Below are 54,593 nucleotides of genomic sequence, written 5' to 3' on the forward strand. Positions count from 1 at the left end.
CTCGACCACGATGTAGAACTCGTCCAGTCCTCCACCGGAGGTGGAGGTTTACTTTGGTTACAAACAAAACGGCCCGGTCGAACGACCGGGCCGCTTGCCGTTATCGAACCGAAATCAGCCGTTCAGCCCGCTGCCCCAGGGGCCATGGTGGCTGTCGGCGCCGTCGACGCGGTCGAAGCCGTGGGCGCCGAAGAAGTCGCGCTGGGCCTGGATGACGTTGGCCGTGCCGCGGGCGCGGCGGTAGCTGTCGAAATAGCCGAGCGCCGAGGCGAGCGCCGGCGCCGGCAGGCCATGCAGGGCCGCAGTGGAGACGACGCGGCGCAGCGCCCCGTCCGTCTCCTTCACCATCGCGGCGAAGGCGGGCGTGACGATGAGGTTGGCGGCGTCCGGCGCCTTGGTGAAGGCGCTGGTGATCTCGTCGAGGAACTGCGAGCGGATGATGCAGCCGGCGCGCCAGATTTTCGCGATGGTCGGCATCGGCAGGTTCCAGCCGAACTCCTTCGAGGCCGCCGACATCACGGCGAAGCCCTGCGCATAGGCGCCGATCTTGCCGGCGAGCAGCGCGTTCTCCAGGTCCTTGACGAAGGCCGCCCGGTCGGCGATCTGAAGCGCCGGCACGTCCGGCAGGCCGAGGATCTTCTCCGCCGCCTCGCGCTCGCCCTTGACGGCGGAGATCGAGCGGGCGGCGACGGCGGCCTCGATGCCGGTCGCCGGCACGCCCATGTTCTGCGCCTCGATCGCCGACCATTTGCCGGTGCCCTTCTGGCCGGCCTTGTCGAGGATCATGTCGACCATCGGCTTGCCGGTGATCGGGTCGGCGGCGGCGAGCACCTTCTCGGTGATCTCGATCAGGTAGGATTCGAGGCGGCCGCGGTTCCATTCGCCGAAGACCGCGCCGATCTCGGCAGCGCTCATCTTCAGCCCGTCGCGCAGGATGCCGTAGATCTCGGCGATCATCTGCATGTCGGCATATTCGATGCCGTTGTGGATCGTCTTGACGAAGTGGCCGGCGCCGTTCTCGCCGAGCCAGGCGACGCAGGGATCGCCGTTGTACTTGGCGGCGATCGAGGTCAGCACCTTCTCGACGCGCTTCCAGCTCTCCTCGGTGCCGCCGACCATGATCGAGGGCCCGTGGCGCGCGCCCTCCTCGCCGCCGGAGACGCCCATGCCGATGAAGGTGAGGCCGGAATCCTTGAGCGCGTCGAAGCGGCGCATCGTGTCGCGGAAATTGGCGTTGCCGGCATCGATCATGATGTCGTTGGCTTCGAGATGCGGGCGCAGCAGGTCCATCTGCTGGTCGACGGCCGCACCGGCCTGGATCATGATGATGATCGGCCGCGGCGGGCGGATGGCGGCGACGAATTCCTCGATGGTCTCGCAGGGAACGACCTGCCCCTTGAGGTCGCCGGCCTCCTCGTAGAATTCCCGGGTCCGCGCCGCGGTGCGGTTGAAGACCGCGATCGTGTTGCCCTTCTCGGCGATGTTGAGCGCGAGGTTCGACCCCATAACGCCAAGCCCGATAAGCCCGATTTCCGCCTGTGCCACCTGTATACCTCCGAAAGAATGCGCTTGGGGGCCACGGGCCGGAATGGCGAACGGAACCCCGACACCGCGTGTCTTGGCATTCAAATCGATTTACGACAAGCGATTGTTTGGCTTCCGCGGCATTTTAGCGGGCGGCTGCACGCTTTGTATGGACCCATAGGCCTCAGCGGCCGGGCTTGTCGTCGCCGTCGTCGAGCACGCGCCAGGCGGCGCCGTCGATGTCCTCGTACTGGCCGCTCTTCAGCGACCAGAGGAAGGCGGCGAGCCCCAGCCCGCCGAGGAAGAGGGCGATCGGGATGAGGAAGATCAGCGTACTCATGCGGCCTCGACCAGTTTCGCCGGGCGGCTCTCCTCCGCCGCCTTCCGCGCGAAGGCGGGGACGGCCCCGCGCAGCCGCAGCGAGTTCACCACCACGATGATCGACGAGGTCGACATGGCGATGGCGGCGATCAGCGGCGTGGCATGGCCGAGGATCGCGATCGGCACGGCGAGCACGTTGTAGCCGATGGCGAGGGCAAAATTCTGGCGGATCAGCCGGCCGGCGCGTTTCGCCGTGTCGTAGGCGAAGGGAACGGCCTCGAGGCTCTCGTGCAGGAAGACGAAATCGGCCGCCTGCCGCCCGACGTCGGCGGCCGTGGCCGGCGCGATCGAGACATGGGCGGCGGCGAGCGCCGGCGCGTCGTTGATGCCGTCGCCGACCATCAGCACCCTGCGTCCCGCCGCGGCGCGCTCGGCCACCACCTCCGTCTTGTCGCGCGGCGTGAGTGCCGCGCGCCAGCGGTCGATCCTGAGCAGGCCGGCGATGCGGGCGACGGCCGGCGCCCGGTCGCCGGAAAGGATCGCCATGTCGAGCCCGGCCGCGGCCAGCCGCGCCACCGCCTCGCGCGCGCCCGGCCTGAGCGCGTCCTCGAAGCGGAAGGTCGCGAGCACCGCACTGTCGCGCGACAGCACCACCTCGGAGAGCGCATGCGCCCCCTCGCCTTCCGCCGCCGCGCCGCAGGCGAAGGCGCGGTTGCCGAGGCGCAGCACGCCGTCGGGCGTCCTCGCCTCCAGCCCGCCGCCGGCGATCTCGGCGACGTCGCCGACCACCGGCGCCGGTCCCGGGTGGGCGGCGACGATCGCCGCCGAGAGCGGATGGCGCGAATGGGCGGCAAGGCCTGCCGCGAGCGCAAGATGGGCGCGCTCGATGCGATCGCGGTCGACGAGCCGCGGCTTTCCGAGCGTCAGCGTGCCGGTCTTGTCGAAGACGGCGGTGTCGATCTCGGCGAGCCGCTCCATGGCCGAGCCGTCCTTGACCATCACGCCGCCGGCAAACAGCCGGCCGGCCGCCACCACCTGCACCACCGGCACGGCAAGGCCGAGCGCGCAGGGGCAGGTGATGATCAAGACGGCGATGGCGACGAGCAGCGCATGCTTCCAGTCGCCGTCGTAAAAACCCCAGCCGAGGAAGGAAGTAAGCGCCAAGAGGTGCACGGCCGGCGAATAGATCTGCGCGGCGCGGTCGGCGATGCGGCGATAGCGCGCCCTGCCCCCTTCGGCGGCCTCCATCAGGCCGATGACCTCGGAGAGGAAGGAATCGCGGGCGATCGCCGTCGCCTCGACGGTGAGCGCGCCGGTGAGGTTCATCGCGCCGGCTTCGAGCTGTGTGCCCGGCCGGGCAGCGAGCGGCTCGCTCTCGCCGTTGACGATGGAGCGGTCGATGTCGCTTGCGCCGGCAAGCACCCGGCAATCGACGGGGATGCGCTCGCCGGCGGCCACCGACAGCCGGTCGCCGACGGCGATCTCCTCGACGGGCCGGTAGTCGCGCGTGCCGTCGGCGGCAAGCACCATGGCGCCGCGCGGCGAAAGCCGGGCAAGCCCGGTGATGGCCGAGCGCGCGCGGTCGCGCATGACGTGGTCGAGGGTGCGGCCGATGAGCAGGAAGAACAAGAGGCTGACGGTCGCGTCGAACCAGGCGTGCTCGGCGCTGTGCAGCGTCTCCCAGAGCGAGACGATGTAGGAGAGCGTGATGGCGAGCGCGATCGGCACGTCCATGTTGGTGCGGCCGTGCTTCACGGCGTTCCAGGCGGACCGGTAGAAGAAGCGCCCGGCATAGATCAGCGTCGGACCGGCGATGAAGGCGGAGATCCAGTGGAACAGGTCGCGCGTCGCCGATTCCGCGCCCGACCAGACCGAGACCGAGAGCAGCATGATGTTGGTCGCCGCGAAGCCGGCGACGGCGACGGCGCGGATCAGCTGGTTGCGCAGCGCGTCGTCGCCCTCGGCGGCGAGCGAGAACAGATGGGCGTCGTAGCCGGTGGCGCGGATCGCCGCGGCGATCGCCTGCGGGTCGGTCGGCCGCCCGTCGACCGTCTCCCGCCAGACGACGGAGACGCGGCGCGAGGAGAGGTTGACGCGGGCGCGCTCCACCTCCGGCAGCGCGTTGAGCGCGCCCTCGACGGTGGTGATGCAGGTGCCGCAATGGACGCCGGGCACGCTGAGGTCGCTCTGGCGCAGCCCCTCGCCGACCGGGCGGCTCGAAAGCATCAGCTCCTCCGAGGACGGCAGGGCGTGGCGCGCCCGTTCGGCCTCCGCGGCCCCTTCCGTTCCCGGCGCGCAGCAGCTCATTTCGCTTGCCCCCCGACGATCGTGCGCACCGTCTGGTGGAACACCTTGGTGCCCTCGCGCCCGGTGCTGATGTCGACCACCCACTGGCCCGCCGGCACGGCGCGCTCGGCGACGAAGAGGCCGGGACCGTCCGGCACGAGGGCGAGCGAGAAATCCTCGCGCTCGTCGACGGGCCGCTTGAAGATCGCCGTCACGCTGTCGGCGGCAAGCGGCGCGCCCCCGGCGTCGACCACCCTGTAGACGACACGGCCGGCCTCGACGGTCAGCGCCCCCTCGATGCCGCTTGCAGCGAAGGCCTTCGCCTCGGCGACCTTGCCGTTGAATTCCTGGCTGGCGACGTAGGTGTTCTGCACCACCAGCCCGCTCCAGCTGCGCGTGGCGTTCCAGGCCATCACCAGGTTGACGGTGATGATCGTGCCGAAGAACAGCACCATGACGCCCAGCATGTGCCAGCCGGTGAAGACGAAGCCCTGCGGCTTCCGTTGCGCGTTGGCCATCATCTTGCTCCCGGCACGTTGAAATGGGCGGAATAGACGTCCTGCTCGTGGCCCTGGCGGTCCTCCGCGACGAGGCGGAAGCCGTCGGCGGCTTCGGCCAGCCGGTCCCTGGGCAGGGTAACGAAAACGCGCACGGCCGTCACCTTGTCCGGCTCGGTCGGGATGTCGAAGCTGCGCGCGTCGGCGCTGTCGTGGCCGGTGATCTTCATCGTCGCCCCGGGCATGCCCTCGATCGTGAGCGTGATGACGCGCGGCTCGGGGATCATGTTGAGCAGCTTCACGGCATAGCCGTTGCGCACCGAGCCGTCCGATTCGATGACGAATTGCGGGTTGCGGTCGTGGATGACGTTGAGGTCCAGCCGGTCGCGCGACAGGAGCGCGAAGAGCAGCGCGAGGCCCGCGAGCGACCAGACGCCGAAATAGAGCATCGTGCGCGGACGGAAGATGATCCGCCAGTAGAAATGCCGGACCTTGTCGGAGAAGCCGCCGTCGGCGCCGCGCACGCGGGCGGGATCGATCGGCGCCGTGCCGCCGGCCGTCGCCAGCGCCATGTTGGCCGAATAGTCCGACAGCGTCGCATAGGCGATCAATCCGCGCTCCTTCCCGAGCTTGTCCATCACGTTGTCGCAGGCATCGATACAGAGCGCGCAGGTGATGCATTCGAGCTGCTGGCCGTCGCGGATGTCGATGCCCATGGGACAGACCGCCACGCAGGCGTTGCAGTCGACGCAATCGCCGACGCTCTGGCCGGCGGCGATCGCCTTCTTGGCATGGCGCGAGCGCGGCTCGCCGCGCCAGTCGTTGTAGGTGACGACGAGCGAGCTCTCGTCCAGCATCGCCGCCTGGATGCGCGGCCAGGGGCACATGTAGGTGCAGACCTGCTCGCGCATCAGCCCGCCGAAGATATAGGTCGTCGCCGTGAGAATACCAACGGTCATGTAGGCGACCGGCGGGGCATCGAGCGTCACGAAGTTGACGAGCAACGTCGGCGCGTCGGCGAAGTAGAAGATCCAGGCGCCCCCGGTCGCCACGGCGATGAAGAGCCAGGTCGCGTGCTTCACCACCCGCCGCCAGATCTTGTCGAGGCTCCAGGGGCCGGCGTCGAGCTTCATGCGGGCGTTGCGGTCGCCCTCGACCGCCCGCTCGACGACGAGGAACAGGTCGACCCAGACGGTCTGCGGACAGGCATAGCCGCACCAGGCGCGTCCGACCGCCGAGGTCACGAGGAAGAGGCCGAAGCCCGCCATGACGAGCAGCCCCGCCACGAAGAAGAACTCCTGCGGCCAGATCTCGATGGCGAAGAAGTAGAAGCGCCGGCCGGCGAGGTCGACCAGCACCGCCTGGTCCGGGGCGTGCGGCCCGCGGTCCCAGCGGATCCACGGCGTCAGGTAGTAGATGCCGAGCGTGATCAGCATCACCAGCCACTTGAACTGCCGGAAGCGGCCTTCCGCCCGCTTCGGGAAGATCTTCTTGCGCTTCTCGTAGAGCGGCTTGCGGATCCTCGCCGAATTGACGGGTTCCGCCTCGAGTCGTTCGACGCTGTCGGAAAGGGAGGGAGTCATCTGCTGCATGATATCGGCCGGTATCCTGATCGTGCGGGCACAATGCCGCCAATGCCCGCTGTAATCGTTGATCTACGTCAAGTTTTGCGGCCAATCCGCGTGACGGGTTGCCGCAGAGCCCGGCGAAATGTCACAGTCGGGCAAACCGGAGACCCGCCGATGCCGACCATGCCCGCCCGCATCATCCACCGCACGATCCGGCGCGACTGGCGCGCCGTCTACGATTTCGCGGCAAGCCCCGGGGAAATGCCGCGCTGGGCCTCGGGGCTCGCCGCCGGGCTGACGCCGGACGGCGGGGACTGGATCGCCGACGGCGGGCCGATCGGCGCGGTGCGCGTGCGATTCGCGCCGCGAAATCCGTTCGGCGTGATCGACCACACCGTCACCCTGCCGGACGGCACCGTGGTGGAGAACGCGCTCCGGGTCGTCCCGAACGGCGACGGCGCGGAGGTGATGTTCACGCTGCTGAGGCTCCCCGGCATGGACAACGACGCGTTTGCGGCGGATGCGGCCCATGTCGCCCGCGACCTCGACGCGCTCGCCGAGATCCTGGAACGACACGAGGAGACGGACCGATGAGCACCGCAGGCGCCGACCGCAGGATCGACTACATCGAGTTCAACGTCGCCGATATCGCCGTAAGCAAGGCCTTCTACGGCGCCGCCTTCGGCTGGACCTTCACCGACTACGGATCAAGCTACTGCGAATTCCGCGACGGCCGGCTGTCGGGCGGCTTCACCACGCTCGCCCCGGTTTCCGCCGCCGGCGGCCCGCTCGTCATCCTCTATGCCGACGACCTGGAGGAGACGCTCGCGCGCATCGAGACGGCGGGCGGACAGATCGCGAAGCCGATCTTCCCCTTCCCCGGCGGCCGCCGCTTCCACTTCCGCGACCCGGACGGCTACGAGCTGGCCGTCTGGTCGAGCCGCTAGGGACGCGATGTGAAAAGGGCCGCGGTCTCCCGCGGCCCCTTCCCCCTCTTTCAGGCCCCCGTCATTCCCCGCCGCCGAGCGAATGGACGAAGACGGCGAGCTGCTTGACGGTCGGCTCGCCGAGGCGCGGCAGCCAGGCCGGCATGACGCCGTGCTTGGGCGAACGGATCTGCTGGGCGATCTCCGCCTCGCCCTCGCTCTTCAGCCAGATCGCGTCGGCGAGGTTCGGCGCGCCGAACTCGCGGCCGCCCTTGGCGTCCTCGCCGTGGCAGGAGGCGCAGTTGTCGGCGAAGAGCTGCTGGCCGGGCTCGACCATCGAGGCGTCCGCCGGCGTGCCGGTGAGGCTCACCACATAGGCCGCGACCTGCTTGATCTCCTCCGGCTGGAGGATGTCGGAAAAGGCCGGCATCTCCGAGATGCGCGTGTCGTCGTCGCCCGGATGGCGGATGCCGTGGGCGATCGTGTGGTAGATCTCGTCGACGCTGCCGCCCCACACCCAGTCGTCGTCGTTGAGGTTCGGGTAGCCGGCCGAGCCCGCCGCGCCCGAGCCGTGGCACTGCACGCAGTTGACGCGGAAGGCCGCGGCACCGCCGGAGACGGCGAACTGCATGAGCTGCGGGTCGGCCATGATCTCGTCGAGCGAGGCCTCGCCGATCCGGTTGACGAGGCCCGCCTGCGCCTCCTTGGCGCTCGCCAGCTCGGCCGCCACGTTGGCGCGGCTCGACCAGCCGAGCATGCCCTTGGTCGTGTCGGAGATCAGCGGCCAGGCCGGGAAGGCGATCGTGTAGGCGAGCGCCCAGACGATCGTCGCGTAGAAGGTCCAGACCCACCAGCGCGGCATCGGGTTGTTGAGCTCGCGGATGCCGTCCCATTCGTGGCCGGTGGTCTCGACGCCGGAGATTTCGTCGATGTGCTTTTCAGCCATTGATCAGTCCTCCTTGAGAGGGATTGCGGCGGCCTCGTCGGCGATCTTGCGCGCGCCGGGCCGGAAGACGAAGAGGACGACGCCGAGGAAGAACAGCGTCATGGCAAGCAGGCCCCAACTGTCGGCGAAGTGCCGCATGGCGGTGTAGGTTTCCATGGTTCTTCCCTCCTCAGCGGTAGCCGCTCGCGTCGTCGTAGGTCGAGAAGTCGACCAGCGTGCCGAGCATCTGCAGATAGGCGACGAGCGCGTCCATCTCGGTGAGCTTCGCCGGATCGCCGTCGAAATCGCCGAACTTAGCCTTCGGGTAGCGGGCCTCGACGCCGGACGTGTCGGCGTTCGGGTCGGCCTGCGCCTTGAGGTCGGCCTCCGCGTTCTCGATCATCTCGTCGCTGTAGGGCACGCCGACGGCGCGGTTGGCCGACAGGTGCATGCCGACGTTCGTCACCTCGAGCGGCGTCTCCTTGAGGAAGGCGTAGCTCGGCATGACCGATTCCGGCACGACCGAGCGCGGCTCGATCAGGTGCTGGACGTGCCACTCGTTCGAGTAGCGGTCGCCGACGCGGGCGAGGTCCGGCCCCGTCCGCTTCGAGCCCCACTGGAACGGATGGTCGTACATCGATTCCGCGGCCAGCGAGTAATGGCCGTAGCGCTCCACCTCGTCGCGGAACGGACGGATCATCTGGCTGTGACAGGTATAGCAGCCCTCGCGGATGTAGATGTCGCGGCCGGCGAGCTCCAGCGGCGAGTAGGGCCGCATCCCCTCGACCTTCTCGATCGTGTTCTCGAGATAGAAGAGCGGCGCGATCTCGACGATGCCGCCGATGGTGACGACGAAGAGCGAGCCGACGAGGAGCAGCGTGGCGTTGCGTTCGAAGATGACGTGTTTGTCAAGAATGGACATCGTCCACCTCCTATTCGGCCGGCTGCAGGGCGGGCTGGGCACCCGGGATCGGGGCCTCGTCGCGCTCGTAGCCGAGGATTGTCATGGTCACGTTGTAGGCCATGATGATCGCGCCGAGGAGGAACAGCCCCCCGCCGATGGCACGCATCACGTAGTAGGGGAACATGGCCGTGACGGTTTCGGCGAACGAATAGACCAGGAAGCCCTGCTCGTCGTATTCGCGCCACATCAGGCCCTGCTGGATGCCGGCGACCCACATGACCGCCGCGTAGACGACGATGCCGAGCGTGGCGAGCCAGAAGTGCCAGTTGACCATGCGGATCGAGTAGAGCCGCTGCCGCTTCCACAGCTTCGGGACGAGGTAGTAGATCGCGCCGAAGGTGATGAGGCCGTTCCAGCCGAGCGCGCCCGAATGCACGTGGCCGATGGTCCAGTCCGTATAGTGCGAGAGCGAGTTGACCGCCTTGATCGACATCATCGGGCCCTCGAAGGTCGCCATGCCGTAGAAGGCGACGGCCATGACCATCATGCGCACGATCGGGTCGGTGCGGATCTTGTCCCAGGCGCCCGAGAGCGTCATCAGGCCGTTGATCATGCCGCCCCAGGAGGGCATCCACAGCATGACCGAGAACACCATGCCGAGTGTCTGCGCCCAGTCGGGCAGCGCGGTATAGTGCAGGTGGTGCGGGCCGGCCCAGATGTACATGAAGATCAGCGCCCAGAAGTGGATGATCGACAGGCGGTAGGAATAGACCGGGCGGTTCACCTGCTTCGGGATGAAGTAGTACATCATGCCGAGGAAGCCGGCCGTCAGGAAGAAGCCGACGGCGTTATGGCCGTACCACCACTGCGTCAGCGCGTCCTGCACGCCGGAGAAGGCCGAGTAGCTCTTCGAGCCGAGGAAGGACACCGGGATCGCCAGGTTGTTGACGACGTGCAGCATCGCGATGGTGACGATGAAGGACAGGAAGAACCAGTTCGCCACATAGATATGCGGCTCCTTGCGCTTGATGATCGTGCCGAGGAAGGCGACGAGATAGGCGACCCAGACGATCGTCAGCCACAGGTCGACATACCATTCCGGCTCGGCGTATTCGCGGCTCTGGGTGATGCCGAGCAGGTAGCCGGTCGCGGCCATGACGATGAAGAGCTGGTAGCCCCAGAACACGAACCAGCCGAGATTGCCGCCGAAGAGGCGCGCGCGCGAGGTGCGTTGCACGACGTAGAAGGAGGTCGCGATCAGCGCGTTGCCGCCGAAGGCGAAGATCACCGCCGAGGTGTGCAGCGGGCGCATGCGGCCGAAGTTGAACCAGGGCTCGATGTTGAGATCCGGGAAGGCGAGCTGCGAGGCGACGACCACGCCGACCAGGAAGCCGACGACGCCCCAGAACACCGTGGCGATGACGCCGTATTTCACGACCTCGTCGAAATAGCCCTCCGGATCGTCGGCGGGCTTGACCCCGCCGGCAGGCGCGAAGGAGACGCGGCGCAGCATGAAGACCGTGCTCGCGAGCAGCACGAAGAAGAGCACCCACATGTGGGCCTCGAACAGCCGGTCCTGGGCAAACGCCGCGCCGAGCAGCGCGACGAATGCCCCGACGGCGAGCACTATCGTTTCCGTTGTGTATTTCATCGTTGGCATCCCCCAACTCGTCCAAATCCGCAGCCGCCGAATCCATCGCGGACACGGCCCATGCGCTCATCTGACGCTTTGCAGATCTCGCGTGCGAGAGCCTTGATTTGGATCAAGGCGACGCAGCCGGCCGGGGGGCATCAAAGGACAGGATGACGCAGCCGCGCCGGATGACGCCGCGGCCATTCCCGGACGAGGGAGCACGAGATGACGGACTATGTTGGCATTGCCCGATTGCTGTCGGAGCGCCCGGCGGATGTGGCTTCTCTGGACTGGCTGAAGCGGGCGCACAACGCCCAGCTCACGCTCTGTGAGGCGCTGGAGGAGATCGCCGATAGCCTGCCGGCCAACGTGAACCGGCAGAAATGCATCTATGCGGCGAAATCGCTGATCCCGCTGATCAACGGCATCCACCGCTACGAGGAGGAGATGCTGTTCCCCCTCCTGGAGAAGACGCCCTTCTTCCGCGGCGAGATGGGCGAGACGATCGCCCGGCTGAAGTTCGAGCACGTCGAGGACGAATGTTTCGCCGAGGAGCTGACCGACACGCTGACGCGGCTCGGCAGCGGCGACGGCACGGTCAACGCGGAGACCGCCGGCTACATGCTGCGGGGCTTCTTCGAATCGATCCGCCGCCACATCGCCTTCGAGCAGCAGTTCATGCTGCGCGGCGGGCCCGACGTCCGGCCCCTGTCGCCCGACGCCTGATACCGGCGGTCAGTCCCTCGGCAGGCTGCGCTTGATGTTCCAGCGGTCGTGGTACCAGAGCCACTGGCCCGGATATTCGCGCACCCATTGCTCGACCTTGTCGTTGAGCATCTGCGCGGTCGCCTCGACGTCGACGCTGCCGTTGTCGCGCCGCGGGATATCCATCGCCGGCTCCAGCTCCAGCCGGTAGCGGTTGCCGGGAAGGCGGATGCAGCGGGCCGGATAGACTTCGCAGCCGAACTGCCGCACCAGCTTGGCGAGCAGCGGATTGGTCTGCACGTCGCGGCCGAAGAATTTCGTGTGCAGGCCCTTGGTGAACTTCTGGTCGACCAGCACGCCGACCGCCCCGCCCGCCTCCAGCTTGCGCGCCAGCGTGAAGGAGGAGCCGGCATGCGAGGGCACGAGATGGCCCATGCGCGCCTTGCGGAAGTCGAAAACCTTTTCCGCGATGTAGGGATTGTTCGGCGGGCGGAACAGCACCGTCACCTCCAGCCCGAAGGCGGCGCCCGCGACCGGCAGCAGCTCGAAATTGCCGGTATGGGCGGTGAAGACGATGAAGGGGCGCGGATTGTCGCGCAGCTCCACGAAGAGCGGGATGCCGGAGACCTCGATGCGGCCGGGCTCGGTGCGCTCGGGGTCGAAGTCGAACAGCCGGTCGAGGAAGACGTACTCGGCGGCGAGCCGCCCCATGTTGCCCCACGAATCGAGGGCGATCGCCGCGATCTCGGCCTCGGATTTCTCCGGGAAGGCATTGCGCAGGTTGGTCAGCATCAACCGGTGGCGGGCAAGCTTCGGGCCGATCCGGCGGGCGAAACGGTCGGCGAAGCGGATCGCCCGGTCGGCCGGCAGCAGCTTCAGCAGGTTGAGCAGGCCGAAGGCGAGCTGCGCCACCAGCCATTGCTTCGCCTTGCGGGAAGCGAGCACCAGCCGTGTGAGGAGCATCCGCACCGCTTCAGTCCAGCCTGAGGACGATCTTGCCGAAGATCTGGCGCGATTCCATCCGTTCGAGCGCCGTGGCGATGCCGTCGAAGGTCACTTCCGTGTCGATCACCGGATGGACGAGGCCGCGCGCCATCTTCTGCATGGCGTTCGCCATGTTCTCCATGCGGCAGCCGAAGGAGCCGAGGAGCTTCAACTGCTGCTGGAACAGCATCATCAGGTTCATGTCGGTGGAGACGCCGGAGGTGGAGCCGCAGGTGACGAGCCGCCCGCCCCGCTTCAGGCAGAGCATCGAGCCCGCCCAGGTATCCTTGCCGACATGCTCGAAGACGACGTCGACGCCCTTTTTCTTCGTGAGCTTGCGCACGACGCCCTCGAAGCGGTCCGTGCGGTAGTTGATGACGTGGTCGGCGCCGAGCGCCCTCGCCTTCTCGATCTTGTCGTCCGAGCCGACGGTGGTGATGACGGTGCAGCCGATCTTCTTGGCGAGCTGGATCGCGGCCGTGCCGATGCCCGAGCCGCCGGCGTGCACCAGGATCGTCTCGCCGGGCTCCAGCTTCGCATTGTCGAACAGCATGTGCTCGACCGTGCCGAAGGTCACGGGCGCGAGTGCGGCAGCCACCGCGTCGACGCCGGGGGGCGCCGGCACGAGCAGGCGGGCGGGCAGGTTCACCTTCTCCTGCGCGAAGCCGTCGAGATGGAAGCCGTGTACGCCGCCGACATGTTCGCAAAGGTTGTCGCGACCCTCGCGGCAGGGCTTGCAGAGCCCGCAGGTGCGCGCCCCGTAGATCGAGACGAGCTGGCCCGGCAGCACGTTCGCGACACCCGGCCCGATGGTCTCCACGACGCCCGCGGCCTCCGCGCCGATGACGAGCGGCATCTTGCGCTTGGCGAACGCCATGCCGCGCCAGCCCCAGACGTCGATGTGGTTCAGCGCCACCGCCTTCACGCGCAGCGTCACCTCGCCGGGGCCCGGCGCTTCCGGTTCCGGAATGTCGGTGAGTTCGAGCTTGCGGTCGTCGAGGAGTTGCAGGGCGCGCATGGGTGTCTTCCGATCAGGCCGGCTCGGCCGTCATGACGAGGCTGGCGTTCTGGCCGCCGAAGCCGAAGGAGTTGGAGAGGACGGCCGTCACCGCCGCGTCGCGCTTCACGTTGGGCACGACGTCGAGCACGATGGCCGGGTCCGGGTTCTGGTAGTTGATGGTCGGCGGCAGCGTGCCGGTGAGCATGGTCTGGATCGAGAACACGGCCTCGACCGCGCCAGCCGCCGTCAGCGTGTGGCCGATCATCGACTTGTTGGAGGAGACCGGGATCGCCGGCAGTTTTTCCCCGAACACGGCCGACATGGAGAGATACTCCATCTTGTCGTTCTCCGGCGTCGAGGTGCCGTGGGCGTTGATATAGCCGACCTCGTCGATGCCGGCGTCTTCGAGCGCCGCGCGGATCGTCGCGATGGCGGGGCCGCCGTCCGGCGAGGAGCGGGTGCGATGGAAATGGTCGGCCTTCTCGCCGCAGCCTTTCAGGATGCCGAGGACGCGGGCGCCGCGGGCGACGGCCGATTCCAGCGATTCCAGCACCAGCGTCGCCGCCCCCTCGGCGATGACGAAGCCGTCGCGGTCCTTGCTGAACGGCTTCGAGGCCTTCTGCGGCGGATCGTTCTGGGTGGAGAGCGCCGAGAGCAGCGCGAAGCGGATCAGCGCCTCCGCCGTGACGGACCCGTCGGTGCCGACGGTGAGCGCCCGGTCGGTGCGGCCCTGGCGGATCGCCTCGACGCCGAGCTGGATCGCCGTCGCGCCCGAGGCGCAGGCGGTCGACAGTGTCACGGGAAGGCCGCGCGTGCCGTAGCGGTCGGAAAGCCGCTCGGAGATCGAGCCGAAGGCCCAGGCCTCGTGCAGCGCCGGGCTGGGATTTTCGCGCAGCACGGCGAGGAATCGGTCGTAGGCGTCGCCCGGGCGCTGCGAGGGCGCGGCGCGGTCGGCGAGCGCGAAACGGTCGCGCCAGTCCGGCTCGATCGGCGGGGCGGCGAGGAACAGCGGGCCGCCGAAATCGCCGGACAGGCCGGCCTGCGCCAGCGCCTCGTCCGTCGTCTCGCGGGCATAGGCATAGGAGCGCTCGACCGGGTTTTCGACCGGCACGTCGACGAAGTCCACCATGCCGGAGATGCGGGTGTTGAGCCCGTCGACCGGGAAGCGGGTGATGGCGTGGATGCCGGAGACCCCGCCGGTCAGCGCCGCCCAGTTGTCGGCGAGCCCCTGCCCCAGCGAGGTGACGACGCCCATGCCGGTGACGGCGACGATGGGGCGACCGAGATGGTCCCTGAAAGCGGCTTTCGTCATGGCCGGCACCTCACTTCTCTGCCGAAAGGATGGCGAGGCCCTCGCCGCGCCCGTGGCCGACGGTCGTCACCACGGCGGTCTCCGCCGGCGCGCTCATCGCGCCCTCCGCCGCCGGATCGAAGGCCGGCACCTCAAGCCCGTCGCCGAGCGCGAGCGCGGCGAGCGCCAGCCCGAGCGGGAACTGCGCTTCGAGCGCCTGGCCCGTGACGGCGGAGAAGCCGCGCAGCGCGGCGCCGGCGAAACGGTTCTCGGCCCAGGCCTTCTCCCGCGCCGTCAGCCCGTGCAGGCCGGAGGCGCCGGAGAGGACGACGGTCTTCTGCGGATCGGCGGCGAAGCCCTCCGCGAGCCGGTCCAGCCGGGCTTCCAGCTTGCCGTCGTCGCGCGCGCCGCGATCGCCGCCGATCGCGTCGATCGTGGCGTAGACATGCGCGCCGCGAGCTTCGGCGTGTTGGCGCGATTCGAGCACGAGGAAGGCCGCCGCCGTGCCGGTGACGATGCCGCCGCCGGCCGTGTCGTCGCGCGACCAGAGCGGCGTCCAGCCGCCGGTCGCATGCGCGCCGATCGCCTCGTAGAGCATGATGACGTCCTGCCGCTCGGCGACGAGCGCGCTGCCGACGAGCGTGTGCGTCGACTGGCCGGCGCGGATGCGGTGGAAGGCGGTCTCGACGGCGCTGATGCCGGCCGCCTCCTCGCCCATGAAGGTGCGCGACGAGCCCGTCACCTTGTGGACGATGGAGATGTTGCCGGCGAGCAGGTTGGAGAGCTGGGCGAGGAAGAGCGTGGGGCGCAGCTCCGTCGTCAGCTTCTCGTTGAGCAGCCGCTCGCGGTCGTTGCGCTTCAGGCCCTCGTCAACGATCAGCGAATCGACGGCGATGTCGCGCTCGCCGCCGCCGGCCGCGACGATCATGTCCATCGTGCCGCAGGCTTCCATGTCGTCCTTGAGGCCGGCGTCGTCGAGCGCAAGCCCCGCCGTGAAGACGCCGAGGCGCTGCCAGTTCTCCATCTGCCGCTGGTCGCCGCGCTTGGGGATCTGCTGGCTCCAGTCGATCTCCGGCATCGGATGCACCGGATAGGGCGCGAAGCGCTCGGTGTCGATCCGGAGCGCCGGCGCGCCGTCGGCGCCGAGCAGGGCGACATGCGCCTCTTTCCCCACGCCCTGACAGGTGACGATGCCGACGCCGGTGATCACCACATCGTTCTTTGCCTTCGCCATGGTCATTTCCCCTCGGCCGATGCGGCGAGCGCATCGAAAAGCCCCACCTCGCCCGCACGCTTGCGGACGATCTCCGAAAGCGGCACCTCGGCGAAGGGCATGGTGCGCAGCTTGAGCTGCGCGTCGCAGACCTTCTTGCCCGCAGACGCGATCTTCGCCTTCGTCACCGCATAGCCCGATCCGTCATGCTCCAGCACGGCCTCGATGTCGAGCACGGCGTCGGGCTCGACGAAGGCGCGCATCTTGGCGCCGTCGACGCTCATCAGGAAGGGCATGGCCGAAAAATCCGTGGCCGCCAGCACGAGGAAGCCCGAGGCCTGCGCCATGGTCTCGATCAGGAGCACGCCCGGCACGAGCGGCATGCCGGGAAAGTGCCCTTCGAAGACCGGGCTCTTCGCCGGCACGACCGAGCGGGCCGTGAGCTTGCGGCGCGCGCCGTCGACGCTCTCCACGCGGTCGATCATCTGGAAATATTCAAGCAGCATCGGGGTTCATACTCCGGCGGGATCCGGAAATCGAAAGGCCTGCCGTCTCCGGCAGGCCGCGCGCAGTCTGCGCCGCAATCGACCGGCGCAATGCCGAGGACGCGGGCCGCGTCAGGCCTTGGCGGCCCTCAGCTCGTCGATCTTCGCACAGAGGTTCTTCAGCACGAAATACTCTTCGGTCGCGACCTTGCCTTCGTTGACTTCCTGCGTCCACTGTTCCAGCGGGATCTTGATGCCGAATTCCTTGTCGATCGCGAAGACGATGTCGAGGAAGTCGAGGCTGTCGATGCCGAGATCGTCGATCGTGTGGCTGTCCGGCGTGATCGTCTCGCGGTCGATCTCGCTCGTCTCGGCGATGATGTCGGCAACCTTGTCGAATGTAGCAGTCACGCCCATACCTCATGAATCTATGGTCGCGCGATCCTATATGGAAAACGGATGCCGTTGCCAATGGGCTAGATGCTTGGGGTTGCGGATTCGGCGCGGCTGTGTCGCCGAAAGCGCATGCCTCTCACACCGCGATGGAATGCCGGCCGCGTCCGGTCGAAAGATGCGCGTCGAAGACGGCGGCCACCGTGCGGGCGAAGGGCCGGCCCGCGGCGGTCAGCTCGAAGCGGTCGCCCGCAATCCGACAGAGCCCGTCGCGGTCCGTCGCCGCGAAGGTCTGCGCCTCCGCGCGGATCGCCGGCAGGAGGGCGGGATGGCGGCGGCCGAGATCGGCGAAGGAGAAGCCGAAGTCGCACATGACCCGCTCGATCACCCAGGCGCGCGCCCGGTCCTCCTGCGTCAGCGCATAGCCGCGCACGACGGCGAGCCCGCCGGCCTCGACGCGGCGCAGGTATTCGCCGGTCGCCGGGATGTTCTGCGCGTAGCCCTCGGGAAGCTGGCCGATCGAGGAGGCGCCGAGCCCGATCAGCGCGTCGGCCTGGTCGTCCGTGTAGCCCTGGAAATTGCGCCGCAGCGTGCCCTCGCGCGCGGCGACCGCGAGCGTGTCGCCGGGCCGCGCGAAATGGTCGATGCCGATCGCCTCGTAGCCGGCGGCAGTCAGCATGCCGGCCGCCATCGTCATCTGCGCATAGCGGGCGACGACGCCGGGCAGCGCCTTCTCGTCGATCATGTTCTGGTGCTTCTTCATCCACGGCACGTGCGCATAGCCGAACAGCGCGATGCGGTCCGGCGACAGCGACAGAATGGCGCGGACGGTCTCGGCCATGGTTTCCAGCGTCTGGTGCGGCAGGCCGTAGAGGATGTCGCAGTTGACGGAGCGCACGCCCCTCGCCCGCACCGCCTCGACGACCTCGCGCGTCTGCTCGAAGGTCTGGATGCGGTTGATCGCCTTCTGCACCTTCGGATCGAAGTCCTGGATGCCGAGACTCGCCCGCGTCATGCCCATTGCCGCGAGCCCGTCGTAGCGTGCCTCGTCGAGGTCGTTCGGGTCCATCTCGACGCTGATCTCGCAACCGGCGGAGAAGTTGAAGTTGCGCACGAGGCTCGCCTTCAGCGCCACCATGTCCTCGGGCTTGAGCAGCGTCGGCGAACCGCCGCCGAAATGCAGCGCCGTGACCGGCGTGTCCTTCGAAACCCGCGCCCCGACGGTGGCGATCTCCGCGTGGAGCCCCTTCAGATAGGCCTCGACCGGCTCGTAGCGCAGCGTGTGCTTGGTGTGGCAGGCGCAGAACCAGCAGAGCCGGTCGCAATAGGGGATGTGCGCATAGAGCGACAGGCGGTTGCGGCCGTCCAGATTCGCGAGCCAGCCCGCATAGACGTCCGCACCGAGGCTTTCGTCGAAGTGCGGTGCGGTCGGATAGCTGGTATAGCGCGGGACGGGTGCCGAGAGGCGTTCGATGAGGGCGTCTTGCATCGGTTTCTCCTTACCCTATGCAAATAAACCCTCCGCGCCAGCTCCTGTTTGATTTTGATCAAGCAAATGCCATGATGGCCGGGTTAGGATTTGATAATCGTCAGGAGGTGCTATTTTGCCGCGAGGCATTGCGCTTTATGATCGAGACCGCGTGCAGTAGGAAGAACGCACCGCGCCGTCGCTTTGCCGGGCGAAAAGGAAGCCGAGATGGAAATCCGTCGACAAGACATCCACAGTTCCGACGTTCCCGTCGTCTGCAAGGCCTGCGAGGCGCGCCACGGGGGCGTGTGCGCCGCCTTGTCCCCCGACCAGCTGCTGGAGCTCAGCAAGCACTCGACCCGCCAGCGGCTCGAGGCCGGCACGGAGGTGATCGGCCAGGGCGAGACGGTCACGAACTATTCCAACATCATCCGCGGCGTCGTGAAGCTGACGAAGGTGATGGCCGACGGCCGCCAGCAGATCGTCGGGCTGCAGTTCGCGCCCGACTTCATCGGCCGCCCCTTCCTCACCGAAAGCGCCATTGCCGCGGAAGCGGCGACCGACAGCGAGATCTGCAATTTCTCGCGCGGCGTCCTCGACCGTCTCGTCAAGAACGCCCCGGAGCTGGAGCACAAGCTGCACCGCCAGGCGCTGAAGGAGCTGGACGAGGCGCGCGACTGGATGCTGACGCTCGGCCGCAAGTCGGCGCAGGAGAAGGTGGCGAGCTTCCTCTATCTCATCGCCACCCACATCGACCCGGAGAGCGTCGACACCTCGTCCTTCGACCTGCCGCTGTCGCGCGCCGACATCGCCGACTTCCTCGGGCTGACCATCGAGACGGTCAGCCGCCAGTTCACCAAGCTGCGCAAGGAGAACGTCATCCATATCGAGAACAACCGTCACGTGACGATTCCCGACATGGACCGGCTGATGCGCTACGCGGGCAACGACTGAGATTTGTCCCCAGCCGCGTTCGCCGGAATCGCTCCCGTCAGCGCGTGATGACGATGCGGGTGTTCGACAGGCCGGCGCGGTTGGTCATCCGGAAGAAGGCCGCCGCATTGTCCGGATGCAGGCGCACGCAGCCGTGCGAGGCGGGCCGGCCGAGGCGCTTCGTCTCGTAGGTCGCATGCACCGCATAGCCGCCCTTGAAGAAGACGGCGAACGGCATGGGCGCATTGTTGTACTTGCGCGAGCGGTGGTTGCGCGACAGCCACTTGGCCGACCAGCTCCCCGTCGGCGTGCCGTAGCCCTTGCGCCCGGTCGAGACGGGCCAGCGATACTTGACCACGCCGTTCTGGCTCACGGTCATCGTCTGGCTGGACAGGCTGATCTTCGCGACCAGGTTGGCGGCGAGCGACGCGTCGCTCTGGAACAGCACAAGAAGAAACGCGACGGCTGTCGCGAAGAACTTACGCATGACTTCCCCTCTTCATCAATACGAACGGCTTTTACGCGGTGTCCCGTGGCGAGACAGACTATAGACGTTTCAGCCGTCCGCAATATTGGCGGGGGGAAAGAAGGAAAACGCAGTTAAAGCGACAATTTTAACGATCCGCTCAGAAGAGCCAGGCGAGCAGCACGAGACCGGCAAGCACCGCGCAGGCGGCGGAGAAGACGGCAAGGGCATTGTCGATGTCGCCGGCCGTCGCCGCGCTGCGGCCGCTCGCGTTCATCAGCGGCTCGTCGACGCGCACGCCGCCGTAGATGCGCGGGCCCGCGAGCCCGACGCCGAGCGCGCCGGCCATCGCCGCCTCCGGCCAGCCGGAATTGGGCGAGCGGTGCAGGCCCGCGTCGCGCAACGCCGTGTCGAGGGCGGCGCGCGCGGCCGCCCTTCCCCGGACGAGCCAGGCGCCAAGCGCGATGAGCAGGATCGACAGGCGTGCCGCCGGCCAGTTGGCCACGTCGTCGGCCCGCGCCGCCGCACGGCCGAAGTCGGCATATTTCTCGTTCCTGTGGCCGATCATCGAATCGGCGGTGTTCAGCATCTTGTAGGCGAAGAGGCCCGGCAGGCCGAAGACGGCGTAATAGAGTGCGGGCGCCACCACGCCGTCGGAGAAGTTCTCCGCAAGGCTTTCGATCGCCGCGCGGCAGATCGCCGGCGCGTCCAGCGTCGCCGGGTCGCGGCCGACGATCATCGCCACCGCCCGCCGCCCGCCCTCCAGCCCGCCGCCGCGGAGGCCGTCGGCGACGGCGCGGACATGGTCGGCGAGGCTCTTCTGCGCGAGGAACACCGCGACGACGACGATCTCGGCAAGCAGGCCGGCAAGCCCCATGCGGGCGAGGACGGCGTGCAGCACGACGCCGAGGAAGACGCTTGCGGCGATGAGCACGGCGATGCTCGCCGCCCCGTTGAAGCGCCGCGTGGCGCCGCTCATCCGCCGGTCGTTGAACAGCCGGTCCGCAAGCCCGATCGCCCGGCCGAACAGCACCACCGGATGCGGCACCCGCTGCCACAGCGCATCCGGATCGCCGACGAGACGATCGAGCAGCAGCGCCAGGAAGAGGATCAGGAGCGTCATCGCCCGATCCCGGCGAGCGCCGCGGCAAGCCGCGCGTCCGCCGCAGCGTCCGGCGCGAGCCCGAAACGCAGCCAGTGCGGCGCGTAGTCGAACGGCCGCACGAGGATACGGCTCCGGCAGAGATCCTCATGGATCCCGGCGGCGCGGGGATCCTCGACCAGCGAGAACAGGTCCGTGCCGCCCGCAACCCGGAGGCCGGCACCGGCGAGGACCGCATCGAGCGCCGCCTTGCGCGCCGCGATCGCCCGGGCGATGGCGGCGGTGTCGCCCTCCATGAGCCGGGCGGCGATGGAAAGCGCCGGGCCGGAGACGGCCCAGGGGCCGAGCCAGTCCTCCAGCCGGTCGAGCACCGCGCCCTCGCCGGCGACGAAGCCGAGGCGCAGGCCGGCGAACCCGAAGAATTTTCCGAAGGAACGGAAGACGAGAAGGCCCGGCATGGCATCGCCGGCAAGGGGCGCGATGCAGGCGTCCGGCCGCATGTCGCCGAAGGCCTCGTCCACCACCAACAGACCGTTCTGCCCCGCGATCTTGCGATGGAGGTCGAGGAGCGTCTCGCGCGGGAAAAACCGCCCGTCCGGATTGTTCGGGTTGACGACGACGACAAGGCCGTGCTCCGGCCCCACCGCGTCGAGCGCCGCAACGCGGTCGACGGCGATGCCGGCATCGGCGAGCACGCGGGCATATTCGCCGTAGGTCGGTGACAGCACGGCGGCGCGGCGGCCGGCGGCGACGAGGCGCGGCAGGAGCTGGATGACCGACTGCGTGCCGGGCACCGGCAGCGGCGACACGTTCGCCGTGCCGTAATAGCGGGCCGCGACCTGCCGCGCCGCCTCCTGCCGGTGCCGGTCCGGCAGCCGGTGCCAGGCGGCGGCGTCGACCGGCGGAAGCGCCGGGGGATTCGGATTGATGCCGGTCGAAAGGTCGAGCCAGTCCTCCGGCCGGCCGCCGTAGCGGGCCGCCGCCGCGGCGATGCCGCCGCCGTGGGCGATCGGCGGCGCGTTCATGCCGCCTCCGGTGCGAGGTCGATCAGGTGCATGTAGGAGCCGGCGACCGTGCCGCGCCTCAGCCCCGCCTCGGGCAGGGCCAGGCCGGTGGCGTCAGTGACGGCGAAGAGGCGGTCGGCCGCGCCCTCCCCGACGACGGTGGAATAGTGGAACTCGTGCGCCGTCATCGGCGCCGAGAAGCCCGAGCCCGCAAGCGGCGTCACGCGGCGGTAGCCGAGATGGCGGCGCCGCTCGGCGAAGCTGGTGACGAGCGGCAGCAGCCCCAGCATGCCGTAGCGGGACCCGTCCGCCGCAACCAGAGCCTCCCCCAGAGTCATGTATCCCCCGCATTCGCCGTAGATGCGCGCGCCGCGCCGCGCGGCCTCCGCCATGCCTTGGCGGAAACGGCCGGCATTGGCAAGGGTCCCCGCGTGCAGCTCCGGATAGCCGCCCGGCAGGTAGACGGCGTCGGCTCCCGCCTCGGGCGCCTCGTCGGCGAGCGGCGAGAAGAAGGAGAGGCTGGCGCCTGCCGCCTTCCAGCCCGTCAGCAGGTGCTCGTAGACGAAGGCGAAGGCGGTGTCGCGGGCGATGGCGACATGCTGGCCGAGCGGCGGCAGGCGGGCGATCTCCGGCGCCCCCGCAAAGCCCGCCTGCCCGGCCGCGACGGCGGCGAGCCGGTCGAGATCGCAGCATCGCGCGACGATCTCCGCCGCGCGCGCGACGAAATGTTCGAGCGCCCCGTGCTCGCCGGCCTGGACAAGGCCGAGATGGCGCTCCGGCAATTGCAGCGCGGGATCGCTGTAGATGAGGCCGAGGATGGCGATGCCGGCGGCTTCCAGCGCGGCGCGCAGCATTGCCTCGTGGCGGCGGCTTCCGACCTTGTTGAGGACGACGCCCGCCACCCGCACGTCGGCGCGGAAATCGACGTAGCCCTTCACCATCGCCGCCACCGACTGCGACAGGCGGCTGCAATCGACGACGAGCACCACCGGCAGGCCAAGCGTGGCGGCGAGGTCGGCGGGCGCGCCGCTGCCGTCCGCCGCCCCGTCGAAGAGCCCCATCATCGCCTCGATCAGCAGCAGCTCGCCGTTTCCGGCCTGTGAAGCCGCATTGGCGCGCAGGAAATCCGGGCGCATCGCCCAGGGATCGTAGTTGAGGCAGGGGCCGCGGCTCGCCGCCGCATGGAAGGCGGGATCGATATAGTCCGGCCCCGCCTTGCCGGAGGCGAGCCGCACGCCGGCATCGGCAAGCGCGCGCGCGAGCCCCAGCGTCACCGTCGTCTTGCCCGAGCCCGAGGCGGGCGCGGCGATGAGGAGACCGCTCATGCGGGGTCCTTCAGCCCGCGCGCGCCGAGCGGGTCGGCCTCGAGCCGGCGGCCCTCCGTCAGCCGGCCGAGCCAGTCGAGCGAGGGGCGCAGCCGCACCACCTCGCCGACGACGACGATGGCCGGCGGTTCGAGGCCCGCGGCGGCGGCATCCGCCTCCGCGCGCGAAAGCGTCGTCTCCAGCACCCGCTGCTCGGCCGTCGCCGCGTTGCAGACGAAGGCGACCGGCTCGTCCGGCCGACGGCCGGCGGCGATCAGGTTGGCGGCGATGCGGCCGATATGCTTCATCGCCATGTACATGACGATCACCGGCGAGCCGCGGCCGATCGCCTCCCAGTCGATCCGGTCCGGCACCGAGCCCGAGGAATCGTGGCCGGTCAGGAAGGTGACGGCATGGTTGACCTCGCGGTGCGTCGCCGGGATGCCGGCATAGGCGAGCCCGCCGATGCCGGCGGTGATGCCCGGCACGATGCGGAAGGGGATGCCGTGCTCGACGAGCGTCAGCGCCTCCTCGCCGCCGCGGCCGAAGACGAAGGGATCGCCGCCCTTCAACCGCAGGACGCGCTGGCCCGCCCGTGCCAGCTCCACCAGCCGCAACGAGATGTCGCGCTGCTTCGGCGACGGCTTGCCGCCGCGTTTTCCTGCGAATTCCAGCACCGCGCCCGGCCTGGCGAGCGACAGGCACTCGCCGTTCACCAGCGCATCGTGGACGATGACGTCCGCCTGGCGAAGCGCGTTGGCGGCGTGCAGCGTCAGCAGGCCCGGATCGCCGGGACCGGCTCCCACCAGCCAGACATGACCCTTTTCGAGGGGCGGAAGGGAGGAGAATAAGGCATCCATCAGACCGCACCCCGGGATGAATCGATGTGTGAAGAAGTGGAATCGGCTTGCGAGCGGATGCCGCCAAGCGATTGGAAGGATTCGGCGATCGCCGCCGTGGCACGCGGCGATTTCGTCTTGGGGCAGACGAGCACGCTCCCCTCGCCCGCCGCCGCCAGCGCCGCGGCCTCGGCGACGCCGTGGCAGCCGGTATGGGCGAAGACGATCGCGGACGGATTGGCAAGGCGCGGCGTCTCCGCCTCCAGCCGCGCGGCCGGGAAGGTCGCGAGCGGCACGCCGAAGCGGCCGGCGACGGCATGCATGGCCGGCTCCGCGGCCCGCGTGTCCAGCGACGCGACGGCCGAGACCTCGGCGGCGCTCCGCCCCGAGAGGCCGAGCACGGTCTCGGCGAGGGCGAGGAGTTCGGCCGCCGGCGTGCCGCGCTCGCAGCCGAGCCCGAGGACGAGCGTTCCCCGTCCCTCCTGTCCTGGCATGGCCGCGTCCGGCATCGTCGGTCCCTCGCTGAATGGCGCGCGAAGGAACCCGGCTTTCGCCGTCAACCGACGGTTCCGGCTGTGGCCCCTCCGGGGGTCGGCCGCACCGGACACCGCTCGGCCCGCAACCCGCGGGCACCGTCGCCCCTCCTGTGTAGCGGAGCGGCCGGGGGCGGTCAAACCGGATTGCGGCATCGGCGGGGCCGGTTTGCGGCACGGCGGACGATCTTCCTTGCAAAGCCCGCCCGGAGGATTAAGGAAGGCGGAGCATTTCCGGCCGGAGCGACGTCGCGCCGGCACCGGACAATGCGACGAAAACAGGAATCCGGAACAGTTCCGTGAAGCGGAAATGGTCCGGTCCCGCCGCCCGAACGGACCCTCCCCTTGGCCGATCTCGCCCTCCACGTCCTTCTTCTCCTGTTCCTCGCCGGTTTCCTCGCCGGCTTCATCGATTCCATCGCCGGCGGCGGGGGCATGATCACCATTCCGGCCATGCTGCTCGCCGGCATCCCGCCGCTGGAGACGCTCGGCACCAACAAGCTGCAGGCGCTGTTCGGCTCGGGCTCGGCGACGCTCGCTTATGCGCGCGCGGGCCAGGTGCGGCTTGCCGAGCAGCTGCCGATGGCGGCCCTCTCGGCAGCCGGCGGGGTGCTCGGTGCGGTTCTTGCCACCGTGGTGCCGGGCGACGTGCTGAGGATCGCGCTGCCCTTCCTGCTCGTCGCCATCGCCATCTATTTCGGGCTGAAGCCGAACATTGGCGACATCGACCGCCACCGCCGCATGAGTGTCTTCCTGTTCACCGTCACCGTCGTGCCGGCGATCGGCTTCTACGACGGCGTGTTCGGGCCGGGCACCGGCTCGTTCTTCATGCTGGCCTTCGTGTCGCTCGCCGGCTTCGGCGTGCTGAAGGCGACGGCGCACACGAAGCTCCTCAACTTCGGCTCCAATATCGGCGCCTTCGCCGTCTTCATCGCCTACGGCGTCGTGCTGTGGAAGGTCGGCCTCGTCATGGGCGCCGGCCAGTTCCTCGGCGCGCAGGCGGGCTCGCGCGTGGCGATGCGGAACGGCGCGAAGGTCATCAAGCCGCTCCTCGTCGTCACCTCCATCGCGCTTGCCGTCCGCCTGATGGCCGACCCGGCGCATCCGCTGAGGGTCTGGCTGGGGTGGTGAGGCCGCAGGGCCTGCTCCCTCACCTGCCTGCCGGCATCCTCTCCCCGCAAGCGGGGCGAGGAAGGAAGGCCTCGCCGTTTTCCCCTTCTCCCCGCCCGCGGGGAGAAGGTGGCGGCAGCCGGATGAGGGGCTGCGGCGGCTCTCAGTACTCCACGCCCTGCTGCGCCTTGATGCCCGAGCGGAAGGGGTGCTTCACCAGTTCCATCTCCGTCACCAGGTCGGCGATCTCGATCAGCTCTTCCTTGGCGTTGCGGCCCGTCAGCACGACATGGGTCATGTAGGGCTTCTCGTTCCTGAGGAACGAGACCACCTCGTTGACGTCGAGATAGTCGTAGCGCAGCGCGATGTTGATCTCGTCGAGCAGCACCATCGAATTGCGCTCGTCGCGGATCAGCTCCTTGGCCTTCTCCCAGGCTTTTTCCGCCATCGCCACGTCGCGGGCGCGGTCCTGCGTCTCCCAGGTAAAACCCTCGCCGAGCGTATGGAACTGGCAGAGATCGGAGAAATGCGCCTCGATCAGCTCGCGCTCGCCCGTCACCATCGCCCCCTTGATGAACTGCACGACGGCGGACGGCTTCCCGTGGGCGATGTGGCGGAAGATCATGCCGAAGCCGGCGGTCGACTTGCCCTTGCCCTTGCCGGTATGGACGATGATCAGGCCCTTCTCGTCCGTCTTGGTGGCCATGATCTTCTCGCGCGCCTGCTTCTTCTTCGCCATCTTCTCGGCGTGGCGGGCGAGTTCGGCCTCGCTCATGCCGGCGGTCTCACCGTGATCGTCTGTGTGATCGTCTGTCATATCGCTCTCCTTCTTGCTGTGCCGCCCGCGAGGCCTTCCAGCTCGAAGCGGGCCGAATTGGACCGCGGCGTCCACAGCCCGCGCGCGATCGCCTCGGCGAAGCGCGCCGCCATCTCGGCGAGCGCGGCCGGATTCTTCTCGGCCAGGAAGTCGCGCACCCGCTCGTCGAGCAGATAGGCCTGGTAGGCCGCCTCGAAATGATGGTCCTTCACCGCCCCGGTCGTCGCGGCGAAGGCGAACATGAAGTCGACCGTCGCGGCGATCTCGAAGGCGCCCTTGTAGCCGTGCCGCATCACGCCTTCGATCCATTTCGGATTGACGACGCGGGCGCGCACGACGCGGCCGATCTCGTCCTCCAGCGTGCGCACCACGGGCTTTTCCGGCCGCGACAGGTCGTTGTGGTAGACGACGGGCTGCCGGCCCGAGAGATGCTCCGCCGCCGCCGCCATGCCGCCCTCGAACTGGTAGTATTCGTCGCTGTCGAGCAGGTCGTGCTCGCGGCTGTCCTGGTTCTGCACCACGGCCTGAAGGCTCCTCATGCGTGCCTCCAGCCGCTCGCGCATCGGCACGCCGTCGCCCGTCCCGTCATAGGCATGCGCGCCCCAGGCGAGCCAGGCCTCGGCGAGGTCGCCGCGCTTTTCCCACAGCCCCTCGTCCATCATCGTCTGCAGGCCCGCGCCGTAGCCGCCGGACTGCGCGCCGAAGATGCGGAAGCCCGCGGCCCGCGCCGCCTCCGCATCCGAGGCGCCCCTTGCCGCAAGCGCCGCGGCCTCCGCCCGCATGCGCGCGGCGATGGGATTGTCGGCATCGTCCTCCGAAAGAGCGCCGACGGCGCGCACGGCCCGGTCGAACAGCGCGATCTGCTCGGGGAAGGCGTCGCGGAAGAAGCCGGAGATGCGCAGCGTCACGTCGACGCGCGGCCGGCGCAGGAGCGCGGGCGGCACGATCTCGAAGCCGGTGACGCGCCGCGAGGCCATGTCCCAGACGGGCTTGACGCCGATCAGCGCCATCGCCTGGGCGATGTCGTCGCCGCCGGTGCGCATGTTGGAGGTGCCCCAGGCCGTGATGCCGAAGGAGGTCGGCCATTCGCCGTGGTCCTGCGCGTAGCGGGTGACGAGGAGCTCCGCCGACTTGCGGCCGAGCTCCCAGGCGGCCGGCGTCGGCACGGCGCGGCTGTCGACGGAATAGAAGTTGCGCCCCGTCGGCAGCACGTCCGGCCGCCCGCGCGTCGGCGCGCCGGAGGGACCGGGCTCGACAAAGCGGCCGTCGAGGCCGCGCATCAGGGCCGCGATCTCCGCCGGGCCGCAGGCTTTCAGCGCCGGGCGGATGGTCGCGTCGATCGTGTCGAGCACGGCGCGGGTGGCGTGCCAGCCGTCCGGGCACGGGATCGCGCCCTCCACCAGCCTCGCCGCGAGCAGCTCGATGCGCTCGACGGTGTCGCCGTTGCTGCGCCAGGGGGCCTCGGATTGTTCGGCGAGGATCTGCGGGCGCGGGCCGGACCAGGGGTCGGAGGCGATGCAGTCGAGGGGGTCGAAGGGCTTGCTGTCGCTACCCCCCTCTGGCCTGCCGGCCATCTCCCCCTCAAGGGGGGAGATCGATGGGGCGGCGGCTTCCTTCCCATCGACCGACGTGGAAGCGGGAAGACGGTTCTCCGACTCGATCTCCCCCCTTGAGGGGGAGATGGCCGGCAGGCCAGAGGGGAGTGGAGCCCTGAATGCATCCGCCGCGATCGCCCGCTGCAGGCTCGCCTCGCCGCCCTCGCCGAGCCCGCGCGGCACGCGGGCGAGCGCGACCGTCAGGTCGGTCAGGAGCCGTCCCTCCGGCGAGACGCCGAAGACGTGCAGGCCGTCGCGGATCTGCATCTCCTTGAGGTCGCAGAGATAGGCGTCGAGCTTCTGCAGCGCCGTCTCCTCGCCGTCGCCGGCGGCGATGCCGGCGTCGCGGTCGAGGCCGATCGCGCGCACGAGGTCGAGGATTTGCTTCGACAGCAGCCGGATGCGGCGCGGATCGCCGCCGGAGGCCTCGTAATACTCGTCGACCAGCGCCTCCAGGTCCTTGAGCGGGCCGTAGGTCTCGGCGCGGGTCAAAGGCGGCGTCAGGTGGTCGACGATGACGGCGGCGGAGCGGCGCTTGGCCTGCGTGCCCTCGCCCGGATCGTTGACGATGAAGGGATAGAGGTGCGGCACGGGGCCGAGCACCGTCTCCGGGTAGCATGCCTCCGATAGTGCCAGCGCCTTGCCCGGCAGCCATTCGAGATTGCCGTGCTTGCCCATGTGGACGATGGCATGCGCGCAAAAATGCCGGCGCAGATAGGCGTAGAAGGCGAAATAACCGTGCGGCGGCACGAGGTCCGGCGAATGGTAGCTGTCCTTCGGATCGATGTTGTAGCCGCGCGCCGGCTGGATGCCCACCAGAGTCTCGCCGAAGCGGGCGAGCGGCAGGGCGAAGACGTCGCCGAGCACGAAGGGATCGTCCTCCGGCCGCCCCCAGCGCGCCGTCACCTCATCCTGAATCGAAGCGGGAAGCGCCTCGAAGAAGGCCTTGTAATGATTCAGCGAAAGCGTCTCGCGGATCTCGCGCCCGTCGCGCGCCGCATTGGTCGGCCCGGCCATCAGGTGGGCGATCAGCGCGTCGCCGTCGGCGGGAAGGTTTTCGACCGGATAGCCCGCCGCCGCCATGGCGCGCAGCACCTCCAGCGTGCCGGCCGGCGTGTCGAGGCCGACGCCGTTGCCGAGCCGGCCGTCGCGGTTCGGATAGTTGGCCATGACCAGAGCGATGCGGCGCCCGGCGGGCTTTTCTCGCGCGAGCCGCGCCCAGCCGGCGGCAAGGCGGGCGACGAAGCGGATGCGGTCCTCGACCGGGTCGAGCCCGACGATGTTCGCCTCGACCCGCTCGTCGTAGCGCGCGGCCGCCTTGAAGGAGACGGCGCGCGACAGCACCCGCCCGTCGACCTCCGGCAGGGAGACGTTCATGCCGAGGTCGCGGGCGGTCAGTCCCTGGCCGGACGCCTCCCACGCCGCGCGGGAGGAACCGGAGAAGATCACCTGCAGCACCGGCGCGCCGGTCTCGTCGAGCACCGTCGGCCTGCGGTCGGCGCCGGGGGCGGAGACGGCGAAGCTCGTCGCGTTCAGCACCACCTCGGGCCGGACGGCGGCGAAGGTTTCTCGCACCAGCGCCATCGAGGCCGGGTCCTTGAGGGAGGAGACGAAGACCGGCAGCGCGCGCACGCCTTCCGCCGCCAGCGCCTCGATCAGCATCTCGACGGGGCGCGTCTCGCCGCTCTGGACATAGGCGCGGTAGAAGCAGATGGCGGCGACGGGAGGCGCGGCGCCCCCCCCCTCTGGCCTGCCGGCCATCTCCCCCTCAAGGGGGGAGATCGGAAAGAGGGACCGTTTTCCCGTTTCAAGATCGGTCGATGGGGAGGAAGCCGAAGCCCCATCGATCTCCCCCCTTGAGGGGGAGATGGCCGGCAGGCCAGAGGGGGGTGGCGAAGCCCATTCCCCCATGTCCACGACGCCCAGCCCCGGCCACCACAGCCCGGCCTTGGCGAGCGCCGCCGCCGGCTCCGGCTTCCTGCCGCCGAAGACCATCGCGTCGGCATAGGCGAGGAAGCGCTCCGCATTCTCCGCGCCGCCCTCGGTGAGATAGGCCCAGAGCCGTTCGCGGTCCTCGTCGCCGACGCGGTTGAAGGCCAGCAAGCCCTCGTCCGGCCGGTCGTCGCCGGGCAGTGCCACGAGCGTGATGCCGTTTGCGACGGCGGCGGCGAGCAGCGCCTCCAGCACGTAGCGGAAATAGCTGGCGCCGCCGAGCGCGCGGATGACGATCAGCTTCGCGTGCCGCGCCGTGCGCTCGACATAGGTGTCGACCGACATCGGATGGGCGAGCGCGGCGAGGCTCGCGAGCCTCAGCCGGGTGCCGCCCCCCCGCGCGCGGTGCGCGGCGGCGATGGCCGCAAGCTCCGTGTCGGCGGCCGAGAGGAACAGCACGTCGCCCGGCGTCTGGCCGAGGTCGATCGCCTCGCTGCCGTCGGCGATGGTGCCTTTTTGCGCTAGGAGGAGGTGCACGGCACTCCCCCCTCATCCGCCCTTCGGGCACCTTCTCCACGAGGGGAGAAGGGGAAAAACGAGACGCCGCACTCCTCCCCTTCTCCCCAGCGGGGAGAAGGTGGCCCGAAGGGCCGGATGAGGGGGTCTCCGCTTACCATGACAGCGATCACGCCGCCGCGGCGATCGCCGCGCGCACGGCCGCCTCGTCCATGTCGTGCAGGCCGATGACGACGAGGCGGGTGCCGCGCACCTCGCCCGGCGACCAGGCGCGCTCGAAATACTGGTCGACGCGGCTGCCGACGGCCTGGATCAGGAGGCGCAGCGGCTTGCCGGGCACGTCGGCGAAACCTTTCAGGCGCAGGATGTCGTGCGCCGCGATGACGCCCTTCAGCCGCTCGGCGAAGGCGGCCGGATCGGCGACCGGGCCGAGCTCGACGACGAAGCTGTCGAACTCGTCGTGGTCGTGCTCCTCGCCGTTCTCGTGCTCCAGCTCATGGTGCGACTTGCGGTTGGCGATGTCGTCCTCGGTGCCGACGCCGAGGCCGAGCAGCACGGCGGCGGAGACGTCGCCGTTCCTCGCCTCGATCATCGACGGCTTGCGGGCGGTGCGGGACGCCACCTCCTCGCGCACGGTCCTGAGCCCGTCGGCGTCGATCAGGTCGGTCTTGTTGAGGACGATCAGGTCGGCGGCCGTCAGCTGGTCCTCGAACAGTTCCTCCAGCGGGCTTTCGTGGTCGAGGTTCTCGTCGGTGACGCGCAGCGCATCGACCCTGTCGTGGTCGTCGGCGAAGCGGCCGGCGGCCACGGCGGCGCTGTCGACCACCGTCACCACGCCGTCGACCGTCACCTGCGTCTTGATCTCCGGCCAGTTGAAGGCGGCGACCAGCGGCTGCGGCAGCGCGAGCCCCGAGGTCTCGATAACGATGTGGTCCGGCCGGTTCTCGCGCTCGAGCAGCTTCGACATGGTCGGGATGAAGTCGTCGGCGACGGTGCAGCAGATGCAGCCGTTGGTGAGCTCGATGATGTCGTCCTCGCTGCAGGCTTCCGCCCCGCAGCCCTTGAGCACGTCGCCGTCGACGCCGAGATCGCCGAACTCGTTGATGATGAGGGCGATGCGTTTTCCCCCGGCGTTCTGGAGCAGGTTGCGGATCAGCGTCGTCTTGCCGGCGCCGAGGAAGCCGGTGATGACGGTGGCGGGGATCTTCTGTTGCAGCATGGGTTCAACCCTTCATTTTCAGCGGCAGTCCGGCCGCGACGAAATAGACTTCGGATACGGTGGCGGCGAGCCTCTGGTGCAGCCGCCCGGCATGGTCGCGGAAATCGCGCGCCATGCGGTTTTCCGGCACGATGCCGAGCCCGACCTCGTTCGAGACGAGGACGACGGGGCCGGCAGCCGTGGAAAGCGTCTCACCGAGCCCGGCGAAGGCCGCGGCCATGTCGCGCTCCTCCAGCATCAGGTTGGTGACCCAGAGCGTCAGGCAGTCGACCAGCACGGCCCGGTCGGGGCGGCTGACGGCGGCGATGCGCCCGGCGAGGTCCAGCGGCTCCTCGTGCGTCTCCCAGCCCGTCCCCCGGTCCAGCCGGTGCCTGTCGATGCGGTTGCGCATCTCGTCATCCCAGGCGCGGCCGGTAGCGATATAATGGCGCGAAAGGCCGGTCGCGGCGACCAGCCCCTCGGCGAAAGCGGATTTTCCGGAACGCGCGCCGCCCAGAACCAGGACGGTCCCGGGCGACGCCTTGTCCATCACGCGGCCTTCGCGATCTTCTCGTTGGCGAAGCCCAGCGACAGGCCGAGCACGATCCAGAAGAACAGCGTGGTCGCGAGCGCCGCCACGGCGAACTCGGCGCCGAGCACGGCCGGCACGTTGCTCGAGATGTCGGTCGGCTGCGGCGCGCCGTAGACCTGCGGCGCGGCGATCAGCACGATGCCGACGAGCTTGGCGACGATGCCCGGCTTCAGGAAGATGAGGTACAGCCCCGCCGCCGAAAGCAGCACGGTCAGCACCCACCAGACCTGACGGTCGCCGAGCTCGGCGGCCGGGAAGCCCGGAAGCTCCGGCGGCAGGCCGATCGCCGGCAGCATGTGCACGGCGAGCCAGCCGGCGGCCCCCCACAGCGCGCCGTTGGCGACCGTGATCGGATTGCCGGTGACGAGGCTCACGCCGGCGAGCAGAAGGCCGAAGCCGGCGCCGGTGACGAGGTTGGCGAGAAGCGTGCCGGAGAAGCGGCTCATGCCGAACATGATGCCGCCCTCTTCCCCCTCGCCGTCATGCGCATGGGCGACGCCGACGGGCGAAAGGAAGGAGGCGAACTCGGCGAGCGCGTCGACGGCCGAGAGCGAGGAATGCTCGTGGCTCGCGCCCTGTTCGGCGCCGTCCGCGGCCGGCGCTTCCTCGTCGCCGCCCTCGAACTCTTCAGCGTGGAGGATGAGGGGGACGACGCGCGCTTCCTGCGCGGCCGTCATCAGCACACCCGAAAACAGCCCGGCCACCAGCGCGGCCAGGAGATACCTGACGATCATCTCGATTGCTCCTTAGTGGCAGGGAAAGCCGTAGGAGTGGCGCGTGTCGTGCGCCGTATCGTGCAGCGTGGCCGAATTGGCCAGGCCCGCGCCGAAGACGAGGAAAGCGCCTATGAGAAGCGCGATCGCGCCGGCGATCAGACGATCGCTGGCGGACAGCGAAATGGACGACGTGTTGGAAACAGCCATGACAACCTCCGTGCTGGCAGCGGGGAACCCTCCCCGGGCGGGCGACATGCCCTTCATCGGACGGCAGGTCTCCTGGCTCGCAGCGTCGGGCGCCTCAGGCGCTTTCGGGTCATTCTCGCCTTCCCGGGTGCGTCGATCGCGAAGGGTGGACGATTCGTAGAGAAAGAGGCGTCCGGCCCGGCTCATCGCGATGCCACCCAGTGGCTTTTCCGGCGGGTCCGCGCTTCGCCTGCCGAGGCCCCCTTGCCTCCGCCGCGAACCGCCGTTCCCCCCGGATGAATGTCCCTCGCCACTCTACAGTCGCGGGGTCGGCCGTGATTGCGATGCCCGGCATGGGTCCACCGCGTCACGTTCCCATTTACTCCCCGATCCGTCTCCGGACCCGGGAACCATCCAATGGAACGATGAATAGGCCCGCCCATGGCCGAAGTCAATCGACGGGAGCGGCACCGGCTGTGCTGAAACCGCCGGCCGGCGCCTCAGTAGCCGGGGATGATCACCACGCTGCCGCCGCCGTAGTAGCCGTCGTCCTCGTAGTAGTAGCCGCCGCCGTAATCCTCGCGATAGGCGCGCTGGCGCCGGCTCTGCCGGGCCTCGACATAGCGGGCCGCCTCGCGCAGCGCGCGGTACTGCTGGCGCGTGAGGTAGCCGTCGGCGCGGAAGCCGGCGGTGCGCTGCCAGGCGGCGATCGCCGTGCGGGTGCGGGGGCCGAAGACGCCGTCGGCGCCGCGGGTGTCGAAGCCGAGCGCGCTCAGCCAGCGCTGCGCCTGCGCGCGATTCGCCGGCTGCAGGTAGGATTCGCGGCTGTCGACCACGGTTTCGCGGGCGGTGGCCGGCTTGCGCTCGGGCACGGCCTTCGCCGTCGCGGTCTCCTTCGCCTGCCCGGCGAGCGCTGCGAGGCGCTCGCGCGCGTCCGCGACGAAACGGCCGGTCGGGAATTCATCGAGATAGGCCTGGAACGACGATGCCGAACCGTCGAGCACGGCCTTCTGCCAGGTCTCCTCCTCGCGGCGGGCGGCATCCGCTTCCGCCGCCCTCGCATCCCGCTCCGCGCTCTCGGCGGCGCCGTCCCGGGACTCGGCGGTTTCCCCGGCGGCCTCCTCCTCGTCGTCCGTGGCCGCGACGTCGCGTCCGGCCGCAGCATCGTCCTGTGCGGCCTCGGCATCGTCCTGCGCGGCCGCGGCCTGTCCCTCGCCGGCGGACGCCGCCTGCGCCGCGCGGCGGGCAGCCTCCTCGGCGAGGCGCGCGGCCTCGGCGGCCTTCGCCTCGGCTTCGGCGGCCGCCTTCGCGGCTTCCGCCTTCAGCCGCTCGACCTCGGCGGCCGTCTCCTCGGCGAGCTTGCGGGCGGCGGCGGCTTCCTCCTCGATCCGCGCCCTCTCCTCCGCCGCGGCCTGCTCGGCCTTCCTGCGGGCGGCCGCCTCCTCCTCGGCCCGCGCGCGCTCGGCGGCGGCCGCTTCCTCCGCCTTCTGGCGGTCGGCCTCGGCCTTGAGGCGGGCGGCCTCCTCGGTCTTCGCCTTTTCGAGCGCGGCCTCGGCCTCCGCCCTCAGGCGCTCGGCCTCCGCCGCCTTTTCCTCGGCGAGCTTGCGGGCGGCCGCTTCCTTTTCCGCGGCCTCGGCCTTCAGCCGCGCAATTTCCTCCGCGCGCGCCTTCTCGGCGGCGTCCTTCTCCTCGGCGAGCCTGAGGGCCGCCGCAGCCTTCTCTTCCGCTTCCGCCTTCAGTCGCGCGACCTCCTCCGCCCGCGCCTTCTCGGCGGCATCCTTTTCCTCGGCGAGCTTGCGCGCCGCCGCAGCCTTCTCCTCGGCCTCGGCCTTCAGCCGCGCGATCTCGTCGGCGCGCGCCTTGTCGGTCGCATCCTTTTCCGCGGCGAGCCTGCGGGCGGTCGCCTCCTTCTCGTCCGCCTCCGCCTTCAGCCGCGCGATCTCGTCCGCCTGCGCCTTGTCGGCGGCGGCCTGCCTTTCCGCCTCCGCCTTTCCGGCGGACGTCTCCTCGGCGACCTCGCCGGCAGCCGCATCCGTCTGCGCGGCCCCGGCGGCGGCTTCGCGCGCCTCCGCCTCGGCCCTGCTCTTCGCGGCGGCCTGCAGCTCGGCGATGCGCAGCCGCGCCATCGAGGCGAAGGTGCCGCCCGGATATTGCCTCAGGTAGCCCTCGTAGGCGGCGACGTCGCTGCCGGACGAGACCTTCTGCCAGAGGGAGAACTCCTCCTCCCAGCGCTTGCCGGCGCTCGTCTCCTTGCCGGCGGCCTGCGCAAGCGCGATCGCCGGCAGGCCGGCGACCGAAAGGCCGACCACACCGGCCAGCGCCAGAGCGCTTCGCGAAAAACGACCAGAACCCATCATGTCACCCTTTCGGATCGCGCGCGCCTCGCGCGCTGCCGCCGGAACGCCCGGCACACTTTCGTCACTCCTCGCACCGGATTCTGGCGCAACTTTGGTGCTGCCGAAGCCACGAGGACCCGTCCGCTCAACGTTTCAGGCCGGCGATTTAATCAGGACGGCCCAGCAGGCGGCCGAGCCAGGCCGGGTCGAGCACCGCCTCGAGCTCCGCCGCGACCCCGTCCAGCGCCGCATCGACGCCGGCGCGGTAGTCGAAGCCGCCGCCGGAAATGCCGAGATCGGCCAGCAGCCGCGCCCGGTAGGCGTCGCTGGCGAGCAGCCCGTGCAGGTAGGTGCCGACGACGCGCCCGTCCGGCGAGACGGCGCCGTCCGGCCGCCCGTCGATCGAGACGGCGGGGCGCCCCGCGTCCGGCCCGGTGGTGCGGCCGAGATGGATCTCGTAACCCTCCAGCGGCACGTCGTATTGCAGCGAGCGCGCGGTGCTGTTGCGCACCGTCTTCTCCGGCGCCATCTCGGTCTCGACGTCGAGCAGGCCGAGCCCCTCCACCGTCCGTGCGCCGCCCTCGATGCCGAGCGGGTCGGCGACGCGGGTGCCGAGCATCTGGTAGCCGCCGCAGATGCCGATGACGCGCCCGCCGCGGCGCAGATGCAGGTCGAGGTCCTCGTCCCAGCCGGCCGCGCGCAGGTCGGCGAGGTCGGCGATCGTCGACTTCGAGCCGGGCAGCACGACGAGGCCGGCATCGGCCGGCAGCCGCTCGCCCGGCCGCACGAAGACGAGGTCGACCTCGGGCTCGGCCTTCAGCGGATCGAGATCGTCGAAATTGGCGATGCGCGGCAGCACCGGCACCGCCACCTTGAGCGCGCCGCCCCTGCCCGCGGCCAGCCGTTCGAGCACGACGGAATCCTCCGCCGGCAGGCGCGCGGCCTCTCTCAGCCAGGGCACGACGCCGAGGCACGGCCAGCCGGTGAAACGGCCGATCGCCGCAATGCCGCTGTCGAAAAGCGTCACGTCGCCGCGGAACTTGTTGATGAGATAGCCCGTGACCATGCGCCGGTCCTCCTCGGGCAGGATCGCATGGGTGCCGACCAGCGAGGCGATGACGCCGCCGCGGTCGATGTCGCCGACGAGCACGACCGGCACGCCGGCACGCGTGGCGAACCCCATGTTGGCGATGTCGCCGGCGCGCAGGTTGATCTCGGCGGGCGAGCCGGCGCCCTCGACGACGACGAGGTCCGCGCCGGCCGAGACCGCGGAAAAGCTTTCCATCACCGCGTCCATCAGCTTCGGCTTCAGCGCCTGGTAGTCGCGCCCGCGCGCCTGGCCGAACACCCGGCCCTGCACGACGACCTGGCTGCCCGTCTCCGACTGCGGCTTGAGCAGCACCGGGTTCATGTGCACCGAGGACGGCACGCGCGCGGCGAGCGACTGCAGCCATTGCGCCCGGCCGATCTCGCCGCCGTCGGCGGAGACGGCGGCGTTGTTCGACATGTTCTGCGGCTTGAAGGGCATGACCTTCAGGCCGCGGTTGGCGGCGATGCGGCACAGCCCCGCCACCAATACCGTTTTTCCGACATCGGAGCCGGTGCCCTGCAGCATGATCGTTCGTGTCATGCCTTCGCTCCTAGCATTCCCGGCCCGGCGCGGAAAGCCCTGGTCCACCGCAATTTCGCCGCAATCCCCGACACCGTTCCGCCATCTTCGCGGCGCCCGCCCCGCGGCAATCCGACCCATGTCGCACCGATATCCTTTTTGCGACATCGCGTGGCGAGAACGGTCATGGACGCGGCCGCGGCCGGGCGTATATCCACGCCATCGGACAGCCGGAGCAAGTGGCTCCGGACTTTCAAGGACAAGGACAATGCTGTTCATCTTCAGCAAAATGAATTTCGTGCAGATCGCCTGGAACGGCGAGGCGCCGCGGACGGAATCGCGCGTGCGCAACCTCGCCATGGACGCCCCCCTCGGCCCGCTCCACGTCATCCGCACGCGCAACATCGGCTGACCGTTCCCGGGCCTGCCTCCACGCCGCTTCCGGAGACGGAGGCGGCGTTTTTCTTTGCCCGAAAGCGGCGAAAGCCGTGCATCCCGACGGTGGCGATGCACGGCTTGCCAGATACGCATGGCGGCGTCCGACAAAAACGCGTCGGCGCCCGGTCACCCCGGTACGCGATACCTTTCCGGAGCGGGCGGCGGTGTCCCCCGCCGTGCGAGAACATTTAGCCGGACATCCTTACCGGACCGTTATCGAGAGCTTAAGCAAAGATGAATCGCGCGCTTTTTCGGCGCGCGGCGGCGCCGCCCGCGCCGGCTTTTGCCCGCGGGAGGTTGATTTATCCGGTCAGACCCGTAGGCTACCGTCACGGCCGGCGCGACGGGGCGAGACCGGCGTCGTCCGCATCCGGCACTGGGAGATCTGGACACGATGAAGACGCTCATCGCATCGGCCTTGCTCGCCGCCTGTCTCTGCCCGCTCGCGGGCGAGGCGCGCGCGGCCGATTGCGGCGCCGTCTCGGTCGCCGAGATGAAATGGGCCTCGGCCGGCGTGGCCGCCCATGTCGACCGGATCATCCTCGAAAGCGGCTACGGCTGCACGGTGACGCTCGTTGCCGGCGACACGATGCCGACCTTCGCCTCGATGGACGGGAGCGGCGAGCCGGACGTCGCCCCGGAAATGTGGGTGAACGCCGTGCGCGCGCCGCTCGACGCGGCGATCGCCGAGGGCCGGCTGATCCAGCTTTCGCCGATCCTGTCGGAAGGCGGCGTGGAGGGCTGGTGGATGCCGCGCTTCATCGCCGAGAGCCACCCCGACATCCGCACCGTGCAGGACGCGCTGCAGCATCCCGACCTCTTTCCCGGCGCCGCGGACCCGTCCAGGGGCGCCGTCCACTCCTGCCCGCCCGGCTGGAACTGCCGGGTGACGACGGCCAATCTCTTCCGCGCGCTTGAAGCGGACAAGGCGGGCTTCACACTCGTCGAGGCGGCCACGGCCGAGGAACTCGACCGGTCGATCGCCGCGGCCTTCGAGAACAAGACCGGCTGGCTCGGCTATTATTGGGCGCCGACCTCGCTGCTCGGCCGCTACCAGATGACGAAGCTCTCCTTCGGCGTCGACCACGACAAGGCGGAATGGGACACCTGCACCAGCGTGCCGGACTGCCCGGCGCCGAAGGTCAATTCCTATCCGACCTCCGACGTCTTCACGGTCGTCACCAAGGCCTTCTCCGAAAAGGCGGCGGTGGCGATGGACTACATGAAGGTGCGCCGCTGGGACAACGGCACGGTCGGGCAGGTGCTCGCCTGGATGGACGAGAACGGCGGCACGACCGAGGATGCCGCCCGCCATTTCCTCAGGACCTATCCGGACCTCTGGCGCCAATGGGTGACGCCGGACGTGGCAAGACGGGTCGAGGCGGCGCTTTGATGCGCCCCAGCATGCACGCGACGTCGCAAACAGTACGATATGCGACGACAATCCATGCGACGAGAGACGGCAACACCGCCGCATAATGGCGGCAAGGACGCCGCCCCGCACGAGGGCGGAAATGAATCGGGAACGGCGAAACGCAACGCGGAGGGATTTGATGGTCAGTCACGCAATCGAGGTCCGCAACCTCTACAAGATCTTCGGACCGCGCGGCGCGGACTACGTCGAGGCCGTCAGGAACGGCCTCGGCAAGGCGGAGCTGAACCAGAAATACGGCCATGTGCTCGGCCTGCGCGACATCAACATCTCCATGCCGGCCGGCGGCATCATGGTGGTGATGGGGCTCTCGGGCTCCGGCAAGTCGACGCTGATCCGCCACATCAACCGCCTGATCGACCCGACCGCGGGCGAGGTCCTCTACGACGGCGTCGACGTCTGTCGGATGAACGAGAGGGACCTGCGCGAGTTCCGCCGCCACAAGACGGCGATGGTCTTCCAGAAATTCGCGCTGCTGCCGCACCGCACGGTGCTGGAGAACACCGTCTACGGCCTGGAGATCCAGGGCATCGCCGGCGACGTGCGCGAGAAGCGCGCGCGCGAGTGGATCGCCCGCGTCGGCCTCTCCGGCTTCGAGAACCACTATCCGAACCAGCTTTCCGGCGGCATGCAGCAGCGCGTCGGCCTCGCCCGGGCGCTGACGAACGACGCCGACATCCTGCTGATGGACGAGGCCTATTCGGCGCTCGACCCGCTGATCCGCGTCGACATGCAGACCGTGCTGCTCGAGCTGCAGAAGGACCTGAAGAAGACCGTCGTCTTCATCACCCACGACCTCGACGAGGCGCTGCGCCTCGGCGACAAGATCGCCATCCTGCGCGACGGCATGGTGGTGCAGCAGGGAACGGGCCAGGAGATCGTGCTGAACCCGGCCGACGACTACATCACCGCCTTCGTCAAGGAGGTGAACCGCGGCCGCGTCGTCCATGTCGAGACGATCATGGAGCCGCTCACGGGCGATCCGGTCGGCATGCCGATCGCCAGGGGCACGGTGCTGGAGGCGGCCGCCCGCGCGCTCACCGGCGCCCAGCAGACGGCCGGCCACGTCGTCGACGAGGCGAACCGGCCGATCGGCGCCCTCAGCCTCTCCGGCATCATCGCCGCCATGGTGACCTCGGCGGACCACGAGACGAAGGCGGCCTGAGGCGGACGGGCGATCCGTCGTTGCAATCACATAAAGAAATCTTTATATGATGCGGCAAACAGAAGGATGTGCCCCATGACCGCGACGAACCCCCTCGCCGAGCTCCTTGCCGAAAAGCCGTTCCTGCTCGCCGACGGGGCGACGGGCACCTCGCTCTTCGCCATGGGGCTGGAGGCCGGCGAGGCGCCGGAGCTCTGGAACGAGGCGAAGCCGGAAAACATCACCAAGCTGCACCGGGACTTCGTCGACGCCGGGGCCGACATCATCCTCACCAACACCTTCGGCGGCACGCGCCACCGCCTGAAGCTGCACCATGCGCAGGACCGCGTCTTCGATCTCAACAAAAGGGCCGCGGAAATCGCCCGCGCGGTCGCCGACGCGGCGCCGCGCACGGTGATCGTCGCCGGCTCGGTCGGCCCGACCGGCGAGCTCATGGTGCCGCTCGGCGCGCTGACCTACGAGGACGCGGTCGCCGCCTTCGCCGAGCAGATGGAGGGGCTGAAGGCGGGCGGCGTCGACGTCGCCTGGATCGAGACCATGTCGTCGCCGGAGGAGATCCGCGCGGCGGCGGAGGCCGCCGTCAGGGTCGGCCTGCCCTTCGTCTATACCGGGTCCTTCGACACGGCCGGCAAGACGATGATGGGCCTGCATCCGAAGGACATCCATGCGGTCGCGGGCGACATCGGCCCCGGGCCGCTCGCCGTCGGCGCCAATTGCGGCGTCGGCGCCTCCGATATCCTCTCCTCGCTCCTCGACATGACCGGCGCCGATCCGTCCGCCACGGTCGTCGTCAAGGGCAATTGCGGCATCCCGGAATATCGCGGCGCCGAGATCCACTATTCCGGCACGCCGCCGCTGATGGCCGAATATGCGCGGCTCGCCCGCGACGCCGGCGCGCGCATCATCGGCGGCTGCTGCGGCACCTCGTGCGAGCACCTCGCGGCGATGCGCGTGGCGCTCGACGCGCACACGCCGCGCGAGCGGCCGACGCTGGAGACGATCGTCGAGAAGATCGGCCCGCTGCGCAACAAGACCGCCAACGAGGGCGGCGGCCAGCCCGCCCGCGAACGCGGCGGCCGCCGCCGCGGGTGAACGGAGGGCCTTTCGGCCCCCTCATCCGGCCCTTCGGGCCACCTTCTCCCCGGCGGGGAGAAGGGGAAATGCTGACGGTCCCGCAATCTTCCTTCTCCCCGCCGGGGAGAAGGTGGCGGCAGCCGGATGAGGGGGTGCGCGCCCCTCAATTCCCGTCGAGAAATTCCGCCCAGGCGGAAAGCCCGGCATCGATGTCGCGCCGGCCGAAGCCGACGCGGAAGCGGTCGGCCGGGACCGGCAGCAGGTCGGAGACGTAGAGGCTCGCCGGCAGGAGCAGCACGCCCTTCTCCTCGACCAGCCTGCGGCAGTGCTCCTCGACGCCGTCCGCCCCCAGATAGCGCGGGAAGGCGACGCAGCCGCCGTCGGGCGCGGCCCATTCGTAGAGATGCGGCCTAGCGGCGAAGAAGGCCGCGAGTTTCTCCAGGTTTTCCGCGCAGAGCGCCCGGTTGCGCGCAAGGATCCCTTCGCGCGCCTTGAGCGCGATGCCGGCCAGCACCTCGGATGGCCTTGAATTGCAGATGGAGAGATAGTGCTTCGTCTTCTCCATGCGCGACAGGAGCGCGTGGTCGCGGCTGGCGATCCAGCCGATGCGCAAGCCCGGCAGGCCGTAGGCCTTGGACATGACGTTGAGCGACAGCGCCCGCTCGTAGAGATCGGCCGCCTGCGGCAGGCGCCTTGCCGGATCGAGTTCCAGCCCGCGATAGACCTCGTCGGAGAAGAGATGGATGCCGCGTCCGGCGCAGAGGTCGGCGAGGCCGCGGAAGACGTCCGGATCGGCGACGACCCCGGTCGGGTTGTTCGGGAAGTTGACGGCGACGAGCTTCGTCTCCGGCCGCAGCGCCGCCCGCACGTCGTCGAGATCGGGCTGCCAGCGGTTCTCCGGGCGGAGCGCGACGCCGGTGACGTTGCCGGCGATGGTGACCGGCAGCGTCTCCATCGACTGGTAGTTCGGCACGGTGACGACCGCGTGGTCGCCCGGTTCCAGGAGCGCCAGCATCGCGCAGTAGAGCCCCTCCTCCGCCCCGGCGAAGGTGAGGATGTCGGCGCCCGACAGCGTGTCGTAGGTGGAGGCGATCGTCTCGCGCAGCGCCGGCGCGCCCCAGGTCTCGGTATAGCCGAGCGACGCGCGCTCCCAGGCCTCGCGGTCCTCCGGGCCGGCGAGCGCCAGGAGCTCGGCCATCGTCATCGTCTCGGCGTCGCTCGCCGTCATGTGATGGCGCGCCTTGAACTCCCAGCGCGAGAAATGGGTTTCGAGTCGGAAATCCGGCAGCAGCGTCACGGCGTCCTGTCCTTCTGGTTCGAGCGCCTTGCAGCGGCGAGATAGTTGTAGATCGAGGCGCGCGAGGCGCCGAGGAGGCCGGCGAGATGGTCGACGGCGTTGCGGGTGAGGAAGAGGCCCCGCGCGTCGAGCGCCGCCACCAGCGCGACCCGGTCGCCCCGCTTCAGCGCCGGCACCGTCAGGCCGCGCTCGCGCAGCCAGCCGTGCAGCGCCGTGTTGATCTCCTCCCGCCAGTCGCCGGCGAAGAGCGACGGCGGCCGCGGCGCCGCCGCGCCGGAGAAGGCGGAGAGCAGCCGCGCCGCCGCATCGAACTGCGAGACGTCGAGGTTGATGCAGAAGAGGCCGGCCGGATCGGCGAGGACGGCGGTCACCGACTTGAGGCGCCTGCCGTCCCCGGCGGTCTTCTCGTAGGGGCCGAACACGCGTCCGTCGCCGGGAACGTCGTCGACGAGCGATTCCATCCCCGGCCGGCGCCCGGAAAGGGCGTTCCAGATGCCGGCGATCCGCCCGCTCGCAAGGTCGTGCAGCACGACCTCGGCATGGGGATGCAGAAGCGCCGCCACGGCCTCGGCGGTGGCGGCATGGGCGGCGAGCAGGGCGTCGGCGGACGATGTCATGCAGACTATTCATCCATTATTGGACATATTGTCAATATGTCATGCCGCTTGCGGCCGGGGAATGACCGGCCTATCCAGAGAAGGCACGATTCATCGGGGGTGACCATGAACGCAGAACCTGCCGCCTTTCCGGACCGGGAGACCGTCGCCGACAAGCTTGCGACGCTGGGCGAGCCCGAGCGCGCCTGGCTCGCCCTGCTGATGGAGAACCCGCAGCAGGACGAGAACCTGCTCGAAGGCCTCGGCCTCTATATCGACCGCGCCGCCGCCGCCCGCGTCCTCAACACGCTGAAGCTGGAACGGCTCGGCGAATGGCTGGGTGCCGCGGCGCCGGGGCGCCTGCAGGGGCGGCTGATGGAGATCGCCCGCTCCAGCCAGCACGCCGCCTATGCGGCCTTCCGCGCCGGCCTCGCCCGCTCCGGCGGGCTCGACCGCGCCTATCCGAAGGCCTGAACTGGCTCGGCGGCGCCAAGCGGCGCGAAGGCCTTGCGGATCGTGTCGGCGAGCCCGTCGATCGCCGGGCTCTTCCGGCGCGGATTGCGCTTCAGCACCACGCGCGAGGAATCGATCTGCGGGAAGCCGTCCGACAGCGTCAGCTCGCGCGTGCCCGCCGGCAGCGTGCTGCGCGACAGCGGCGCGACGGCGAGCCCGCTGGTGACGGCCGAGCGCAGGCCGCTGCTCGTGTCGCAGGTATAGGCGGTGCGGTACGGGATCGCGTGCAGATCGAGCGAGCGCAGCGCGAAGTCGCGGCACCAGCTCGAGCGCCAGTAGACGGCGATCGGCAGCGGCCGCTCCAGATGCCGGTCATGGGCGACCGAGGTCACCCAGACGGTCGGATCGATGGCGAGCAGCTCGCCGCTCACCCCGTCGCGCCAGTCGAAGATCACGGCAAGGTCGAGCCGGCCGGCCTCCAGCGCCTCCATCTGCTGCGCCGTGTAGCCGCACAGCACCGTCACCTCCGTCGCCGGATGCGTCTCGGAAAAGGCGGCGAGCGCGCGCGGCAGCACCGTCTGGCTGTATTCCTCCGGGATGCCGACGCGCACCTGCCCGTCGAGCGGCTTGGTGCGCATCACCGCCGTCGTCTCGTCGACGAGGCCGACGATGCGCTGGGCATAGGGCAGGAGCCGCTCGCCTTCCGCCGTCAGCGACACGCCGCGCGGCCCCCGCTCGAACAGCGCCACGCCGATGGAATCCTCCAGCTTGCGCACCTGCATGCTGACGGCCGACTGGGTGCGGCCGAGCGCGTCGGCGGCACGCGTGACGTTCTCGGCCCGGGCGACGGCGACGAAGATGCGCAGAAGATCGCTTTCGAGCGGCGGGAACATGGCTGCAATCTCTTTTCCTGATGGCTGCCATCATCGCTATTCGTTTGTCAAATGTCCATGCCTCTGCTTGGCTCTTGGCAGGAATCTTGAAAGGCATGGCCATGGGCCCTCTCGCACGTCTCGCCGGAAAACTCCGGCTCCTCGTCTCCCGCGCCGCGCAGGCCGCCGCCGAGCGGCGCGCCTTCCGCCGCCTTGTTACGCGCGGCGACGCCCGCCTCCTCGCCGATGCCGGCCTGATGCCGGATGACGCGGCCCTCCACGGCATGCGGGCGCCCGAAGGCGGGGCGATCGAGCCCCGCCCGCGCAGCAACGCGAAGATCCTGCCCTTCCGCCCTATCGCCCCCCCTCGCCCGCAAGACCGCCGGCGAGCCGGATGAGCTTGGCGAACTCGGCGCGGTAGCCGAAGGGATCGTCGCCGCGCGCGGCTTCCGCAAGCCCGAGGATCGAGCCGTAGGCATAGTCCTGCAGGGCGGGCACGCCCTTGAGCTTCTGCCCGAAGGCGGCGACCGCCACGGAGAAGCGCACGTCCGCGGAGGCCTGCGCGAAATCGCCGACGTCATCCGCATCCGTCACCGGCCGCGTCGCGAGCTCGCTCGCGTCGCCGTCCGGCTTCTTCCAGCGCATCTTCAGAAAGGCGAGCTCGCCGCCCGCGGCGGCAGGCGCCGCCGCGTCCTCCCCGCCGTAGCGCAGCGGATCGTTGAGCGTGGCGGGGCTGCCCTTCGGCGTGATCTCGTAGATCGCGGTGACGCGGTGGCCGGAGCCGATGTCGCCGGCGTCGACCCTGTCGTCGTTGAAGTCCTCGCGGTCGAGCGCCCGCGTCTCGTAGCCGATCAGCCGGTATTCGGCGATCCGCGCCGGATTGAACTCGACCTGGAACTTCACGTCCTTGGCGATCGGGAAGAGCGCGGCGCCCGCCTCCTCCACCAGCGTCTTCTCGGCCTCGGCCAGCGTGTCGATATAGGCGGCGGTGCCGTTGCCGTTCTGCGCCAGCGCCTGCATCGTGCCGTCGTTGTAGTTGCCGCGGCCGAAGCCGAGCACGGAGAGGAAGATGCCGCCCCTGCGCTTCTCCTCGATCAGCCGCGTGAGCTCGTCGCCGCGCGCCGGGCCGACGTTGAAATCGCCGTCCGTCGCCAGCATCACGCGGTTGACGCCGTCCTTTTTGAACGCCTTGGCGGCGAGCGCATAGGCCGTCTCGATGCCGGCCGCCCCCGCCGTCGAGCCGCCGGGCGAAAGCGTGTCGATGGCGGCAAGGATCTTGTCCCGTTCCTTCGCCGCCGTCGGCTCCAGCACCACGCCGGCATTGCCGGCATAGGTGACGATGGCGACCGTGTCCGTCTCCTTCAGCGTGCCGACGAGCAGGCGGAAGGCGCCCTTCAGGAGCGGCAGCTTGTCCGGCTCGTCCATCGAGCCCGAGACGTCGATCAGGAAGACGAGATTGGCCGGAGGCTGCTCCGTGCGCGCCGTCTCGAAACCCTTGATGCCGATATGCAGGAGCTCGGTGTTATCGTTCCACGGCGTCGGCGTCACGGTGACGGTCGCCTTGAAGGGCGTCTCCGCCGTCTCCGGCCCCGGCCAGTCGTAGGGGAAATAGTTGACCATCTCCTCGACGCGCACGGCGTCGCGCTCCGGCAGCTGCCCCGCCATCAGCGCGCGGCGCACGAAGGAATAGGAGGCCGTGTCGACGTCGGCGGAGAAGGTGGAGACCGGGTCGGTCGCCACGCTCTTCACGGGGTTCGGGTCGGCGGAGGAAAAGCGCTCGCGCTCCTCCGGGCGCGGCATCGGCAGCATCACGGCGTCGCCGCCCGACGCCGGCACGGCCGACTGCTTGCGCAGCGCAAGCTGCGGCACCGCGCCGCCGACGGCGACGTCGTCCGCGCTCTCGGCGAGCGGCGCCGGTTCGGCGGCGACCTCGCTGTCGCGCGCCAGCTCCTCGAGGGGCACGGCCGCCTCCTGCTTCCGCCGGTCGGCGGACGGCGTTTCGGGCGAGAGCGCGACGGTGCCGCTGCGCACCAGCTCATAGGTGACGAGGCCGGCGACGGGCACGAGGAGAAGCGTGGCAAGCGCCGAGCCGGCGAGAAGTCTGCGGTTCATGACGGGGCTCCAGATCCGGTTGAGGATGGAGCTTCGACGCCCGCCCACGGCCGATCCTTGGGGGGCGGCCGCCTTTTTTTCCGATTCGCCGAAGGCCTGCATGGCGGCGGCAAGCGCGCGGGCGCGGGCGGCCGCGTCCGGGGCCGGCGGCATCCGGCGGGAAAGTCTGTCGAGGTCTGGTCCGGTCATCGTCTTCGTCCTTCCGTCACGCGGCGTCGTCGCGAAGCAGCACCTTCAGGCGCTTGCGGGCCTCGTGCACATGCCAGGAAACCGTCGTCTCGGCGCAGCCCAGAACGTCGGCCGCCGCCGCGTGGCTGAGCCCCTCGCCGTAGATCAGCAGCACGGCGTCGCGCTGCCTGTCGGGCAGCTGCCGCACCGCCCGCCACAGCGCCTCGCCGTCGTCTTCCGCCTCGCCGCAGCCCAGCACCGCCTGTTCGCGCAGATACGCGGCCTCGCGCCATTCGGCGCGCCGCCGCTTGCGCAGCTGGTCGCGCGCCGCGTTCAGCGTGACCGCATAGAGCCAGGTGCCGAAGCGGCTCGCGCTCCTGAAGCCGCGGATCGCCGTGGCGAGGCGGATGCAGACGTCCTGCGCGACGTCCTCCGCGTCCTGCCTGTCGCCGCACCATCGCCAGGCGACGGCATGGATGAAATCGTAGCGGCTTTCGATGAGGCGGGCGAAGGCGTCCCGGTCTCCCGATGCCGCCCGCTCGACGAGTTCTGTTTCCACGGGCCCATCCCGATTGCACCTGTCCGACCCTGTGACGTCCGGCGGCCGCCGATCCTTGGGGCGGACGCAAGATTTTTTTTTCACCAGGGCAGCGGCTTCACGACGGCGATGATCGTGCCCATCATCGCCCCGCGGTCATGGCGGCGCATCTCCGGCGAGAAGAGGCTGGAGATGCTGCCGTCGAGGAACAGCGCATTGCGGCAGCCGAGCCGGTCGCGGAAGAGCGTCGCGAAATTGTGGAAGCGGACGCGGGTCTGCGAGATCGCCAGGGCGACGCGCCCGTCCGGCAGGATGCCGACGCCGTTGCGGACCTGCAGGCTGGTGCCGCCGGGCAGGAACCTCGGATGGATCTTCCCGTCGACGACCAGCATCGGCCCCGACTGCGTCGCCTGCCCGGGCGCGATCCCGGCGCGCGCATAGGCCTCCGTCTCCGTCACGCCGGCCCTGCCGTCCGCCACCCAGAACACCCCGTTCGGCTTGAGGAAGAAATTGCCGGCCGCATCCGCATGGTTGAGCGCGCCCCTCTCCCGGCCGCCCTCGACCAGCAGGCCGACCGGGCCGTAGTCCGGATGGTACATGCCGCCGTTCATGCCGAAGCTCATGTGCTCGCCTTTGCGCAGGAGATGCGTGCGCAGCCGGTCGTAGGTCGCCCCGCCCTTGCCGAGCGTCGCCGCACCGTAGAGGCGGATGTCGTCCGCCGCCGGATCGAAGGTGCAGACGACGTAGCGGCCGGAGAGATGCTCGATGCGGGCACATTTCGGCGGTTCGGCCATGGCGACACACGGGAGGAGCAGGAGGCAAAGGAACAGAACGGCGCGCATGAACGAGACCTCTCCCGCCAATGCGGCGATTTTAGATCATAGCGACAGCGCCGCCATATGGAACCGGAGCTGCTTCACGGGATAGCGATGGTCCGCCCCGACCGGACAGGCCGCGCGGGCAAGGCAGCCGAGCTGCATGCAGCCCGCCTGCCCTTCGGGCGTGCGCAGATGCGCGCGGCAGGCGGCGACGTCGAAGCCCTCCGGCCGCACCGCCCCGGCGGGACAGGTGGAGAGGCACGGCTTTTTCGCGCAGGTGTCGCAGGGATGCGGGCCGGCCGGACGCGTCGCCGCGCCCACCAGCCCGGCGAAGCCCAGCGCCGCGCGATATCCGTGCCAGAGGCCGTAGACGGGATGGATGAGGATGCCGAGCGGCGACGGTTTCAGCCCCTCCGCCCTGATCGCCCATCGCTGGAACGGCTGCCAGGGCGGGTCGGAGGGGAACCAGACGTCCGCCCCGGCCGCAGCGGCGACGGGGCGGATCACCGCCTTCGACCAGTCGTCGAGCGGGTTCTCCCCGCCCCCGTCCGCCTGTCCGGCGCGCCAGCGCGAGAAGGCGGGCCACAGCGAACCGCCGGCATTGCCGACGAGCACGACGGTCGCGGCACTCCGCCCGTCGTCGAGGAGCGGCCCGTCTCCCGCCTCGAAATGAACGACCCCGCGCAAGAAAAGGCCGTGCGGCGCAAGCGCCGCACGGACCGCATCGAGGTCGGGAGAGCGCGCCCTCACCGGGTCGGATCCCCCTTCAGTTCGTAGTGCGGGCGCCAGACCTCCTTCTGGATCATGTCGGCCACCCGCGCCGCTCCGCCTTGCTCCCTGGCGCGATCGGGACCCTTTCAGGTGAAGGCGTCGGGCATCGATTCCTTGCGCTTGGCGACGAAGGCGAGCAGTGCCTCGTCGATCGCCGGGTCGAGATGGGGCGCCTCGTAGCTCTCCAGCCAGGTGCGGCAGAGCGCGTTGGCGCGTTCCTCGATGCGCTTGGAGCCCTCGATCTCCCACTGCTCGAACGAATTGTTGTCGGCGAGCGGCGAGCGGTAGAAGGCGGTCTGGAAGTTCGCCTGCGTGTGGGCACAGCCGAGATAGTGGCTGCCGGGGCCGACCTCGCGGATGGCGTCGAGCGCCTGCGCGTTCTCCGACAGGTCGACGCCCTCGGCCATCTTCTGCATCATGCCGAGCTGGTCCTGGTCGATCATGAACTTCTCGTAGGACGAGACGAGGCCGCCCTCGAGCCAGCCGGCGGCATGCAGCACGAAATTCGTGCCGGCGAGCAGCGTCATGTTGATCGTGTTGGCCGATTCGTGCGCGGCCTGGGCATCCGGCACCTTGGAGCCGCAGAGCGAGCCGCCCGTGCGGAACGGCAGGCCGAGCCGGCGGGCGAGCTGCGCCGCGCCGTAGGAGACCAGCGACGGCTCCGGCGTGCCGAAGGTCGGCGCGCCCGACTGCATCGAGATCGAGGCGGCGAACGTGCCGAACAGCACCGGCGCGCCCTTGCGGATGAGCTGGGTGAAGGAGGCGCCGGCCAGCACCTCGGCGAGGATCTGCGTCAGCGTGCCGGCGACCGTGACCGGGCTCATCGCGCCCGACAGGATGAAGGGCGAGACGACGCAGGCCTGGTTGTGGCGCGCATAGACCTTGAGCGCCCCCACCATGGTCTCGTCGAAGACCATCGGCGAGTTGGCGTTGATGAGGTTCAGCGTCACCGTGTTGTTCTCGACGAAATCCTCGCCGAAGACGATCTTGGCCATGGCGATCGTGTCCTCGGCGCGCTCCGGCGCCGTGACCGAGCCCATGAACGGCTTGTCGGAATATTTGATGTGGCTGTAGACCATGTCGAGGTGGCGCTTGTTCACCGGCACGTCGACCGGCTCGCAGACCGTGCCGCCGGACGAATGCATCGACGGCGCCATGTAGGCGAGCTTCACGAAGTTGCGGAAATCCTCGATCGTCGCATAGCGGCGGTTGCCTTCGAGGTCTCGCACGAAGGGCGGGCCGTAGACGGGGGCGAAGACGGTGGCCTTGCCGCCGATCTCGCAATTGCGCTCGCCGTTGCGCGCGTGCCAGGTGAAGGTCGAGGGCGCGGTCTTCAGCAGCTCGCGGCAGAGGCCCTTCGGGAAGTGCACGCGCTCGCCCCTGACGTCGGCGCCGGCCTCCTTCCAGAGCGCGAGCGCCTCCGGGTCCTCGCGGAACTCGATGCCGATCTCCTCCAGCACCCGGTCGGCATTGCGCTCGATCAGCTGCAGGCCCTCCTCGTCGAGGACCTCGTATTCGCGGATCTTGCGCCGGATATAGGGAAGCGACGGGCCGGGACCGCCGCCCGTGCGCGACGCGCGACGCGCCGCAGCTCCCCGTCCCTCGCGCGAACGTCGTCCGCCGCCCTCGCCTTCGACCTGCCGGATTTCCTCATTCATGGTGCCGTTTCCTCAAGAATTGTCTCCAGTGCCGAACGGCACCCTCGCCTTATGCTAGCAAGCCGCCGGGGCGGGACGGGTCTTTATGCGCCAAGCCATGGCGCACGCTGGACACCGCCGACCATAGCGGCAAAACGGAAAAGATCGTAGCGCCATTGTCCTGTTTGCGCTGTCAATTCACGGCTTTGCGCGTTATGGATGGAAGAAGCGTTCGGCGGGTCGCTTTTCATCCCATGCGGCGTCGCTTTCGAAAACAGGTCCGCGCGCTTTGGAAGCTATCAATTGTCCGACGCACCTGCCCCTTGCAGTGCCGATGGAGACGAGGAAAACCCATGTCTGACGACGAAATCATTCTCGCCGATCTCTCCGACGAAGAGCTTGTGCAGCAGATGCACGACGACCTCTACGACGGCCTGAAGGAGGAGATCGAGGAAGGCACCCGCATCCTGCTGGAGCGCGGCTGGGCCCCCTACGACATCCTTACCCAGGCGCTGGTCGAGGGCATGCGCATCGTCGGCGTCGACTTCCGCGACGGCATCCTCTTCGTGCCGGAAGTGCTGCTGTCGGCCAACGCCATGAAGGCCGGCATGCACATCCTGCGCCCGCTTCTCGCTGCCACCGGCGCGCCGAAGCAGGGCAAGATGGTGATCGGCACCGTCAAGGGCGACATCCACGACATCGGCAAGAACCTCGTCGGCATGATGATGGAGGGCGCCGGCTTCGACGTCATCGACCTCGGCATCAACAACCCGGTCGAGAACTATCTCGAAGCGCTGGAGCGCGAGCAGCCGGACATCCTCGGCATGTCGGCGCTGCTCACCACCACCATGCCCTACATGAAGGTCGTCATCGACACGATGAAGGAGAAGGGCCTGCGCGACGACTATATCGTGCTCGTCGGCGGCGCGCCGCTCAACGAGGAGTTCGGCAAGGCCGTCGGCGCCGACGCCTACTGCCGCGACGCGGCGGTGGCCGTGGAGACGGCGAAGGAATACATCAAGCGCAAGCACAACATGCTTGCCGGCGCCTGAGGCGCCCTCGATCGGTCCGCACGGCGCCCTCGTGCGCCGCGCGGCGAAGGCCGGGTTCCCACCCTCCCCTCGACGGGAAGGTCGGACCGGAGGTCCGGGGTGGGGTGGCGCGGCAGACGCCGTCGTGCGATCGCCCCCACCCGCCGCTCCGCGGCGGCGACCTCCCCGTCTAGGAGGCGGAGCCGTTACTCGGCGGCGCCGGCGACGCGGTTGCCGGCGTCCTGCGTCGCATCGACGGCATTGGCCGTATCCTGACCCATGCCGCGAATGGTGTTGCCGCAGGCGCTGAGCGCCAGGAGCGCGGCGAGAACGATGCCGATACGGGAAAGCTGTGTCGCTATCATGGTCGGGAGTCCCTTCATGGATGAGTTCGATTCGGAAGTTCGGCACGAAAGCCCGCTTGAGAAACGCCCGAACGCCGAAAAGGTTCGCGTCATCGCCTGCGGTGCCATCGCCCGCGAGGTCCTCGCCATCCGCGCGGCGAACGGCCTCGACCACATCGACCTCGTCTGTCTTCCCGCCATCTGGCACGCCCATCCGCAGAAGATCACCCCCGGCGTGGAACAGGCGATCGCCGAGGCGCGCGCGGCGGGCTACGGGCGCATCTTCGTCGGCTATGCCGATTGCGGCACCGGCGGGCTGCTCGACCGGCTCTGCGAGCGCGAGGGCGTGGAGCGCATCGCCGGGCCGCACTGTTATTCCTTCTTCACCGGCAACGACGCCTTCGCCGAGAAGGACGACGACGTCACCGCCTTCTTCCTCACCGATTTCCTCGCCCGCCAGTTCCGCTCCTTCGTCATCGAGCCGCTCGGCCTCGACCGCCACCCGGACCTGAAGGACATGTATTTCGGCAACTACACCCGCCTCGTCTATCTCTCGCAGATCGAGGACGAGGCGCTGCAGGAGAAGGCGCGCGAGGCCGCCGCCTATCTCGGCCTCGAATACGAGTACCGCCACACCGGCTACGGCGACCTGACGGCCGAACTGCTGCGGGCGCGCTAAGGATCGGTTAGGTCTTTGCGGTAAGACTGCACGAAATCGCCCCTCACCCGACCCTCTCCCCGCAAGCGGGGAGAGGGAGCGATACGGCGCGGCAGGCCCCTTCTCCCGTTCACGGGGAGAAGGTGGCGGCAGCCGGATGAGGGGCACCCCGCAACGCGAGACCGTTCGATGACCGTCGCCGTCCTGATTCAGCCCGGCCCCAATCCGGAAATCGTCGTCAACGCGCTGAAGGCCGAATTCCCCGACCTCGTCGTCATCGAGGAGCAGCCGGAATCGAAAAAACTCTTCATCCGGCGGCGGGCGAAAAAGCTCGGCTGGGCGCAGGCGCTCGGCCAGCTTACCACCATGGTCGTGTCGAAAGTCGGCAAGCGCTTCACCCGCGCGCGGACCGAGGAAATCCTTCAGCAATTCGCCGCAAACCCTTATCCCGACTCGCAAATCCGCCGCATCGCCGTCCCCTCCGCCAACAGCCCCGAATTCCTGCGCGCGCTGGACGAGATCCGCCCGCGGGCGCTTCTCCTCGTCAGCTGCCGCATGCTGACGCGCGACACGCTCGCCGCCATCGCCTGCCCCGTCCTCAATTTCCATGCCGGCATCAACCCGCGCTATCGCGGGCTGCAGGGCGGCTACTGGGCGCGGGTGATGCGCGACGAGGAGAATTTCGGCGCGACCGTCCATCTCGTCGATGCCGGCGTCGACACCGGCGGCGTCCTCTACCAGCACCGCATGACGCCGTCGAAACGCGACACGATCCACACCTATCCCCTGCTCCAGACGGCCGCCTCGACGGGGATCGTCGTCCAGGCGATGCGCGACGCCGTCGCCGGCACGCTCAGGCCGCGGGAAATGGCGGGGCCCTCGCGTCAATGGTATCATCCGCCGGTCTGGAGCTGGCTCTGGACGGGCATGACGCGCGGCATCTGGTGATCCGTCAATATCGCGAAATCCCGCGTCGTTTTTGAGCATGGGGCAGTCGTGGCGAGTGAAGCCCGCGCCGCGGCCAGAAAGCATTGTCAGCGCTGAAGCAATTCCAGGAAAAGCGTGCGACGGCTTTCCGTCCGGACTTGCGAAAAGAGGAGGAGCGTTTCCGCGGTTCGGAGAAACACGCAGACGCTCCGGGAGAACATTCGACATGGCAGACCGCATCATCGTCTACTGGCGCGACATTCCCGCCCAGGTCATCGTCAAGCAGGGCCGCAGGAGCGCCAAGCGGGAACTCTCGCTGCGCTTCACCGAGGCGATCGACATGTGCGCCATGCGCACCGGCGCCTCTGAGACCGACGACTACCTCGCCGACTGGCGCAAGGCCGATCCGGTCCCGGTCTCCGACGACCTGGAGGCGGAGGCCGACAAGACCGCCGCCGAGCTCGAAGCCGCCTACGACCGCGAGCGCCTCGTCGCCCTCGTCAAGGCCGGGGGGCGCGAGAATGGCTGACCCGAAGCCCGGCAACGCCGCGCCGGCGAAGAAGGCCGCGACCGGCGCCTACACGCCGGCCGGCGTCTCGCCGAACCGCCGTGCCCGCCGCAAATACACCGTGCGGCTCTGGGCGGTGCGCCACTCGCGCTTCTTCGAGTGGTTCTACAACCGCTTCGCCGCCGCCTTCCTGCTGCTCCATCCCGTCTGGAAGTTCTTCGGCTACGAACGGGTGGAACGGCCGATCACCTTCGTCGAGCGTCACGTGAAGGACTTCCTGTTCGACTGTCGCATGTGCGGCCAGTGCGCGCTGTCGTCGACCGGCATGTCCTGCCCGATGAACTGTCCGAAACAGTTGAGGAACGGTCCCTGCGGCGGCGTCCGCGCCAACGGCCATTGCGAGGTCGAGCCGGACATGCCCTGCGTCTGGGTCCAGGCGTGGAAGGGCTCGCGCAACATGGTCCGGGGAGACGCCATCATGAACGTGCAGAAGCCGGTGAACCAGTCGCTGCGCGAAACCTCCTCCTGGCTGCGGGTGACGGCGGAAGCCGCCGCCGCCCGCGAGGCCGCCGCCGGAAAGGACGCCTGATCCATGGCGCATATCGACGAGAACCCGCTCGGGCCGCACCTGCCGCTCGATCCGCTGCCCGGCCATTCCTCGCTCGGGCGGCTGGAGCGCGTGCTGCGCCGCGGCGAATTCGCCGTCACGGCCGAGCTCAACCCGCCCGACAGCGCCAACCCGGAGGACGTCTACCAGCGCGCGGCGATCTTCGACGGCTGGGTCGACGGCATCAACGCGGTCGACGCCTCGGGGGCGAACTGCCACATGTCCTCGGTCGGCAT

General features: G+C 69.3%; 56 protein-coding genes, 1 pseudogene and 1 riboswitch (1 of these 58 running past the window's edge). Of the genes and pseudogenes, 16 read left to right on the top strand and 41 right to left on the bottom strand.

Annotation, left to right across the window (positions count from 1 at the left end; translation table 11 throughout):
• Positions 1-114: 114 nt before the first annotated feature.
• From gnd to ccoG, 5 genes are all read right to left on the bottom strand, one after another.
• Entirely contained in the window at positions 115-1,545 is a 1,431-nt protein-coding gene (gene gnd / locus NNZ72_RS21650; RefSeq protein ID WP_257317742.1) for an NADP-dependent phosphogluconate dehydrogenase, read from the bottom strand.
• 163 nt (positions 1,546-1,708) lie between these two features.
• Positions 1,709-1,864, bottom strand: a complete 156-nt coding sequence (gene ccoS / locus NNZ72_RS21655; RefSeq protein ID WP_257317743.1) for a cbb3-type cytochrome oxidase assembly protein CcoS — start codon at positions 1,862-1,864, stop codon at positions 1,709-1,711.
• Positions 1,861-4,152 carry a cation-translocating P-type ATPase gene (locus NNZ72_RS21660; RefSeq protein ID WP_257317745.1) on the bottom strand — a complete coding sequence of 764 codons (2,292 nt, stop codon included), beginning with the start codon at positions 4,150-4,152 and terminating at the stop codon, positions 1,861-1,863. Before NNZ72_RS21660 ends, ccoS begins: the two co-directional genes overlap by 4 nt.
• Positions 4,149-4,652: a FixH family protein gene (locus NNZ72_RS21665; RefSeq protein ID WP_371747804.1), complete on the bottom strand. Its 504-nt coding sequence runs from the start codon at positions 4,650-4,652 to the stop codon at positions 4,149-4,151. The genes NNZ72_RS21660 and NNZ72_RS21665 overlap by 4 nt, the downstream gene beginning before the upstream one ends.
• Positions 4,649-6,220 (bottom strand): cytochrome c oxidase accessory protein CcoG, encoded by a 1,572-nt coding sequence (gene ccoG / locus NNZ72_RS21670; RefSeq protein WP_371747805.1) that lies wholly within the window; start codon positions 6,218-6,220, stop codon positions 4,649-4,651. Before ccoG ends, NNZ72_RS21665 begins: the two co-directional genes overlap by 4 nt.
• Positions 6,221-6,370: 150 nt before the next feature.
• Between ccoG and NNZ72_RS21675 the strand changes: the two genes are divergently transcribed.
• Together NNZ72_RS21675 and NNZ72_RS21680 are read left to right on the top strand one after the other, a co-directional pair.
• A complete protein-coding gene (locus NNZ72_RS21675; protein ID WP_257317749.1) occupies positions 6,371-6,790 on the top strand; it encodes an SRPBCC family protein in 420 nt (139 codons plus the stop codon).
• Entirely contained in the window at positions 6,787-7,143 is a 357-nt protein-coding gene (locus tag NNZ72_RS21680) for a VOC family protein (RefSeq protein WP_257317750.1), read from the top strand. The genes NNZ72_RS21675 and NNZ72_RS21680 overlap by 4 nt, the downstream gene beginning before the upstream one ends.
• A 61-nt stretch (positions 7,144-7,204) precedes the next feature.
• Here NNZ72_RS21680 and ccoP read toward each other — a convergent pair whose 3' ends face one another.
• The 4 genes from ccoP to ccoN are packed head-to-tail and all read right to left on the bottom strand — an operon-like array spanning position 7,205 to position 10,602.
• Entirely contained in the window at positions 7,205-8,068 is an 864-nt protein-coding gene (gene ccoP, locus NNZ72_RS21685; RefSeq protein WP_257317751.1) for a cytochrome-c oxidase, cbb3-type subunit III, read from the bottom strand.
• 3 nt (positions 8,069-8,071) lie between these two features.
• Entirely contained in the window at positions 8,072-8,224 is a 153-nt protein-coding gene (locus tag NNZ72_RS21690) for a cbb3-type cytochrome c oxidase subunit 3 (protein WP_257317752.1), read from the bottom strand.
• Between the two features lie 13 nt (positions 8,225-8,237).
• The gene (gene ccoO, locus NNZ72_RS21695; RefSeq protein WP_257317753.1) at positions 8,238-8,969 is read right to left on the bottom strand and encodes a cytochrome-c oxidase, cbb3-type subunit II; all 732 of its coding nucleotides are present in this window, start codon (positions 8,967-8,969) and stop codon (positions 8,238-8,240) included.
• Positions 8,970-8,979: 10 nt separating this feature from the next.
• Positions 8,980-10,602 carry a cytochrome-c oxidase, cbb3-type subunit I gene (gene ccoN, locus NNZ72_RS21700; protein WP_257317754.1) on the bottom strand — a complete coding sequence of 541 codons (1,623 nt, stop codon included), beginning with the start codon at positions 10,600-10,602 and terminating at the stop codon, positions 8,980-8,982.
• Between the two features lie 207 nt (positions 10,603-10,809).
• On the opposite strand from ccoN, the gene NNZ72_RS21705 reads away from it, so the two are divergent.
• Positions 10,810-11,310 carry a hemerythrin domain-containing protein gene (locus NNZ72_RS21705; RefSeq protein WP_257317755.1) on the top strand — a complete coding sequence of 167 codons (501 nt, stop codon included), beginning with the start codon at positions 10,810-10,812 and terminating at the stop codon, positions 11,308-11,310.
• Between the two features lie 9 nt (positions 11,311-11,319).
• Here the strand turns inward: NNZ72_RS21705 and NNZ72_RS21710 are convergent, their stop codons facing one another.
• From NNZ72_RS21710 to hemN, 7 genes are all read right to left on the bottom strand, one after another.
• On the bottom strand, positions 11,320-12,252 hold the full coding sequence (locus tag NNZ72_RS21710; RefSeq protein WP_257317757.1) for a lipid A biosynthesis lauroyl acyltransferase: 933 nt from the start codon (positions 12,250-12,252) through the stop codon (positions 11,320-11,322).
• A gap of 10 nt (positions 12,253-12,262) precedes the next feature.
• Positions 12,263-13,291: a zinc-binding dehydrogenase gene (locus tag NNZ72_RS21715; RefSeq protein ID WP_257317758.1), complete on the bottom strand. Its 1,029-nt coding sequence runs from the start codon at positions 13,289-13,291 to the stop codon at positions 12,263-12,265.
• Between the two features lie 13 nt (positions 13,292-13,304).
• On the bottom strand, positions 13,305-14,585 hold the full coding sequence (locus NNZ72_RS21720) for a beta-ketoacyl-ACP synthase (RefSeq protein WP_257317760.1): 1,281 nt from the start codon (positions 14,583-14,585) through the stop codon (positions 13,305-13,307).
• Positions 14,586-14,595: 10 nt separating this feature from the next.
• Entirely contained in the window at positions 14,596-15,798 is a 1,203-nt protein-coding gene (locus NNZ72_RS21725) for a beta-ketoacyl-ACP synthase (protein WP_257317762.1), read from the bottom strand.
• A 2-nt stretch (positions 15,799-15,800) separates the two neighbouring features.
• The gene (locus NNZ72_RS21730; RefSeq protein WP_257317763.1) at positions 15,801-16,283 is read right to left on the bottom strand and encodes a 3-hydroxyacyl-ACP dehydratase FabZ family protein; all 483 of its coding nucleotides are present in this window, start codon (positions 16,281-16,283) and stop codon (positions 15,801-15,803) included.
• 111 nt (positions 16,284-16,394) lie between these two features.
• A complete protein-coding gene (locus NNZ72_RS21735) occupies positions 16,395-16,679 on the bottom strand; it encodes an acyl carrier protein (RefSeq protein ID WP_256115503.1) in 285 nt (94 codons plus the stop codon).
• Positions 16,680-16,794: 115 nt separating this feature from the next.
• Positions 16,795-18,144 carry an oxygen-independent coproporphyrinogen III oxidase gene (gene hemN / locus NNZ72_RS21740; RefSeq protein WP_257317768.1) on the bottom strand — a complete coding sequence of 450 codons (1,350 nt, stop codon included), beginning with the start codon at positions 18,142-18,144 and terminating at the stop codon, positions 16,795-16,797.
• Between the two features lie 207 nt (positions 18,145-18,351).
• Here hemN and NNZ72_RS21745 point away from each other — a divergent pair, with 207 nt between their 5' ends.
• Positions 18,352-19,077: a Crp/Fnr family transcriptional regulator gene (locus tag NNZ72_RS21745; RefSeq protein WP_257317770.1), complete on the top strand. Its 726-nt coding sequence runs from the start codon at positions 18,352-18,354 to the stop codon at positions 19,075-19,077.
• Positions 19,078-19,114: 37 nt separating this feature from the next.
• Here the strand turns inward: NNZ72_RS21745 and NNZ72_RS21750 are convergent, their stop codons facing one another.
• From NNZ72_RS21750 to NNZ72_RS21775, 6 genes are all read right to left on the bottom strand, one after another.
• The gene (locus NNZ72_RS21750; protein ID WP_257317772.1) at positions 19,115-19,543 is read right to left on the bottom strand and encodes a L,D-transpeptidase; all 429 of its coding nucleotides are present in this window, start codon (positions 19,541-19,543) and stop codon (positions 19,115-19,117) included.
• Positions 19,544-19,682: 139 nt separating this feature from the next.
• Positions 19,683-20,645 carry an adenosylcobinamide-phosphate synthase CbiB gene (gene cbiB / locus NNZ72_RS21755; RefSeq protein ID WP_257317774.1) on the bottom strand — a complete coding sequence of 321 codons (963 nt, stop codon included), beginning with the start codon at positions 20,643-20,645 and terminating at the stop codon, positions 19,683-19,685.
• Positions 20,642-21,649: a threonine-phosphate decarboxylase CobD gene (gene cobD / locus NNZ72_RS21760; RefSeq protein ID WP_257317776.1), complete on the bottom strand. Its 1,008-nt coding sequence runs from the start codon at positions 21,647-21,649 to the stop codon at positions 20,642-20,644. The genes cbiB and cobD overlap by 4 nt, the downstream gene beginning before the upstream one ends.
• A complete protein-coding gene (locus NNZ72_RS21765; RefSeq protein WP_257317777.1) occupies positions 21,646-22,953 on the bottom strand; it encodes a cobyrinic acid a,c-diamide synthase CobB in 1,308 nt (435 codons plus the stop codon). Before NNZ72_RS21765 ends, cobD begins: the two co-directional genes overlap by 4 nt.
• On the bottom strand, positions 22,950-23,792 hold the full coding sequence (cobA, locus tag NNZ72_RS21770) for a uroporphyrinogen-III C-methyltransferase (RefSeq protein ID WP_257317778.1): 843 nt from the start codon (positions 23,790-23,792) through the stop codon (positions 22,950-22,952). Before cobA ends, NNZ72_RS21765 begins: the two co-directional genes overlap by 4 nt.
• Positions 23,792-24,265, bottom strand: a complete 474-nt coding sequence (locus NNZ72_RS21775) for a cobalamin biosynthesis protein (RefSeq protein ID WP_257317779.1) — start codon at positions 24,263-24,265, stop codon at positions 23,792-23,794. The genes cobA and NNZ72_RS21775 overlap by 1 nt, the downstream gene beginning before the upstream one ends.
• A gap of 384 nt (positions 24,266-24,649) precedes the next feature.
• On the opposite strand from NNZ72_RS21775, the gene NNZ72_RS21780 reads away from it, so the two are divergent.
• A complete protein-coding gene (locus NNZ72_RS21780; RefSeq protein WP_257317781.1) occupies positions 24,650-25,435 on the top strand; it encodes a TSUP family transporter in 786 nt (261 codons plus the stop codon).
• 142 nt (positions 25,436-25,577) lie between these two features.
• Here NNZ72_RS21780 and cobO read toward each other — a convergent pair whose 3' ends face one another.
• The 9 genes and pseudogenes from cobO to NNZ72_RS21820 form a co-directional block, all read right to left on the bottom strand.
• Positions 25,578-26,231, bottom strand: a complete 654-nt coding sequence (gene cobO / locus NNZ72_RS21785) for a cob(I)yrinic acid a,c-diamide adenosyltransferase (protein WP_257317782.1) — start codon at positions 26,229-26,231, stop codon at positions 25,578-25,580.
• A complete protein-coding gene (cobN, locus tag NNZ72_RS21790; protein WP_257317783.1) occupies positions 26,228-30,295 on the bottom strand; it encodes a cobaltochelatase subunit CobN in 4,068 nt (1,355 codons plus the stop codon). Before cobN ends, cobO begins: the two co-directional genes overlap by 4 nt.
• Positions 30,289-30,419: pseudogene (locus NNZ72_RS25615) on the bottom strand (endonuclease domain-containing protein); the annotation flags it as partial. The gene cobN and the pseudogene NNZ72_RS25615, both read right to left, overlap by 7 nt.
• 24 nt (positions 30,420-30,443) lie before the next feature.
• A complete protein-coding gene (cobW, locus tag NNZ72_RS21795) occupies positions 30,444-31,493 on the bottom strand; it encodes a cobalamin biosynthesis protein CobW (RefSeq protein ID WP_257317784.1) in 1,050 nt (349 codons plus the stop codon).
• A gap of 4 nt (positions 31,494-31,497) precedes the next feature.
• Positions 31,498-32,022 (bottom strand): bifunctional adenosylcobinamide kinase/adenosylcobinamide-phosphate guanylyltransferase, encoded by a 525-nt coding sequence (cobU, locus tag NNZ72_RS21800; protein ID WP_257317785.1) that lies wholly within the window; start codon positions 32,020-32,022, stop codon positions 31,498-31,500.
• Entirely contained in the window at positions 32,022-32,798 is a 777-nt protein-coding gene (locus NNZ72_RS21805) for a CbtA family protein (protein WP_257317788.1), read from the bottom strand. Before NNZ72_RS21805 ends, cobU begins: the two co-directional genes overlap by 1 nt.
• 12 nt (positions 32,799-32,810) lie before the next feature.
• Positions 32,811-32,987, bottom strand: a complete 177-nt coding sequence (locus NNZ72_RS21810; protein ID WP_257317789.1) for a CbtB domain-containing protein — start codon at positions 32,985-32,987, stop codon at positions 32,811-32,813.
• A 45-nt stretch (positions 32,988-33,032) separates the two neighbouring features.
• Positions 33,033-33,396, bottom strand: a riboswitch (cobalamin riboswitch).
• A 70-nt stretch (positions 33,397-33,466) separates the two neighbouring features.
• A complete protein-coding gene (locus NNZ72_RS21815) occupies positions 33,467-35,323 on the bottom strand; it encodes a peptidoglycan-binding domain-containing protein (protein ID WP_257317790.1) in 1,857 nt (618 codons plus the stop codon).
• A 145-nt stretch (positions 35,324-35,468) separates the two neighbouring features.
• On the bottom strand, positions 35,469-36,932 hold the full coding sequence (locus NNZ72_RS21820; RefSeq protein ID WP_257317791.1) for a cobyric acid synthase: 1,464 nt from the start codon (positions 36,930-36,932) through the stop codon (positions 35,469-35,471).
• 247 nt (positions 36,933-37,179) lie between these two features.
• Between NNZ72_RS21820 and NNZ72_RS21825 the strand changes: the two genes are divergently transcribed.
• From NNZ72_RS21825 to bmt, 4 genes are all read left to right on the top strand, one after another.
• Positions 37,180-37,323, top strand: coding sequence for a hypothetical protein (locus NNZ72_RS21825; RefSeq protein ID WP_257317792.1), 144 nt, complete (start codon positions 37,180-37,182; stop codon positions 37,321-37,323).
• Positions 37,324-37,743: 420 nt separating this feature from the next.
• The gene (locus tag NNZ72_RS21830) at positions 37,744-38,742 is read left to right on the top strand and encodes a glycine betaine ABC transporter substrate-binding protein (RefSeq protein ID WP_257317793.1); all 999 of its coding nucleotides are present in this window, start codon (positions 37,744-37,746) and stop codon (positions 38,740-38,742) included.
• 160 nt (positions 38,743-38,902) lie between these two features.
• On the top strand, positions 38,903-39,946 hold the full coding sequence (locus NNZ72_RS21835; RefSeq protein WP_257317794.1) for a quaternary amine ABC transporter ATP-binding protein: 1,044 nt from the start codon (positions 38,903-38,905) through the stop codon (positions 39,944-39,946).
• 75 nt (positions 39,947-40,021) lie between these two features.
• Entirely contained in the window at positions 40,022-41,038 is a 1,017-nt protein-coding gene (gene bmt / locus NNZ72_RS21840) for a betaine--homocysteine S-methyltransferase (RefSeq protein WP_257317795.1), read from the top strand.
• Positions 41,039-41,183: 145 nt separating this feature from the next.
• On the opposite strand, the gene NNZ72_RS21845 is transcribed toward bmt, so the two are convergent.
• Positions 41,184-42,317, bottom strand: coding sequence for an aminotransferase class I/II-fold pyridoxal phosphate-dependent enzyme (locus NNZ72_RS21845; protein ID WP_257317796.1), 1,134 nt, complete (start codon positions 42,315-42,317; stop codon positions 41,184-41,186).
• Positions 42,314-42,934 carry a helix-turn-helix transcriptional regulator gene (locus tag NNZ72_RS21850; RefSeq protein WP_257317797.1) on the bottom strand — a complete coding sequence of 207 codons (621 nt, stop codon included), beginning with the start codon at positions 42,932-42,934 and terminating at the stop codon, positions 42,314-42,316. The genes NNZ72_RS21845 and NNZ72_RS21850 overlap by 4 nt, the downstream gene beginning before the upstream one ends.
• Positions 42,935-43,039: 105 nt before the next feature.
• Here NNZ72_RS21850 and NNZ72_RS21855 point away from each other — a divergent pair, with 105 nt between their 5' ends.
• Positions 43,040-43,387: a hypothetical protein gene (locus tag NNZ72_RS21855; protein ID WP_257317798.1), complete on the top strand. Its 348-nt coding sequence runs from the start codon at positions 43,040-43,042 to the stop codon at positions 43,385-43,387.
• Here NNZ72_RS21855 and NNZ72_RS21860 read toward each other — a convergent pair.
• From NNZ72_RS21860 to NNZ72_RS21890, 7 genes are all read right to left on the bottom strand, one after another.
• On the bottom strand, positions 43,372-44,259 hold the full coding sequence (locus NNZ72_RS21860) for a LysR family transcriptional regulator (RefSeq protein ID WP_257317799.1): 888 nt from the start codon (positions 44,257-44,259) through the stop codon (positions 43,372-43,374). The two genes, NNZ72_RS21855 and NNZ72_RS21860, sit on opposite strands and share 16 nt — an antisense overlap.
• Positions 44,260-44,306: 47 nt before the next feature.
• The gene (locus tag NNZ72_RS21865; protein ID WP_257317800.1) at positions 44,307-44,519 is read right to left on the bottom strand and encodes a hypothetical protein; all 213 of its coding nucleotides are present in this window, start codon (positions 44,517-44,519) and stop codon (positions 44,307-44,309) included.
• 73 nt (positions 44,520-44,592) lie between these two features.
• Positions 44,593-46,539: a vWA domain-containing protein gene (locus NNZ72_RS21870; protein ID WP_257317801.1), complete on the bottom strand. Its 1,947-nt coding sequence runs from the start codon at positions 46,537-46,539 to the stop codon at positions 44,593-44,595.
• Positions 46,540-46,555: 16 nt separating this feature from the next.
• Positions 46,556-47,077, bottom strand: coding sequence for an RNA polymerase sigma factor (locus tag NNZ72_RS21875; RefSeq protein ID WP_257317802.1), 522 nt, complete (start codon positions 47,075-47,077; stop codon positions 46,556-46,558).
• 80 nt (positions 47,078-47,157) lie between these two features.
• Positions 47,158-47,850: a phosphodiester glycosidase family protein gene (locus NNZ72_RS21880; protein WP_257317803.1), complete on the bottom strand. Its 693-nt coding sequence runs from the start codon at positions 47,848-47,850 to the stop codon at positions 47,158-47,160.
• 84 nt (positions 47,851-47,934) lie between these two features.
• Positions 47,935-48,663, bottom strand: coding sequence for a ferredoxin (locus NNZ72_RS21885; protein ID WP_371747806.1), 729 nt, complete (start codon positions 48,661-48,663; stop codon positions 47,935-47,937).
• 68 nt (positions 48,664-48,731) lie between these two features.
• Positions 48,732-50,303 carry a trimethylamine methyltransferase family protein gene (locus NNZ72_RS21890; protein ID WP_257317805.1) on the bottom strand — a complete coding sequence of 524 codons (1,572 nt, stop codon included), beginning with the start codon at positions 50,301-50,303 and terminating at the stop codon, positions 48,732-48,734.
• Between the two features lie 332 nt (positions 50,304-50,635).
• On the opposite strand from NNZ72_RS21890, the gene NNZ72_RS21895 reads away from it, so the two are divergent.
• Positions 50,636-51,334, top strand: coding sequence for a cobalamin B12-binding domain-containing protein (locus tag NNZ72_RS21895; protein WP_257317806.1), 699 nt, complete (start codon positions 50,636-50,638; stop codon positions 51,332-51,334).
• A gap of 185 nt (positions 51,335-51,519) precedes the next feature.
• Here NNZ72_RS21895 and NNZ72_RS21900 read toward each other — a convergent pair whose 3' ends face one another.
• On the bottom strand, positions 51,520-51,678 hold the full coding sequence (locus NNZ72_RS21900; RefSeq protein ID WP_257317807.1) for an entericidin domain-containing protein: 159 nt from the start codon (positions 51,676-51,678) through the stop codon (positions 51,520-51,522).
• Positions 51,679-51,694: 16 nt separating this feature from the next.
• On the opposite strand from NNZ72_RS21900, the gene NNZ72_RS21905 reads away from it, so the two are divergent.
• The 5 genes from NNZ72_RS21905 to NNZ72_RS21925 form a co-directional block, all read left to right on the top strand.
• A complete protein-coding gene (locus NNZ72_RS21905; RefSeq protein ID WP_257317808.1) occupies positions 51,695-52,336 on the top strand; it encodes a DUF1638 domain-containing protein in 642 nt (213 codons plus the stop codon).
• Positions 52,337-52,504: 168 nt separating this feature from the next.
• Positions 52,505-53,263: a formyl transferase gene (locus NNZ72_RS21910; RefSeq protein WP_257317809.1), complete on the top strand. Its 759-nt coding sequence runs from the start codon at positions 52,505-52,507 to the stop codon at positions 53,261-53,263.
• 205 nt (positions 53,264-53,468) lie between these two features.
• Positions 53,469-53,771, top strand: a complete 303-nt coding sequence (locus NNZ72_RS21915; RefSeq protein WP_257317810.1) for a virulence factor — start codon at positions 53,469-53,471, stop codon at positions 53,769-53,771.
• Positions 53,764-54,339: a methylenetetrahydrofolate reductase C-terminal domain-containing protein gene (locus tag NNZ72_RS21920; protein WP_257317811.1), complete on the top strand. Its 576-nt coding sequence runs from the start codon at positions 53,764-53,766 to the stop codon at positions 54,337-54,339. Before NNZ72_RS21915 ends, NNZ72_RS21920 begins: the two co-directional genes overlap by 8 nt.
• Before the next feature lie 3 nt (positions 54,340-54,342).
• Positions 54,343-54,593: the start of a methylenetetrahydrofolate reductase gene (locus NNZ72_RS21925; protein ID WP_257317812.1), read on the top strand. It continues 844 nt past the right edge of the window; the window shows 251 of its 1,095 coding nt (coding positions 1-251); it begins with the start codon at positions 54,343-54,345; its stop codon lies off the right edge, out of view.

The sequence above is a fragment of the Shinella pollutisoli genome, assembly GCF_024609765.1.
Lineage (GTDB): Bacteria > Pseudomonadota > Alphaproteobacteria > Rhizobiales > Rhizobiaceae > Shinella > Shinella pollutisoli.

Bases quoted from the DNA above. Each gene is read 5' to 3' on its own strand.
- ccoS (WP_257317743.1), bottom strand. From the start codon at position 1,864: ATGAGTACGCTGATCTTCCTCATCCCGATCGCCCTCTTCCTCGGCGGG.
- NNZ72_RS21660 (WP_257317745.1), bottom strand. From the start codon at position 4,152: ATGAGCTGCTGCGCGCCGGGAACGGAAGGGGCCGCGGAGGCCGAACGG.
- NNZ72_RS21665 (WP_371747804.1), bottom strand. From the start codon at position 4,652: ATGATGGCCAACGCGCAACGGAAGCCGCAGGGCTTCGTCTTCACCGGC.
- ccoG (WP_371747805.1), bottom strand. From the start codon at position 6,220: ATGCAGCAGATGACTCCCTCCCTTTCCGACAGCGTCGAACGACTCGAG.
- NNZ72_RS21675 (WP_257317749.1), top strand. From the start codon at position 6,371: ATGCCGACCATGCCCGCCCGCATCATCCACCGCACGATCCGGCGCGAC.
- NNZ72_RS21680 (WP_257317750.1), top strand. From the start codon at position 6,787: ATGAGCACCGCAGGCGCCGACCGCAGGATCGACTACATCGAGTTCAAC.
- ccoP (WP_257317751.1), bottom strand. From the start codon at position 8,068: ATGGCTGAAAAGCACATCGACGAAATCTCCGGCGTCGAGACCACCGGC.
- NNZ72_RS21690 (WP_257317752.1), bottom strand. From the start codon at position 8,224: ATGGAAACCTACACCGCCATGCGGCACTTCGCCGACAGTTGGGGCCTG.
- ccoO (WP_257317753.1), bottom strand. From the start codon at position 8,969: ATGTCCATTCTTGACAAACACGTCATCTTCGAACGCAACGCCACGCTG.
- ccoN (WP_257317754.1), bottom strand. From the start codon at position 10,602: ATGAAATACACAACGGAAACGATAGTGCTCGCCGTCGGGGCATTCGTC.
- NNZ72_RS21705 (WP_257317755.1), top strand. From the start codon at position 10,810: ATGACGGACTATGTTGGCATTGCCCGATTGCTGTCGGAGCGCCCGGCG.
- NNZ72_RS21710 (WP_257317757.1), bottom strand. From the start codon at position 12,252: ATGCTCCTCACACGGCTGGTGCTCGCTTCCCGCAAGGCGAAGCAATGG.
- NNZ72_RS21715 (WP_257317758.1), bottom strand. From the start codon at position 13,291: ATGCGCGCCCTGCAACTCCTCGACGACCGCAAGCTCGAACTCACCGAC.
- NNZ72_RS21720 (WP_257317760.1), bottom strand. From the start codon at position 14,585: ATGACGAAAGCCGCTTTCAGGGACCATCTCGGTCGCCCCATCGTCGCC.
- NNZ72_RS21725 (WP_257317762.1), bottom strand. From the start codon at position 15,798: ATGGCGAAGGCAAAGAACGATGTGGTGATCACCGGCGTCGGCATCGTC.
- NNZ72_RS21730 (WP_257317763.1), bottom strand. From the start codon at position 16,283: ATGCTGCTTGAATATTTCCAGATGATCGACCGCGTGGAGAGCGTCGAC.
- NNZ72_RS21735 (WP_256115503.1), bottom strand. From the start codon at position 16,679: ATGGGCGTGACTGCTACATTCGACAAGGTTGCCGACATCATCGCCGAG.
- hemN (WP_257317768.1), bottom strand. From the start codon at position 18,144: ATGCAAGACGCCCTCATCGAACGCCTCTCGGCACCCGTCCCGCGCTAT.
- NNZ72_RS21745 (WP_257317770.1), top strand. From the start codon at position 18,352: ATGGAAATCCGTCGACAAGACATCCACAGTTCCGACGTTCCCGTCGTC.
- NNZ72_RS21750 (WP_257317772.1), bottom strand. From the start codon at position 19,543: ATGCGTAAGTTCTTCGCGACAGCCGTCGCGTTTCTTCTTGTGCTGTTC.
- cbiB (WP_257317774.1), bottom strand. From the start codon at position 20,645: ATGACGCTCCTGATCCTCTTCCTGGCGCTGCTGCTCGATCGTCTCGTC.
- cobD (WP_257317776.1), bottom strand. From the start codon at position 21,649: ATGAACGCGCCGCCGATCGCCCACGGCGGCGGCATCGCCGCGGCGGCG.
- NNZ72_RS21765 (WP_257317777.1), bottom strand. From the start codon at position 22,953: ATGAGCGGTCTCCTCATCGCCGCGCCCGCCTCGGGCTCGGGCAAGACG.
- cobA (WP_257317778.1), bottom strand. From the start codon at position 23,792: ATGGATGCCTTATTCTCCTCCCTTCCGCCCCTCGAAAAGGGTCATGTC.
- NNZ72_RS21775 (WP_257317779.1), bottom strand. From the start codon at position 24,265: ATGCCAGGACAGGAGGGACGGGGAACGCTCGTCCTCGGGCTCGGCTGC.
- cobO (WP_257317782.1), bottom strand. From the start codon at position 26,231: ATGACAGACGATCACACAGACGATCACGGTGAGACCGCCGGCATGAGC.
- cobW (WP_257317784.1), bottom strand. From the start codon at position 31,493: ATGCTGCAACAGAAGATCCCCGCCACCGTCATCACCGGCTTCCTCGGC.
- cobU (WP_257317785.1), bottom strand. From the start codon at position 32,022: ATGGACAAGGCGTCGCCCGGGACCGTCCTGGTTCTGGGCGGCGCGCGT.
- NNZ72_RS21805 (WP_257317788.1), bottom strand. From the start codon at position 32,798: ATGATCGTCAGGTATCTCCTGGCCGCGCTGGTGGCCGGGCTGTTTTCG.
- NNZ72_RS21810 (WP_257317789.1), bottom strand. From the start codon at position 32,987: ATGGCTGTTTCCAACACGTCGTCCATTTCGCTGTCCGCCAGCGATCGT.
- NNZ72_RS21815 (WP_257317790.1), bottom strand. From the start codon at position 35,323: ATGATGGGTTCTGGTCGTTTTTCGCGAAGCGCTCTGGCGCTGGCCGGT.
- NNZ72_RS21820 (WP_257317791.1), bottom strand. From the start codon at position 36,932: ATGACACGAACGATCATGCTGCAGGGCACCGGCTCCGATGTCGGAAAA.
- NNZ72_RS21825 (WP_257317792.1), top strand. From the start codon at position 37,180: ATGCTGTTCATCTTCAGCAAAATGAATTTCGTGCAGATCGCCTGGAAC.
- NNZ72_RS21830 (WP_257317793.1), top strand. From the start codon at position 37,744: ATGAAGACGCTCATCGCATCGGCCTTGCTCGCCGCCTGTCTCTGCCCG.
- NNZ72_RS21835 (WP_257317794.1), top strand. From the start codon at position 38,903: ATGGTCAGTCACGCAATCGAGGTCCGCAACCTCTACAAGATCTTCGGA.
- bmt (WP_257317795.1), top strand. From the start codon at position 40,022: ATGACCGCGACGAACCCCCTCGCCGAGCTCCTTGCCGAAAAGCCGTTC.
- NNZ72_RS21850 (WP_257317797.1), bottom strand. From the start codon at position 42,934: ATGACATCGTCCGCCGACGCCCTGCTCGCCGCCCATGCCGCCACCGCC.
- NNZ72_RS21855 (WP_257317798.1), top strand. From the start codon at position 43,040: ATGAACGCAGAACCTGCCGCCTTTCCGGACCGGGAGACCGTCGCCGAC.
- NNZ72_RS21860 (WP_257317799.1), bottom strand. From the start codon at position 44,259: ATGTTCCCGCCGCTCGAAAGCGATCTTCTGCGCATCTTCGTCGCCGTC.
- NNZ72_RS21870 (WP_257317801.1), bottom strand. From the start codon at position 46,539: ATGACCGGACCAGACCTCGACAGACTTTCCCGCCGGATGCCGCCGGCC.
- NNZ72_RS21880 (WP_257317803.1), bottom strand. From the start codon at position 47,850: ATGGCCGAACCGCCGAAATGTGCCCGCATCGAGCATCTCTCCGGCCGC.
- NNZ72_RS21890 (WP_257317805.1), bottom strand. From the start codon at position 50,303: ATGAATGAGGAAATCCGGCAGGTCGAAGGCGAGGGCGGCGGACGACGT.
- NNZ72_RS21895 (WP_257317806.1), top strand. From the start codon at position 50,636: ATGTCTGACGACGAAATCATTCTCGCCGATCTCTCCGACGAAGAGCTT.
- NNZ72_RS21900 (WP_257317807.1), bottom strand. From the start codon at position 51,678: ATGATAGCGACACAGCTTTCCCGTATCGGCATCGTTCTCGCCGCGCTC.
- NNZ72_RS21905 (WP_257317808.1), top strand. From the start codon at position 51,695: ATGGATGAGTTCGATTCGGAAGTTCGGCACGAAAGCCCGCTTGAGAAA.
- NNZ72_RS21910 (WP_257317809.1), top strand. From the start codon at position 52,505: ATGACCGTCGCCGTCCTGATTCAGCCCGGCCCCAATCCGGAAATCGTC.
- NNZ72_RS21915 (WP_257317810.1), top strand. From the start codon at position 53,469: ATGGCAGACCGCATCATCGTCTACTGGCGCGACATTCCCGCCCAGGTC.
- NNZ72_RS21920 (WP_257317811.1), top strand. From the start codon at position 53,764: ATGGCTGACCCGAAGCCCGGCAACGCCGCGCCGGCGAAGAAGGCCGCG.